At 61.3% G+C, this 56,363-nt stretch carries 50 protein-coding genes, 1 tRNA gene and 4 pseudogenes; 31 read left to right on the top strand and 24 right to left on the bottom strand.

The window, feature by feature from the left end; all coding sequences use genetic code 11:
• The 4 genes from prs to ychF form a co-directional block, all read left to right on the top strand.
• Positions 1-380 (top strand): ribose-phosphate diphosphokinase (prs, locus tag ACIOMR_RS24550; RefSeq protein ID WP_401196858.1); only part of this gene is annotated, 380 nt, incomplete at its 5' end.
• Between the two features lie 138 nt (positions 381-518).
• Positions 519-1,118 (top strand): 50S ribosomal protein L25/general stress protein Ctc, encoded by a 600-nt coding sequence (locus tag ACIOMR_RS24545; protein WP_003208391.1) that lies wholly within the window; start codon positions 519-521, stop codon positions 1,116-1,118.
• A 165-nt stretch (positions 1,119-1,283) separates the two neighbouring features.
• Positions 1,284-1,868 (top strand): aminoacyl-tRNA hydrolase, encoded by a 585-nt coding sequence (gene pth, locus ACIOMR_RS24540; RefSeq protein ID WP_003208389.1) that lies wholly within the window; start codon positions 1,284-1,286, stop codon positions 1,866-1,868.
• A 23-nt stretch (positions 1,869-1,891) separates the two neighbouring features.
• On the top strand, positions 1,892-2,992 hold the full coding sequence (gene ychF / locus ACIOMR_RS24535) for a redox-regulated ATPase YchF (protein ID WP_008432257.1): 1,101 nt from the start codon (positions 1,892-1,894) through the stop codon (positions 2,990-2,992).
• A 368-nt stretch (positions 2,993-3,360) separates the two neighbouring features.
• Here ychF and ACIOMR_RS24530 read toward each other — a convergent pair whose 3' ends face one another.
• On the bottom strand, positions 3,361-3,585 hold the full coding sequence (locus ACIOMR_RS24530; RefSeq protein WP_087693771.1) for a hypothetical protein: 225 nt from the start codon (positions 3,583-3,585) through the stop codon (positions 3,361-3,363).
• 124 nt (positions 3,586-3,709) lie between these two features.
• Between ACIOMR_RS24530 and ACIOMR_RS24525 the strand changes: the two are divergent.
• Positions 3,710-3,829: pseudogene (locus ACIOMR_RS24525) on the top strand (RNA polymerase subunit sigma); the annotation flags it as partial.
• Between the two features lie 108 nt (positions 3,830-3,937).
• On the opposite strand, the gene ACIOMR_RS24520 reads toward ACIOMR_RS24525, so the two are convergent.
• Positions 3,938-5,155 carry an MFS transporter gene (locus ACIOMR_RS24520; RefSeq protein WP_063033153.1) on the bottom strand — a complete coding sequence of 406 codons (1,218 nt, stop codon included), beginning with the start codon at positions 5,153-5,155 and terminating at the stop codon, positions 3,938-3,940.
• A gap of 425 nt (positions 5,156-5,580) precedes the next feature.
• Here ACIOMR_RS24520 and ACIOMR_RS24515 point away from each other — a divergent pair, with 425 nt between their 5' ends.
• Both ACIOMR_RS24515 and ACIOMR_RS24510 read left to right on the top strand, forming a co-directional pair.
• The gene (locus tag ACIOMR_RS24515) at positions 5,581-5,901 is read left to right on the top strand and encodes a DUF6124 family protein (protein WP_102368114.1); all 321 of its coding nucleotides are present in this window, start codon (positions 5,581-5,583) and stop codon (positions 5,899-5,901) included.
• 269 nt (positions 5,902-6,170) lie between these two features.
• Positions 6,171-6,247, top strand: a tRNA-Met gene (locus tag ACIOMR_RS24510).
• A gap of 81 nt (positions 6,248-6,328) precedes the next feature.
• On the opposite strand, the gene ACIOMR_RS24505 is transcribed toward ACIOMR_RS24510, so the two are convergent.
• Positions 6,329-7,369, bottom strand: coding sequence for an EamA family transporter (locus tag ACIOMR_RS24505; RefSeq protein WP_401196851.1), 1,041 nt, complete (start codon positions 7,367-7,369; stop codon positions 6,329-6,331).
• A gap of 145 nt (positions 7,370-7,514) precedes the next feature.
• Between ACIOMR_RS24505 and rimJ the strand changes: the two genes are divergently transcribed.
• The 4 genes from rimJ (at position 7,515) to ACIOMR_RS24485 (ending at position 12,073) form a co-directional block, all read left to right on the top strand.
• Positions 7,515-8,099, top strand: a complete 585-nt coding sequence (gene rimJ, locus ACIOMR_RS24500) for a ribosomal protein S5-alanine N-acetyltransferase (RefSeq protein WP_102604725.1) — start codon at positions 7,515-7,517, stop codon at positions 8,097-8,099.
• A gap of 33 nt (positions 8,100-8,132) precedes the next feature.
• The gene (locus tag ACIOMR_RS24495; RefSeq protein WP_087693776.1) at positions 8,133-8,648 is read left to right on the top strand and encodes a sigma-70 family RNA polymerase sigma factor; all 516 of its coding nucleotides are present in this window, start codon (positions 8,133-8,135) and stop codon (positions 8,646-8,648) included.
• The gene (locus ACIOMR_RS24490) at positions 8,645-9,589 is read left to right on the top strand and encodes a FecR domain-containing protein (RefSeq protein WP_087693777.1); all 945 of its coding nucleotides are present in this window, start codon (positions 8,645-8,647) and stop codon (positions 9,587-9,589) included. The genes ACIOMR_RS24495 and ACIOMR_RS24490 overlap by 4 nt, the downstream gene beginning before the upstream one ends.
• A gap of 75 nt (positions 9,590-9,664) precedes the next feature.
• Positions 9,665-12,073 carry a TonB-dependent siderophore receptor gene (locus ACIOMR_RS24485; protein ID WP_087693778.1) on the top strand — a complete coding sequence of 803 codons (2,409 nt, stop codon included), beginning with the start codon at positions 9,665-9,667 and terminating at the stop codon, positions 12,071-12,073.
• A gap of 42 nt (positions 12,074-12,115) precedes the next feature.
• Here the strand turns inward: ACIOMR_RS24485 and ACIOMR_RS24480 are convergent, their stop codons facing one another.
• Positions 12,116-13,006 carry a GNAT family N-acetyltransferase gene (locus ACIOMR_RS24480; RefSeq protein ID WP_401196862.1) on the bottom strand — a complete coding sequence of 297 codons (891 nt, stop codon included), beginning with the start codon at positions 13,004-13,006 and terminating at the stop codon, positions 12,116-12,118.
• A 194-nt stretch (positions 13,007-13,200) separates the two neighbouring features.
• On the opposite strand from ACIOMR_RS24480, the gene ggt reads away from it, so the two are divergent.
• The 4 genes from ggt to ACIOMR_RS24460 all read left to right on the top strand — a co-directional run bounded on the left by ggt (position 13,201) and on the right by ACIOMR_RS24460 (position 16,554).
• Entirely contained in the window at positions 13,201-15,027 is a 1,827-nt protein-coding gene (gene ggt, locus ACIOMR_RS24475) for a gamma-glutamyltransferase (RefSeq protein ID WP_401196846.1), read from the top strand.
• Positions 15,028-15,050: 23 nt separating this feature from the next.
• Complete coding sequence (locus tag ACIOMR_RS24470) at positions 15,051-15,773, top strand: polyphenol oxidase family protein (RefSeq protein ID WP_401196843.1); 723 nt, start codon at positions 15,051-15,053, stop codon at positions 15,771-15,773.
• A 159-nt stretch (positions 15,774-15,932) separates the two neighbouring features.
• On the top strand, positions 15,933-16,253 hold the full coding sequence (locus ACIOMR_RS24465; RefSeq protein ID WP_087693782.1) for a transcriptional regulator: 321 nt from the start codon (positions 15,933-15,935) through the stop codon (positions 16,251-16,253).
• Positions 16,240-16,554: a DNA-binding transcriptional regulator gene (locus ACIOMR_RS24460; RefSeq protein ID WP_087693783.1), complete on the top strand. Its 315-nt coding sequence runs from the start codon at positions 16,240-16,242 to the stop codon at positions 16,552-16,554. The genes ACIOMR_RS24465 and ACIOMR_RS24460 overlap by 14 nt, the downstream gene beginning before the upstream one ends.
• A gap of 13 nt (positions 16,555-16,567) precedes the next feature.
• Here the strand turns inward: ACIOMR_RS24460 and ddlA are convergent, their stop codons facing one another.
• Entirely contained in the window at positions 16,568-17,662 is a 1,095-nt protein-coding gene (gene ddlA / locus ACIOMR_RS24455) for a D-alanine--D-alanine ligase (RefSeq protein ID WP_401196840.1), read from the bottom strand.
• Positions 17,663-17,705: 43 nt separating this feature from the next.
• Positions 17,706-18,344 (bottom strand): LysE family transporter, encoded by a 639-nt coding sequence (locus ACIOMR_RS24450; RefSeq protein WP_401196837.1) that lies wholly within the window; start codon positions 18,342-18,344, stop codon positions 17,706-17,708.
• Positions 18,345-18,481: 137 nt separating this feature from the next.
• Here ACIOMR_RS24450 and ACIOMR_RS24445 point away from each other — a divergent pair, with 137 nt between their 5' ends.
• A complete protein-coding gene (locus ACIOMR_RS24445; RefSeq protein WP_003214430.1) occupies positions 18,482-19,282 on the top strand; it encodes an AraC family transcriptional regulator in 801 nt (266 codons plus the stop codon).
• A gap of 121 nt (positions 19,283-19,403) precedes the next feature.
• Here the strand turns inward: ACIOMR_RS24445 and ACIOMR_RS24440 are convergent, their stop codons facing one another.
• The gene (locus tag ACIOMR_RS24440; protein ID WP_218167388.1) at positions 19,404-20,774 is read right to left on the bottom strand and encodes an MFS transporter; all 1,371 of its coding nucleotides are present in this window, start codon (positions 20,772-20,774) and stop codon (positions 19,404-19,406) included.
• Positions 20,775-20,895: 121 nt separating this feature from the next.
• On the opposite strand from ACIOMR_RS24440, the gene ACIOMR_RS24435 reads away from it, so the two are divergent.
• The gene (locus tag ACIOMR_RS24435) at positions 20,896-21,780 is read left to right on the top strand and encodes a LysR family transcriptional regulator (protein WP_401196834.1); all 885 of its coding nucleotides are present in this window, start codon (positions 20,896-20,898) and stop codon (positions 21,778-21,780) included.
• Between the two features lie 164 nt (positions 21,781-21,944).
• Here the strand turns inward: ACIOMR_RS24435 and ACIOMR_RS24430 are convergent, their stop codons facing one another.
• The 4 genes and pseudogenes from ACIOMR_RS24430 to ACIOMR_RS24415 form a co-directional block, all read right to left on the bottom strand.
• Complete coding sequence (locus ACIOMR_RS24430) at positions 21,945-22,520, bottom strand: flavin reductase family protein (protein ID WP_003214424.1); 576 nt, start codon at positions 22,518-22,520, stop codon at positions 21,945-21,947.
• Positions 22,521-22,574: 54 nt separating this feature from the next.
• Positions 22,575-23,003: pseudogene (locus ACIOMR_RS24425) on the bottom strand (methyl-accepting chemotaxis protein); the annotation flags it as partial.
• A 111-nt stretch (positions 23,004-23,114) separates the two neighbouring features.
• Positions 23,115-23,798 (bottom strand): annotated as a pseudogene (locus ACIOMR_RS24420) (PAS domain-containing protein); the annotation flags it as partial.
• Between the two features lie 199 nt (positions 23,799-23,997).
• Positions 23,998-24,330 (bottom strand): DUF2790 domain-containing protein, encoded by a 333-nt coding sequence (locus tag ACIOMR_RS24415; RefSeq protein ID WP_008437494.1) that lies wholly within the window; start codon positions 24,328-24,330, stop codon positions 23,998-24,000.
• A gap of 238 nt (positions 24,331-24,568) precedes the next feature.
• On the opposite strand from ACIOMR_RS24415, the gene ACIOMR_RS24410 reads away from it, so the two are divergent.
• From ACIOMR_RS24410 to ACIOMR_RS24395, 4 genes are all read left to right on the top strand, one after another.
• Positions 24,569-25,897 (top strand): OprD family porin, encoded by a 1,329-nt coding sequence (locus ACIOMR_RS24410; protein WP_134325732.1) that lies wholly within the window; start codon positions 24,569-24,571, stop codon positions 25,895-25,897.
• Positions 25,898-26,057: 160 nt separating this feature from the next.
• A complete protein-coding gene (locus ACIOMR_RS24405) occupies positions 26,058-26,243 on the top strand; it encodes a hypothetical protein (RefSeq protein ID WP_008437498.1) in 186 nt (61 codons plus the stop codon).
• Positions 26,244-26,462: 219 nt separating this feature from the next.
• On the top strand, positions 26,463-27,137 hold the full coding sequence (locus tag ACIOMR_RS24400; RefSeq protein WP_003214417.1) for a heavy metal response regulator transcription factor: 675 nt from the start codon (positions 26,463-26,465) through the stop codon (positions 27,135-27,137).
• On the top strand, positions 27,134-28,537 hold the full coding sequence (locus ACIOMR_RS24395; protein ID WP_401196829.1) for a heavy metal sensor histidine kinase: 1,404 nt from the start codon (positions 27,134-27,136) through the stop codon (positions 28,535-28,537). The genes ACIOMR_RS24400 and ACIOMR_RS24395 overlap by 4 nt, the downstream gene beginning before the upstream one ends.
• Before the next feature lie 37 nt (positions 28,538-28,574).
• On the opposite strand, the gene ACIOMR_RS24390 is transcribed toward ACIOMR_RS24395, so the two are convergent.
• From ACIOMR_RS24390 to ACIOMR_RS24380, 3 genes are read right to left on the bottom strand one after another with little or no spacing between them, the layout of a single operon-like run.
• Positions 28,575-31,736: a CusA/CzcA family heavy metal efflux RND transporter gene (locus ACIOMR_RS24390; protein WP_178911631.1), complete on the bottom strand. Its 3,162-nt coding sequence runs from the start codon at positions 31,734-31,736 to the stop codon at positions 28,575-28,577.
• Positions 31,737-31,754: 18 nt separating this feature from the next.
• The gene (locus ACIOMR_RS24385; protein WP_401196825.1) at positions 31,755-32,867 is read right to left on the bottom strand and encodes an efflux RND transporter periplasmic adaptor subunit; all 1,113 of its coding nucleotides are present in this window, start codon (positions 32,865-32,867) and stop codon (positions 31,755-31,757) included.
• Between the two features lie 18 nt (positions 32,868-32,885).
• Positions 32,886-34,109, bottom strand: coding sequence for a TolC family protein (locus tag ACIOMR_RS24380; RefSeq protein ID WP_401196823.1), 1,224 nt, complete (start codon positions 34,107-34,109; stop codon positions 32,886-32,888).
• Positions 34,110-34,270: 161 nt separating this feature from the next.
• Between ACIOMR_RS24380 and ACIOMR_RS24375 the strand changes: the two genes are divergently transcribed.
• Entirely contained in the window at positions 34,271-34,945 is a 675-nt protein-coding gene (locus ACIOMR_RS24375; RefSeq protein WP_008437506.1) for a heavy metal response regulator transcription factor, read from the top strand.
• 3 nt (positions 34,946-34,948) lie between these two features.
• On the opposite strand, the gene ACIOMR_RS24370 is transcribed toward ACIOMR_RS24375, so the two are convergent.
• On the bottom strand, positions 34,949-35,854 hold the full coding sequence (locus ACIOMR_RS24370; protein ID WP_003214407.1) for a cation diffusion facilitator family transporter: 906 nt from the start codon (positions 35,852-35,854) through the stop codon (positions 34,949-34,951).
• A gap of 217 nt (positions 35,855-36,071) precedes the next feature.
• Between ACIOMR_RS24370 and ACIOMR_RS24365 the strand changes: the two genes are divergently transcribed.
• A complete protein-coding gene (locus tag ACIOMR_RS24365) occupies positions 36,072-37,442 on the top strand; it encodes a gluconate:H+ symporter (protein WP_008437508.1) in 1,371 nt (456 codons plus the stop codon).
• A 105-nt stretch (positions 37,443-37,547) separates the two neighbouring features.
• Here the strand turns inward: ACIOMR_RS24365 and ACIOMR_RS24360 are convergent, their stop codons facing one another.
• Positions 37,548-38,831, bottom strand: coding sequence for an MFS transporter (locus ACIOMR_RS24360; protein ID WP_214499964.1), 1,284 nt, complete (start codon positions 38,829-38,831; stop codon positions 37,548-37,550).
• Positions 38,832-39,020: 189 nt separating this feature from the next.
• Here ACIOMR_RS24360 and ACIOMR_RS24355 point away from each other — a divergent pair, with 189 nt between their 5' ends.
• Positions 39,021-40,439 carry a TIGR00366 family protein gene (locus ACIOMR_RS24355; RefSeq protein WP_178911636.1) on the top strand — a complete coding sequence of 473 codons (1,419 nt, stop codon included), beginning with the start codon at positions 39,021-39,023 and terminating at the stop codon, positions 40,437-40,439.
• Between the two features lie 23 nt (positions 40,440-40,462).
• Here the strand turns inward: ACIOMR_RS24355 and ACIOMR_RS24350 are convergent.
• Positions 40,463-40,806 (bottom strand): annotated as a pseudogene (locus ACIOMR_RS24350) (DUF86 domain-containing protein).
• A complete protein-coding gene (locus tag ACIOMR_RS24345; RefSeq protein WP_003214393.1) occupies positions 40,803-41,093 on the bottom strand; it encodes a nucleotidyltransferase family protein in 291 nt (96 codons plus the stop codon). Before ACIOMR_RS24345 ends, ACIOMR_RS24350 begins: the two are co-directional and overlap by 4 nt.
• A 159-nt stretch (positions 41,094-41,252) precedes the next feature.
• On the opposite strand from ACIOMR_RS24345, the gene acpA reads away from it, so the two are divergent.
• The 3 genes from acpA to ACIOMR_RS24330 all read left to right on the top strand — a co-directional run bounded on the left by acpA (position 41,253) and on the right by ACIOMR_RS24330 (position 44,941).
• Positions 41,253-42,953, top strand: coding sequence for an acid phosphatase (acpA, locus tag ACIOMR_RS24340; RefSeq protein ID WP_102604740.1), 1,701 nt, complete (start codon positions 41,253-41,255; stop codon positions 42,951-42,953).
• 122 nt (positions 42,954-43,075) lie between these two features.
• Positions 43,076-44,245 carry a hypothetical protein gene (locus ACIOMR_RS24335; RefSeq protein ID WP_177047080.1) on the top strand — a complete coding sequence of 390 codons (1,170 nt, stop codon included), beginning with the start codon at positions 43,076-43,078 and terminating at the stop codon, positions 44,243-44,245.
• A gap of 171 nt (positions 44,246-44,416) precedes the next feature.
• Positions 44,417-44,941, top strand: coding sequence for a hypothetical protein (locus tag ACIOMR_RS24330; RefSeq protein ID WP_003214386.1), 525 nt, complete (start codon positions 44,417-44,419; stop codon positions 44,939-44,941).
• Here ACIOMR_RS24330 and can read toward each other — a convergent pair.
• Entirely contained in the window at positions 44,938-45,582 is a 645-nt protein-coding gene (can, locus tag ACIOMR_RS24325) for a carbonate dehydratase (RefSeq protein ID WP_003214385.1), read from the bottom strand. The genes ACIOMR_RS24330 and can overlap by 4 nt on opposite strands.
• Before the next feature lie 150 nt (positions 45,583-45,732).
• On the opposite strand from can, the gene ACIOMR_RS24320 reads away from it, so the two are divergent.
• Positions 45,733-46,137 (top strand): hypothetical protein, encoded by a 405-nt coding sequence (locus tag ACIOMR_RS24320; RefSeq protein ID WP_003214383.1) that lies wholly within the window; start codon positions 45,733-45,735, stop codon positions 46,135-46,137.
• 73 nt (positions 46,138-46,210) lie between these two features.
• On the opposite strand, the gene rimI is transcribed toward ACIOMR_RS24320, so the two are convergent.
• The gene (gene rimI / locus ACIOMR_RS24315) at positions 46,211-46,663 is read right to left on the bottom strand and encodes a ribosomal protein S18-alanine N-acetyltransferase (RefSeq protein ID WP_003214382.1); all 453 of its coding nucleotides are present in this window, start codon (positions 46,661-46,663) and stop codon (positions 46,211-46,213) included.
• Positions 46,656-47,393, bottom strand: coding sequence for a hypothetical protein (locus tag ACIOMR_RS24310; RefSeq protein WP_003214379.1), 738 nt, complete (start codon positions 47,391-47,393; stop codon positions 46,656-46,658). Before ACIOMR_RS24310 ends, rimI begins: the two co-directional genes overlap by 8 nt.
• Before the next feature lie 206 nt (positions 47,394-47,599).
• On the opposite strand from ACIOMR_RS24310, the gene mksB reads away from it, so the two are divergent.
• From mksB to mksF, 3 genes are read left to right on the top strand one after another with little or no spacing between them, the layout of a single operon-like run.
• Positions 47,600-48,877: an Mks condensin complex protein MksB gene (mksB, locus tag ACIOMR_RS24305; RefSeq protein WP_003214377.1), complete on the top strand. Its 1,278-nt coding sequence runs from the start codon at positions 47,600-47,602 to the stop codon at positions 48,875-48,877.
• On the top strand, positions 48,867-49,574 hold the full coding sequence (gene mksE / locus ACIOMR_RS24300) for an Mks condensin complex protein MksE (RefSeq protein WP_003214375.1): 708 nt from the start codon (positions 48,867-48,869) through the stop codon (positions 49,572-49,574). Before mksB ends, mksE begins: the two co-directional genes overlap by 11 nt.
• The gene (gene mksF, locus ACIOMR_RS24295; protein ID WP_401196812.1) at positions 49,571-52,411 is read left to right on the top strand and encodes an Mks condensin complex protein MksF; all 2,841 of its coding nucleotides are present in this window, start codon (positions 49,571-49,573) and stop codon (positions 52,409-52,411) included. The genes mksE and mksF overlap by 4 nt, the downstream gene beginning before the upstream one ends.
• Before the next feature lie 170 nt (positions 52,412-52,581).
• Here the strand turns inward: mksF and ACIOMR_RS24290 are convergent, their stop codons facing one another.
• The 3 genes from ACIOMR_RS24290 to ACIOMR_RS24280 are packed head-to-tail and all read right to left on the bottom strand — an operon-like array spanning position 52,582 to position 56,147.
• On the bottom strand, positions 52,582-54,885 hold the full coding sequence (locus ACIOMR_RS24290; RefSeq protein ID WP_177047085.1) for a PqiB family protein: 2,304 nt from the start codon (positions 54,883-54,885) through the stop codon (positions 52,582-52,584).
• Positions 54,878-55,501, bottom strand: coding sequence for a paraquat-inducible protein A (locus ACIOMR_RS24285; RefSeq protein WP_003214366.1), 624 nt, complete (start codon positions 55,499-55,501; stop codon positions 54,878-54,880). The genes ACIOMR_RS24290 and ACIOMR_RS24285 overlap by 8 nt, the downstream gene beginning before the upstream one ends.
• Entirely contained in the window at positions 55,488-56,147 is a 660-nt protein-coding gene (locus tag ACIOMR_RS24280; RefSeq protein ID WP_003214364.1) for a paraquat-inducible protein A, read from the bottom strand. Before ACIOMR_RS24280 ends, ACIOMR_RS24285 begins: the two co-directional genes overlap by 14 nt.
• Between the last annotated feature and the right edge of the window lie 216 nt (positions 56,148-56,363).

Here is a 56,363-nt window from a genome sequence, read left to right as displayed (position 1 = left end):
ACGGCATCATCGACAAACGCCGCGAGAAAGCCAATCACTCTGAAGTGATCCATATCATCGGTGATGTCGAAGGGCGTACCTGTATACTGGTTGATGACATGGTCGACACCGCCGGCACCCTGTGCCACGCGGCGAAAGCCTTGAAAGAGCACGGTGCAGCAAAAGTCTTCGCCTACTGCACACACCCTGTGCTGTCGGGCCGAGCGATCGAGAACATCGAGAACTCAATGCTGGACGAACTGGTGGTGACTAACACCATCCCGTTGTCCGCTGCCGCTCAAGCCTGTTCGCGTATCCGTCAACTGGATATCGCACCGGTAGTTGCCGAAGCGGTTCGCCGCATCAGCAACGAAGAATCGATCAGCGCGATGTTCCGTTAAGGGTCAAACCTTAGCAGCATCAACCTGACGAAAAGCGCCCCGCCCCAGCATTCTGTTGGGGCGGGGCTTTTTTGCCCATATCGCCTTTAGCGCTGGTCGCAAACGCTAGGGCGAATGTGGTTATTTTGGAGATACAACATGAACGATTTTACTTTGAATGCTGAACTGCGTTCCGACCTGGGGAAAGGTGCGAGCCGCCGCCTGCGTCGTCTCGCAAGCCTGGTTCCAGCTGTAGTTTACGGTGGCGAAAAAGCCCCTGAATCCATCAGCATGCTGGCTAAAGAAATCGCCAAACTGCTCGAAAACGACGCGGCTTACAGCCACATCATCGAGCTGAACGTTGGCGGCACCAAGCAGAACGTCATCATCAAGGCACTGCAACGTCACCCAGCTAAAGGCCACGTGCTGCACGCTGACTTCGTACGCGTAGTAGCTGGTCAGAAACTGACCGCTATCGTGCCTGTGCACTTTGTTGGTGAAGAAGCTCCGGTCAAGAAAGGCGGCGAAGTTTCGCACGTTATCGCCGAGATCGAAGTGACCTGCCTGCCGAAAGACCTGCCTGAGTTCATCGAAGTCGACCTGTCGGCTCTGGAAATCGGCGCAATCGTTCACCTGTCCGACCTCAAGGCTCCTAAAGGCGTTGAGTTCGTTGCACTGGCTCACGGTGACGACAAAGCTGTTGCAAACGTACACGCTCCACGCGTTGCACCAGAAGCTGAAGAAGGCGCTGCAGAGTAATTCACTCTGTAATGCCGGAGCTTGAGGAAACATCGCGGACCGGAACGTAGCGAGAAAGCGGGCGAGAATGCGAAGTTGGCCTCTAACGGTTAATGAGTTTTTGTCGTCCACTTTCGCCGCACCAACGGCGATGTTATCCACAACTCCAAAGGAAGGGCCCCTGTCGTGACTGCCATTAAACTGATCGTTGGCCTGGGAAATCCAGGCGCCGAATACGAACAGACCCGGCATAACGCGGGGGCCCTTTTTGTTGAGCGTATCGCCCACGCCCAAGGCGTCAATCTTGTGGCCGATCGCAAATATTTCGGCCTGACCGGACGCTTTTCGCATCAGGGTCAGGATGTTCGTCTGTTGATTCCCACCACCTACATGAACCGCAGCGGCCAGGCTGTCGCGGCGCTTGCGGGCTTCTTCCGGATCAAACCCGAAGAAATCCTGGTGGCCCATGACGAACTAGACCTGCCACCCGGCGTTGCCAAGCTCAAGCAAGGCGGCGGCCATGGCGGGCATAATGGCCTGCGCGACATCATCGCGCAGTTGGGCAATCAGAATACGTTCTACCGCTTGCGGCTTGGCATTGGCCACCCGGGCGTTGCCAGTATGGTTTCAAATTTCGTCCTGGGTCGTGCGCCACGCGCCGAACAGGAAAAACTCGATGCCAGCATCGATTTTGCCCTCGGCGTGCTGCCGGATATCTTCGCCGGTGAATGGAACCGTGCGATGAAAAACCTGCACAGCCAGAAGGCCTGACTCTTTACCCGAGGGGAAACACCATGGGATTCAATTGCGGCATCGTCGGCCTACCTAACGTCGGCAAGTCCACCCTGTTCAACGCCCTGACCAAATCCGGTATTGCGGCGGAGAACTTCCCCTTCTGCACCATCGAACCGAACACCGGTATCGTGCCGATGCCCGATACACGCCTGGACGCCCTGGCGGCCATCGTGAATCCAAAGCGCATCCTGCCGACCACCATGGAGTTCGTCGACATCGCGGGCCTGGTAGCCGGCGCTTCGAAAGGTGAAGGCCTGGGCAACAAGTTCCTCGCCAACATCCGCGAGACCGATGCCATCGCCCACGTGGTCCGCTGCTTCGAAGACGAGAACGTGATTCACGTCTCCAACAGCGTCGACCCGAAACGCGACATCGAGATCATCGACCTGGAACTGATCTTCGCCGACCTCGACAGCTGCGAGAAGCAACTGCAAAAGGTCACGCGTAACGCCAAGGGCGGCGACAAGGACGCAGTGGTCCAGAAAGCCTTGCTGGAGCAACTGATTGCCCACTTCACCCTGGGCAAGCCGGCACGCAGCCTGATGAAGAGCATGAGCGCCGACGAAAAAGCTGTGATCAAGGGCTTCCACCTGCTGACCACCAAGCCGGTGATGTACATCGCCAACGTGGCTGAAGACGGTTTCGAGAACAACCCGCTGCTCGACGTGGTCCTGGCCATTGCCGAAGAAGAAGGCGCTATCGTTGTTCCGGTGTGCAACAAGATCGAAGCGGAAATCGCCGAGCTGGAAGACGGCGAAGAGAAAGATATGTTCCTCGAGGCCCTGGGCCTGGAAGAGCCTGGCCTGAACCGCGTGATCCGTGCCGGCTACGAAATGCTGCACCTGCAGACCTACTTCACCGCCGGTGTTGAAGAAGTACGCGCCTGGACCGTCAAGGTCGGTGCCACTGCCCCGCAAGCGGCTGGGGTGATCCACACCGACTTCGAAAAAGGCTTCATCCGCGCCGAAGTCATCGCCTACAACGACTTCATCCAGTTCAAGGGTGAAGCCGGTGCCAAGGAAGCCGGTAAATGGCGCCTGGAAGGCAAGGAATACATCGTCAAGGATGGCGACGTGATGCACTTCCGCTTCAACGTATAAGCTTTACCTGCGGCCTATGCCGCAAAACAAAAAGCCGATGCACTGCATCGGCTTTTTTGTGGGCGCTCACTTCCCCGCCACCGAAAAAAACTTCGGTATTCAATATTGTTAGAGCCAGTCCCATCTCTAAAATTAGCAGCGAGAACTTCAGAATTCGATTCGGTAGATATGAAAAATCACCAGCCCGGTAGGCAGTCCAGCCCGCCACCAACGTGCGCATGCCCCTGAGGAAGCGCCTCCCTGCGATAGGGCGCCGTTGTAAGCTAGTAAGCGGCCTACCCTGCCGTTATTGCTAACGACGGCACCTAGGCGGAATCGGACTACTTGCCTCGATGTTAGACAGCCGGACCTTCTACTGCTCCAGACCGTCACAGCTTTCCTAAACTCCCTGTGACTGTTAGCTCAGCAATTCCCTGACGAATAAACACAAGGTTCTCATCCAGTGTTTCGAGCGCACCGCGCACGTTGTTGGCAATTTCTGCCGACCCACGTTGTTCGACCCACTTGGAAAGCTCTTCAACTGCGGCGCCTAGGGCGAGTTGGTTCTGATTAAGGCGATCAAACAAGCTAGCAATCAGTTTGATATCCGTCATGGCGGCTCTCCGTGTTTTGAGCAAGCGTAGCACCGACGCCTTAATCACTCGGAATCACTTTCATGGAAAGCATATCTACCGGCGGCTGGAACCTGCTGACTTAGTACAGCAACAAGCACTTGCCGATGGAAACGCCCAATACACCGCCGACACCTTGGACATCCCCATTAGCACGGTGCGCCTACGTTTGTCCCGGGCGCGAGAACAGCTCAAGCGGGCCACCTACAACCCGCTACAACCGTAAATCAGCGCACCGGCGCAACGCCGACACCCTTTGCAGGAGCAGTTGATTTACCCGTTTGACGCAAGCGTTGGGCAGCAGGGATATCTGCCCGACTCGATTGATCTGGTATCAGGCCTTTTTGGTACGCGGCAACAGAATCGCCAACACCCCGAACAGCGGCAGGAACGAGCACAGCGTGTACACGTACTCGATGCCGTGGATGTCTGCCAGGTGCCCCAGCAGCGCCGCACCGATCCCGCCAAAACCGAACATCAGACCGAAGAACACCCCGGCGATCATCCCCACATTGCCCGGCACCAACTCTTGCGCGTACACCACAATCGCCGAGAACGCCGAAGCCAGGATAAAGCCGATCACCACGCTCAGGATGCTGGTCCAGAACAGGTCCACATGGGGCAGAATCAGGGTGAACGGCGCCACGCCGAGGATCGAAAACCAGATCACCGCCTTACGGCCGATCTTGTCGCCAATCGGCCCGCCAAAGAACGTACCCGCCGCCACCGCGCCGAGGAACAGGAACAGATGCAGCTGGGAACTGGCCACCGACAGGTCGAACTTCTCGATCAGGTAGAAGGTGAAGTAACTGGTGAAACTGGCCATGTAGAAGTACTTGGAAAACACCAGCAGCCCCAGCACCACCAGCGCGCTCAGCACCCGGCCCTTGGACAGGCCGTGAGTGGCCGCCTGGCCTTGTTTGAGCTTGAACAGGTTCAAGTGGTGGGCGTACCAGCGGCTGATCGCATACAGCACAAACAACGCAAACACCGCGAACAGGCCGAACCAGGCCACATTGCCCTGGCCGAACGGAATGATGATCGCCGCCGCCAGCAACGGGCCGAAGGCCGAGCCGGCATTACCGCCCACCTGGAACGTCGACTGCGCCAAACCATAACGCCCGCCCGAGGCCAGGCGCGCCACGCGGGACGCTTCCGGGTGGAAGGTCGACGAGCCGATGCCGATCAACCCCGCCGCCAGCAGGATCAGGGGGAAGCTGCCCACCTGGGACATCATCAAGATGCCCACCAGCGTGCAGATCATTCCGCAGGGCAACAGGTACGGCTTGGGATGGCGGTCGGTGTAATAACCCACCCACGGTTGCAGCAGGGACGCGGTGAGCTGGAACGTGAGGGTGATCAGGCCGACCTGGGTGAACGTCAGGCCGTAATTGGCCTTGAGCATCGGGTAGATCGAGGGCAGTACCGACTGGATCAAGTCATTGATCAAATGCGCCAGCGCCACCGCGCCGATTACACGCATCACCAACGGGCTGGTTTGCCCGGCGGCAGGCGCCGTAGCCACGGAGGGCTGGGAATTGCTCAGAGCCATGGGAGGTTTTCCGTACAGCAGATGGATGCACAGGTGCAGGTGCGACAATGTGCCACTTTTGGGTGCAGGAAGGCTATCCCGTTAGCAGGCTAACGAGTAGATGAATCGATGCAGCGGTCATGGTTTGTAAAGGGCCAGCAAGATGAATCCCTTTAATTTGCGGGACGTTTCCTAGAGAATCTTTCGGCCTTGTGCCTGGGGGAGTCGGTGGCTAGTCTTCGGTCCGTCGCTGGTTTTCAGTGATCGGGTTTAGCAGCCTGAACTCAATAGGCACACGTTCTACGGTCACGTTTATGGTGGCTGTGCGTGGGGCACCTTCGGGTGCGCCGGTTTTCCTATTGACTGGTCTGCTAACCCGCGTACAGCCGCCACCCTACGTTTAGCAGCGAAGGTGGCAGCTTCTTCAGGTCAATAGGAGCTACACCATGTTCAAGATCGTCCCCGATCCACCCCGTGACCAGGCCAAAGACCGCGCCGCCTTCACCCGAGCGCTCGACCACTACTTGCCGACCGATCCGCCGCAACCCTCGACAAACTTCTACGCCATCAGCGACGAAATCAGCTTCGAAGACTCCCTGCTCTTCACTGCCGACCTGCTGCACAGCGCCTCGGCCACCGCGCTCGACTGTGGCGAACAACTGCAAAGCCCCGAGCGTGCGAAAGTCCTCGCCGTATGGCACCTGCTGGAAATCGCCAAGGCCATGGTCGACCGCTCGATAGAGTGCCTGCACCCGCGCAAAACCTGACGCGCGAACGCCAGAACACCGCAGATCAAATGTGGGAGCGGGCTTGCTCGCGAAGGCGGTGGACCAGCCAATACCTCTGCTGACTGACACACCGCATTCGCGAGCAAGCCCGCTCCCACCTTTTGATCTTCGCTGCCTTGGGACCTGCGCAAACCCCAACCGCTCGTCACCAAACCCGGTGTTTCCCGTTAAACAGTTGATAGCGTAGATAAATTTTCAAAAAAAGCGCTTGACGCATTCCCGTTCTCCGCGAATAATGCGCGCCACTTGGCTACATAGCTCAGTTGGTTAGAGCATAGCATTCATAATGCTGGGGTCCGGGGTTCAAGTCCCTGTGTAGCCACCAAGTACTAAAAACGGCTTACCGAAAGGTAGGCCGTTTTTTTATGCCTGCAGAAAAGTAAACCGCCCTATTGCCCCACAGACGTCAGTGTTTATGCCGATGGTGCACATCGGGAAAATGCGCATGACTGTGCTGGATCGGTACGTGCTCATGGGCATGACTATGTGGCTCGGTACCGTCCCACGCAAAGTTATGCACATGCTGGTGGTGCTCATCGTGTGTATGGCGATGACCGTGCATGAGGGGATCGTGCTGATGCTCGTGCGCATGATGTTCCATCAGATGAATCCACACCCCGATGGCCATCAAGGCGGCCGCGAGCAAGAACATCAGCGAAACTGACTCGCCCAGGATCAGGATCGATATGACCGCGCCAAGAAAGGGAGCCGTGGAAAAGTAAGCCCCGGTGCGCGCACTACCAAGCCCGCGCAGAGCGAGCACAAACAGCACCAGACTCACGCCATACCCAAGCAGCCCAACCACCAAGATTGACCCCAGCGCGGCCACCGCTGGCAGTTGCGACCCGATGGCCAACGCCAGACAGCAATTGACCACCCCCGCCGCCAAGCCTTTGCTCCCGGCGATAAAAAGCGCATCTGAGGCAGAGACCTTACGGGTCAGGTTGTTGTCGATGGCCCAACAAAAACAGGCGAACGCCACGGCCAGCGGCCCCGTCCAATCATGAGCCGTCGCCGTCCCTTGCGGCCACGACAAGACGAGCCCGCCCAAAACAATCGCGATCATGCCGACCACAATCCGGCGATCCGCGTTCTCTTTAAACACGACCCACGCCAGCACGGCCGTGAGCACTGACTCAAGATTGAGCATCAGCGATGCGGTGGCGCCCGCGGTACGGGTGAGGCCATACATGAGCGCCACTGGCGCAAGCACGCCCCCAAAGACGATGGCGCCCATCAACCAGGGCCACTCTCCGGCTGCAAGGCCGGGCCGTTTCCAGCCGTGGTCGCGGGCAAACCGAACGATGGCCAGGCCCAGGCCGCTGCCCAGATAGAGCAGCCCTGCCAACAGTATGGGCGGCGTATCCAGCCCCAAGAGCTTGGCAAGCGGAGTGCTGGCGCCGAACAACGCCGCAGCAGCCAACGCGTAGAGAACGCTCACATTCATAATGGGTTGCCCTATCAGGCTTATTGCATAAGGACGAGCATCATAGCTGTGCCCGGGTAAGAATTATGTGAATGCCAGCCTGGCTGGATTCTGTACGACTGAAGCGGCAGGATAGCCCGGCTGGCAAACCACAAGAAGGTGACGCATGACATTCCCCGCTACCGGCATCAGCACTGATCGCCTCTTACTGCTGGGCGCCCACCCTTCCCACGCTCGCGCCCTGCAAATGTACCTGCTGCAAAATCGCGCCTTTCTGCAGCCTTGGGAGCCTTCGCGTGACGACGCCTTTTTTGAACTGGACGCCATCACCGAACGCCTCCACGCCATGGCCGACAAAACCGCCAGCGGCGAAGCGTTGCACCTGCTGATATTCAGCCAGGACCAAATCATCGGCGCCTGCAACTTCAGCAACATCGTGCGCGGTGCGTTTCAGGCCTGCCACTTGGGTTATGCGCTGGCTGAATCCGCCCAAGGCCAAGGCTTGATGCACGAAGCGCTGACGGCGGCGATTGCCCATGTGTTCGACGCCATGCAGCTGCACCGAATCATGGCCAACTACCGCCCAGAGAATGAGCGCAGTGCGCGCCTGCTGGCACGGCTGGGGTTTGAAAAAGAGGGCGAGGCGCGGGCGTATCTGAGGATCAACGGGGTCTGGGCGGACCATGTGTTAACGGCACTGATCAATCCGGCAAGCGACCGTCTATTGCAGCCCGAAGTTTTAAACCACTAGAATGGGATTAATTCTCACTTACGACTCTCTCTCATGAAGCTGTCTTCGCCCACCGACGCTCCTACGCTCGATGCGCTGTACCGCGGCTACCACGGCTGGTTGTTGACCTGGTTGCGGCGTCGCGTGCATTGCTCCCATCAGGCGGCCGACGTGGCGCAAGACACTTTCGTACGCTTGCTGGCATCGGGTACTTACGTGGCGCCGGGTGAGCCACGGGCTTATCTGGCCACCATCGCGCGCCGGTTGCTGATGGACAATGGCCGCCGCCGACGCCTGGAACAGGCCTACCGCGAAGAGCTCGAACGCTGCGCCGCGTACCTTGAACAGGCGCCTTCGCCGGAGCAGATCCTGCAAGCCGCGCAAATGCTTGAAGCGATTGATCGGGCCTTGGCGCGCATGAACAAGCGGATACGCGACACCTTCATCCTGCGTTACCTCGAAGGCCTGGACCAGGCGCAAATCGCCCAGCGCCTCGGGGTCTCGGTGCGCACGGTACAGAACGATCTGGTGGAAGCCTTGCTGGCGTGTGATGCGTGCGCCCAGCCATGAACCAGCCTCTGCCCCACGCAGTGCTGCGCCAGGCTGCCGAATGGCTGGTGCGGCTGGATCACGAAGGCAACGACGCCAGCGAACAGGCGTTTCGCACCTGGCTGGCCGCCGACCCGCAGCACCCGCAAGCCATTGCCCGCCTTCAGGGCCACTTGCTGCCTCTCAAACAAGCCCCGGCCCGTGCCGCATTGCGCCGGGCCCGGCAGCCTCGCCAAGGGGCAACGCTGGTCAAGTGTCTCGCCCTGGCCCTGCTGCTCGCGGGGGTGCCGGCGTACCAGTACGAGCAACGTGGCTATCTGTTCGCCGACCTGAGCACCGACCGTGGCCAATGGCGCCAGACGCTGCTGGCCGACGGCAGCGACCTGCAACTGGAAGGCAGCTCTGCGGTGAACCTGCACCTGGACGCCAGCCAGCGCCGCGTGCAACTGCTGCATGGTGAGATTCTGGTAACAGTGGCCAAGGACACCCAGCGCCCGTTTTATGTCGACACCCCGCAGGGCAGCATTCGCGCCCTGGGCACGCGTTTTATCGTCGAACTCAGCGACACCGCCACCGTGGTCAAGATGCTCGAATCCTCGACCCGCATCGACAGTGCCGGGCATACGATTACCCTCGGCCCCGGCGAGCAGGTGCGCCTGGATGCAAGCGGGCCCGGCACGCCGAAAAGCGTTGATGTGCAAGCGCAGCAGCAAGCCTGGACGGCCCACCAGTTGCTGGCCAACGACGAGCCGCTGGCGGATGTACTTGAGCGCCTGGCGCGGCATCGCCCGGGTGTGCTGATGTTCGATCGCCAGGCGCTGCAAGGCATTCGGGTGACGGTGATGCTGCCGACGGACGACAGCGACCGCGCATTGCGCCTGCTCACACGCACCCTGCCGATTGAAGTCAGCACCTACACCCCGTGGCTCACACGTGTGCGCCTGAAATCCCCCGCCGGATAATTCTTACGCACCGTTGCGTGTTTTCGGTTTTGCCGCGTCCTTTCCTTGGCCAACATCCAAAGGAGCACCGATAACATGTCTTCAACCCCCACACGCGGCGGCCTGTTGCTGGCCAGTCGACTGTTGCTTGGCTGCCTGCCCCTGGCGGTGCCGGGCCTGGCCTACGCGCAGCAGCAGGTACAGGCGTTCGACATCGCCCCCGGAAAACTCGGTGACGTGCTGACGCGTTACGCCCAGGCCGCCGGCGTGCCGATCTCGTTCCTGTCGCAACAAGTGGCCGGGTTGGACAGCCCCGGCGTGCGCGGCAGCTACAACGTGGAGGACGGGTTCGCGCAGGTGCTGGCCGGCACCGGCTTCGCAGCACGCGGCAATGCCGATGGCTACCAGCTGGAAAGCCTGCCGGTGGCCGGCGGCGCGCTGTCGCTGGGTGCCACAGAGATCACCGCGAATCAGTTGGGCACCATCACTGAGGGCAGCGGTTCCTACACCCCGGGCACCATCGCCACCGCCACGCGCATGGTGCTGACCCCACGGGAAACCCCGCAGTCGATCACCGTGATCACGCGCCAGCATATGGATGACTTCGCGCTCACTTCGATCGACGACGTGATGCGCCATACACCGGGCATCACCGTGTCGACCTTCGACAGCGAGCGTAACAATTACTACGCCCGCGGCTTCTCGGTGGAAAACTTCCAGTACGACGGCATCCCGACCCTGCGCAACTCCGCCTACTCGTCCAGCCAGACCCTCAGCGACATGGCGATCTATGACCGCGTGGAAATCCTCAAGGGTGCCACCGGACTGCTGACCGGCGCCGGCGCCCCTGGCGCGACGATCAACCTGATCCGCAAAAAGCCCACGCGGGACTTCAAGGCCAGCGTCGAACTCGGCGCCGGCAGCTGGGACAACTATCGTTCCCAGATCGACGTGAGTGGCCCGCTGACCGACAGCGGCAACGTGCGCGGGCGTGCGGTGGCGGCGTACCAGGACAAGCACTCGTTCATGGACCACTACCAGCGCAGCACCAATGTGTATTTCGGCACGCTGGAAGCCGACCTGACCGACGACACCCTGCTCACCGTCGGTTTCGATTACCTGGACAGCGACCCGCAAGGCTCGGGCTGGTCCGGCAGCCGTGCGCTGTTCGATCGCAACGGCAACCGCATCGATGTAAAACGCTCCTACAACAACGGCGCCAAGTGGAGCCGCTGGGAGCAGTACTCCCGCAGCGTGTTCTCCACCCTGGAACACAACTTCGACAATGGCTGGGTGATCAAGGGCCAATACACCCACCAACTCATGGGCTACGACGCGCCCCTGGGCTCGATCATGAGTGGCCCGTTCCCCGCCACCGGACTGTCGTCCCTGTACGCGAACAAGTTCACCGGCAACACCCGCGCCGACTCGGGCGATGTCTACGCCAGCGGTCCGTTCAGCCTGCTGGGCCGTACCCATGAATTGGTGATTGGCGCGTCGGCCTCGAACTCCCACTGGACCGGAAAGGACTACGGCGCCCCCACTTATGTGGGCAACAACGAGATCGATTTCTGGAACTTCGATGGCAACGCTCCGGAGCCGAACTGGGGTGAACCGACACGGATCATCGATGCCACGACCCGCCAATCCGCAGGCTATATGGCCGCACGTTTCAACCTCATGGATGACCTGAACCTGTTCCTCGGCAGCCGCGTGGCCAACTACAAATTGCGTGGCGAAGACGACTCCACCGAGACCGGCAAGCTGGTGCCCTACGCCGGGGTCACCTACGACCTGAACGACAACTTCACCGCGTATGCCAGCTACACCGACATCTTCATGCCGACGACCTACAGCCGCGACCGCAACAACAAATTGCTGGAACCGGATGAAGGCAAGAACTACGAGACCGGCCTCAAGGGTGAGTTCTTCGAGGGCCGGCTCAACACCAGCATGGCCTACTTCGAAGTGCACGAAACCAACCGTGCGGAGCCGGACGCCGAATACAACGCCGCGCCGACCAACCCATCCCTCGGGTATGCCGAGAAAGGCATCAAGGCCAAAACCAAAGGTTTCGAGGCCGAGATGTCCGGCGAGCTGGCGCCGGGCTGGCAGGCCCAGGCCGGCTACACCCACAAGATCCTGCGGGATGAGCATGGCGACAAGGCTTCGACCTGGGAGCCGGAGGACCAGCTCAGTTTCTTCACCTCGTACAAACTCAAGGGTCCGCTGGACCGCCTGACCGTCGGCGGCGGCGCGCGCTGGCAGAGCAGAAGCTGGCAAGTGGTGTACAACCGGCCCAAGGCGCAAAACGAAGAGTTCTCGCAGGAAGCGTATTGGGTGGTGGACGCGATGGCCAAGTATCAGGTCAGCGAACATCTTTCCGCGACGCTGAACGTCAACAACCTGTTCGACAAGCAGTACTACACCAACATCGGCTTCTATAACACGGCCTATTACGGCACCCCGCGCAACGTGATGCTCACCACGCGCTGGGACTTCTAACCGGCCAGGCGCCAGCGCCCCGTGACGTGGGGCGCTGTTGCGTCAAACAGCGTGCCGCACAAAACACTGCTCCACCACAGACTTGCCCCACTGCTGCCCCTCCTGTTCCGACTCCAGCACAAAGCCCGCGTTTTCATAGAGCTTGCGCGCCACATCCAGGCCCTTGAACGTCCATAGCCGCACCGCCGGAAACCGGTGCCCGTCACAGAAATCCAGCGCCTCTTTCAACAACCGTTTACCCAAGCCCTGGCCGTGGGCAGACGGGTCGAGGATGAAGCAGCGCAGGGTCGCCTCGCCGTTTTCGCCCTCGCCATCAATCGCGATCGAACCGACGATCTGCTCTGCGTCCAGCACTGCCCAGACTTGGTTGCGCGGGTTGGCCAGGCGCCCCATCAACTCGGCCATGTCCGCCGCCACCAGGCTTTCAAACGGCTGGCCAAAATTCGCATGCTGGGCGTAGTACTCGGCGTGCATCTGCGCGATACGCCCGATGATGCCTGGCCGGTAGCCATGGGCAATGCGGTAGTGCCTCGGCTGCCGGGCGCCAGTACGTTGGGTTTGCAGGGCTGCGGCGTATTGATCGAGCCCACGGCTGACGGCCTGTTGCTGTTCGCTGGACAAGTCGCCAATCGCCTCGCCCACCTGGCGCCGGGCAAACGTTTCGATGTCGCGTAACGTCTTCTGGCCTCGTGTGGTGAGCCGCAGCTTTTTCGAACGGGCATCGTCCTCGTTGGCAAACTCTTCCAGCTCGCCCGCCTCGATCAGCTTGCGCACCATGCGGCTTACCGAGGACTTTTCCAGGCCCAGCAAGGTGACCAGTTCAGCCGCTGTCAGTGCGCCACGCTCGCCGATTTCAACAATCGTGTGCACCGATGACGGTGGATAAAGGCTGGCTGCCAACTTAGGCTGCATGAAGCCCAGCTCTCGCACCATGAGGCGTGAGGCACAGCGGATCTGATCGATAAGGTCTGGCCTGGAACGGTTCACGTGGAAAACCTCTTGCCCGAATGAAGAGATATAGTTGTATCGCACAACCATATGCAGATCAATCTCCCTTCCAGCAAATCACTGAGGTACATTCCCTCCCCACGGACAACAGATCATTCTCAAATGAACGGAGTCATCGCGTGTTTTCGATTTTCCACCGCCAACGCCTTACCACCCTCTCGCTGATCACCGCCGCCCTCACCCTCGCCGCCTGCCACAGCGCCACCGCGCCTGAACTGCCGCCCGCCCCGGAACTCGGCTCGGGCTATCGCACCGACATGAGCACCCGCCACGCCGAGCGCCATATGGCCGCCGCCGCCAACCCGCTGGCCGCCGAAGCCGGGCGGGAAATCCTGCGCAAGGGCGGCTCGGCCATCGACGCCGCGATTGCCATGCAGGCCGTACTGACGCTGGTGGAACCGCAGTCGTCCGGGATCGGCGGCGGTGCGTTCATCATGCTGTGGGACGGCAAGCAGGTGCACGCCTACGACGGTCGCGAAACCGCACCGGCGGGCGCTACCGAGCGGTTGTTCCTGAAGGCCGACGGTACGCCGATGGCCTTCCCCGAGGCACAGATTGGCGGGCGGTCCGTGGCAACTCCAGGCGTGTTGCGCGCCTTGGAGATGGCCCACAAAAAGACCGGCCATCTGCAATGGGCAACCTTATTCGAGCCGGCCATTCGCCTGGCTGAACAGGGCTTCCCGATTTCTGCGCGCTTGCACAGCCTGATTGCCGCCGACCGCTACATCACCCGCTCGCCGGAAATGACCGCGTACTTCCTGAACGCCGACGGCAGCCCGAAGGCAACCGGTACGCTGCTGAAAAACCCGGCGCTGGCCAACGTCTTCAAACGCATCGCCAAGGAAGGGCCGGATGCGCTGTACTACGGCCCGATTGCCGAAGAAATCACCCGCAAGGTGCAGGGCAACAGCAACGCCGGCAGCCTGACGCTGACCGACCTCAAGGGTTACAGCGCGGTTGAGCGGGCGCCGTTGTGCACTGACTACAAGCGCTGGAAAGTCTGCGGCATGCCGCCACCGTCGTCGGGCGGGATTGCTATTGCACAGATCCTCGGCACATTGCAGGCCCTGGAAGCCCGCGACCCGCGCATGGCCCTCGCGCCGTTGAAGCCGGTGAAAACCGATTCCCCGGCAGGCCTGGAGCCGGTGCCCGAAGCGGTGCACCTGATCGCCGAGGCCGACCGCCTGGCCTACGCCGACCGCGCCCAGTACGTGGCCGATTCGGACTACGTGCCGGTGCCGGTTGCTGGGCTGATCGCTCCGAATTACCTGGCCAGCCGCGCTGCGTTGATTGGTGAGCGCAGCATGGGCGTCGCCAAGCCGGGCAAGCCGGCCGGGATTGAAGTGGCCTATGCGCCGGATCGCTCGCCGCTGCGTATTTCCACATCGCAAGTGGTGGCAGTGGATGACGTGGGTGGCGCGGTGTCGATGACCACTACGGTGGAAGCGGCGTTCGGTTCCCATGTGATGGTCCAGGGCTTTTTGCTGAATAACCAGATGACCGACTTCTCCTTCATCCCCGAAGAGAACGGCCAGCCGGTGGCCAACCGGATCGAGCCGGGCAAGCGCCCGCGTTCGTCCATGGCACCGACCCTGGTGTTTGATCGTCAGAGCGGCGAGCTGGTGGCCACTGTTGGCTCGCCGGGCGGTTCGCAGATCATCGAATATGTGAGCAAATCCCTGGTGGCCATGCTCGACTGGAACCTCGACCCGCAAGCGGCCGTCGGCCTGCCCAACTTTGGCAGCCGCAACGGCGCGACCGAGCTGGAAGCCGGGTTGTTCAGCGCACCGTTGAAACAGGCGCTGAAGGACAAGGGCCACGCCCTGAGCGAAATCGACATGACCAGCGGCGCCCAGGCGATCGTCCGTGTGCGCGATGCGCAGGGCAAAGCGTCGTTGATCGGCGGGGCTGATCCACGCCGTGAAGGCGAAGCACTGGGGGATTAAGTTGACTCATTGGAGAGCTGCGCGTGCACAAGGCAAATAACCTCGGCGCCCTGATGGGCGTCGATCATGGATTTTGTTCGATTGACGATCCGTTGCGGCCTGACGAGGTGTTCATCTGCAAGCAGGTGCACAGCGCCACGACCATTGAATGGCGCCCGGAGCTTGCCGCCAATACGGTTGAAGCCGATGGGGTTTTCAGCCGGGATACGCAGCCGATTGCGGTGATTACCGCCGACTGCCTGCCGCTGCTGATGGCCTCGGAGGACGGGGACTTTGTCGCGGCGATTCATGGCGGTTGGAAGGGACTGCAAGGCGGGATCATCGCCAATGCCATGCAACGGTTTACCGCCGAGGGTGTGGCGCTGGATCAGTTGCGGATTGCGATTGGGCCTTCGATCAAGCCTTGTTGTTATGAGGTGAGTGGCGAGTTTGTGGCGCAGTTGCAGGCGAGTCAGGGGCATTTGTGGCGGGATGGAAATGCGCCGTGGACGCTCGAGCAGCCGGGACCGCTGTTGGCGCCACAGATAGCACCGCCTGAGCCGAGGCAGGATTTGAGTGCGTGGTTTGATCTGAGCCGTTATGCGCTGATCTTGCTGGAGGCGGCAGGGATAAAACCTGAGCAGGTTGAGGTAAGCGAAGTGTGTACGTATTGCACCTCACCGGCGTTTGCGAGTTATCGCAGAAGGACCCATGACAGTACGGAGAGGAAGACGTTGTTGTATTCGTGGGTTGCTCGCGCAGTGTAATGGGACGACGCCCACAGCTCTCTTAGCTATTAGCCTTAGAAAACCTGTGGGCTGTCATTTTTTGCGAAACAACGTTTCTTGAATCCCTCTCCATCCGCTGACATTTTCTGGCCCCGCCCCTTCTTGCCAGAGGCTACGTCAAAGACGTAGAATTTTTGCGTGTTAACGATCATCGAGTCACCATTATTCAGCAAGCTATGGCCCGATTACTGGACCGAAGAAGAACGGGGTATTTTTATGGCTTTTCTAGCCAACCACCCCGATTCAGGTACTGTCATTCCAGGTTCTGGTGGTTGCCGAAAAGTACGCTGGAGCTTGGAAGGCCGGGGCAAGAGCAGCTCAGTACGGATCATTTACACAACGCAATTGGCGTGCGGCGCACTAGTTGCCTTGCTCATTTATGGCAAAGGTGCCACCGAGAATATTCCCGCGCATGTCCTCTACAAAATCGCCAAGGAGATGAACCATGCCACTCACTGAGAAACAGCTGAAGGAACGTGACGCCAAGCGCAACATCGGCGAGGAATTGCTGGCTGCCGTTATCGACGTCAAGGAAGCGCGTCATGGTCACGTCCATCACGTCGAAATTACCCAAGCGGCTGAGGCGCGCAGCAAGACCGGGTTGTCACAGCCCAAGTTTGCCGAACTGCTGGGGGTCTCTGTACGAACGCTTCAAGAATGGGAGCAAGGGCGCCGTTCTCCTTCCGGCGCAGCACGTTCCTTGCTGCACATAGCAGCCATCAGGCCAGACGTTTTTCGAGAAGTCCTCAGTAACGCCTGATGGCGTTACTGGTCTACCGGCTAATCTTCAACCCCTTGCGCCCCGCATGCCGCTCCAGCGCCAGCTCGATCAAGCGGCTCACCAGCTCGCTGTAGCTCATGCCTGCCGCCTGCCACAACTTCGGGTACATGCTGATGCGGGTGAACCCAGGCAACGAGTTGATCTCGTTGATCAGCACCTCACCCTCATCCGTCAGAAACACATCCACCCGCGCCAGCCCGGCACAGCCCAGGGTTTCAAACGCTTCGATGGCCAACGCACGAATGCGCTCGCTGGCTTCAACGCTGATATCCGCCGGCACCACCACTTGGGCTGCCTGGTCATCGATGTATTTGCTGTCGTAGGAATAGAACCCGTCGCGCACCACGATCTCGCCGCAGCCGCTGGCGATGGGGTTCTCGTTACCCAACACGGCACATTCAATTTCCCGGCCTTTTACCGCCGACTCCACCAGCACCTTCTCATCAAACCCAAGTGCCAGCTCTACAGCAGCGTGATATTCAGCCTCGCTGCCCACCTTGCTCACCCCCACGGACGAACCCTGGTTCGCCGGTTTCACGAACATCGGCAATCCGAGTTTCTGTTGGGCGTGTTCGAAGGTGGTACGCGCCGCATTCCTGCGGTTGAGGGTAATGAACGGCGTCACGGCAATCCCGGCATCGCGCAGCAGGCGTTTGCTGATGTCCTTGTCCATGCACACGGCCGAACCCAGCACATCGGAGCCAACAAACGGCAGGTCTGCCACGCGCAGCAGGCCTTGCAGGCAGCCGTCTTCGCCGAGGGTGCCGTGGACGATCGGGAAGATCACATCGACGTGTTCCAGCGAGGCCTGGCTGGCGGTTTCCACCAGTTGCTGGCTGGCCTTACCCGGCACGACCGCCAGTTCACGATTGGATTGATTGAGGGCGATCAGCGCCGGGTTTTCTTCGTTGAGCAGGAAGCCCGAGGTGTCGTTGAGGTGCCAGTGGCCGGCCTTGTCGATGCCGATCAGGATCGGCTCGAAGCGCGAACGGTCCAGTGCATCGACGATGTTGCGCGCCGACTGCAGCGACACTTCATGCTCGGCCGAACGGCCACCAAAAATAATCCCTACCCGCAGCTTGCTCATGATCGGCCTCACATTTGAAAGTAAGGCTTCTTACCATGAGCCGTCAGCGATTCGCTACCAGCGTGGCGCCGAACAGCACATAACAACCACCGGCAAACCGGTCCAGCCACTTGCGCGAGCGGCTGTAGGCGTTGGCCATCCGTTCACTGGAAAACACCAGTGCCACGCAGGTGTACCAGCTGAATGACAGCGTCGCCATGGTGATCACGGCCAGGGTCAGCAGCATCGGCGACGGTGATGGGGGCATGGTGGACGCAAAGATCGTCGCGACAAACAGCGCCGCCTTGGGGTTGGACAGGTTGCCCAATAAACCCAGGCGCCAGGCGGAAAACAGCGAGCGCCGAGGTTCGTCGGGCAACAGGTTCTGGGCCATGGCCGGTGCCGAGCGCCGGAACAGTTTCAACCCCAGGTAAATCAGGTAGCAGCCGCCGATGATCTTGAACGCCAGGTACAACATGGGTGCTGCGGTGAACAGCGACTTGATCCCCAGCCCACCCGCCAGCCCCCAGATCACCGTGCCGGTGGCCACGCCAGCCGACGCCACCACGCCATGGCGGCGTGAACAACTGGCGGCCAGTTGCGCGGTGTTGAAGAAGTTCGGGCCGGGCGTGACGACCGCGACGGTCCAGAGCAGGGCCAGCGAGACCAGAGGAGCCGCGTAGGCCGGATTGAACAATTCCATGTGGGATTCCGCCGAGGGCAGTGCAGGAATAAGGATCATATGCCCGGTACCCGCCCTGCACAATCGTACAAGACCCCGGCAGACAGCGGATTCAGACTGGGTTACCGTATTTCCATCTCTTTGCGCGACAACTCATCATGGCGACCAATATCGACTGGCTGCACCGCGCGCCCCACGCCAGTGGCCTGGAGCGCATCGAGGCGTATTTTGCCGGGTTTGGCTTCGACCCCCATCGCCACGACACCTATGCCATCGGCCGTACCCTGTTCGGTGTGCAGAGTTTTCATTATCGCGGCGGCATGACCCACAGCCTGCCGGGGCGGACCATGGTGATCCATCCCGATGAAGTGCATGACGGGTGGGCCGGCAGCGAGGAAGGTTTCAAATACCGGATGATTTACGTGGAGCCGGCGCTGATCCAGCAGGTGCTGGGCGGCAAGCCGTTGCCGTTCATCCCCGGCGGACTGTCCAGCGACCCGTGGCTGTACCGCGCCAGTGAAGTGTTGCTGCAAAGCCTGGATTGCCCGATCGATCCGTTGCAGGAACAGGACGCGATGTTTGACCTGGCCCAGGCGCTGAATAACGCGTCGGGCATCACGGTGAATCGCAAGACCTTCGACTACCGCGCCGCCGAACGCGCGCGGGAATTTATCCACAGCGCCTTGGGCCGGCCGATCACCCTCGATGAAATGGCGGAATACGCCAACCGCGACCGCTGGGCGTTGTCGCGGGATTTTCGGTTGTTGTTTGGCACCAGCCCCTATCGCTACCTGACCATGCGTCGCCTGGACCTGGTGCGCAGTTTGCTGGGCCAGGGCCAGTCACTGGTGGATGCGGCACTGACCGCCGGTTTCACCGACCAGAGCCACATGACCCGCCAGTTCCGCAGCACTTTCGGCATGCCGCCGTCGCGCTGGGTGAAGATGCTCGGGCGCTGAAATCCCGCCTTGAAACGCGATCAACCTGTAGGAGCTGGCTTGCCTGCGATGGCGGTGGATCAGTTAATAAATTGTTGGCTGACACTCCGCCATCGCAGGCAAGCCAGCTCCTACAGCTGAACTATGTCGCTGCCGAAATCGTATTCGACGCTGGAGCTCGTTCTTTAAGGGCCAACGCCAGCACCGCACCCGCCAGGGCAATCGCCGCGCTCCACCACAACGCCAGCTCAATCCCGCCCGCCTGCGCCGCGCCCGTCGACCCACCGGCGTTCGCCAACGACACCAGCAACGCCAGTCCCAACGCACCGCCAATCTGCTGGCTGGTGGACGCCATGCCTGCCGCCACGCCCTGCTCGCCCGGCCGGATGCCCAGCCCGGCGGCCACCCACATCGCCGTCCAGGTCATGCCCTGGCCAATACTCAGGATGAAAATCCCCGGCAGCAACGACCAGAACCCCGCCCCCGTCGGCAACGCCACACATACCAAAGCGATACCCACCGCGCCCGCCAACTGGCCGCTGACCAGGGTGTTGCGCAACCCCAGCCGCGCCAATGAACGCTCCGCCAGCCAGATACCCGCGGTGCACACCAGCGTCGCCGGCAAAAACGCCAACCCCGCCTGCAACACGCTGTAGCCGTAGACCTGCTGGTAGTAAACCGCCAGAAAGTAGTACTGCACGCCAAAGCTGCTCATGAACACCGCCGTCAACACCATGGCCATGCGCAACTCGCGATAGCCCAACAAGCGTAGCGGCATCAACGGATCACGGCCCCGGTGTTCGACCCACCCAAACAACCCGAGCAGCACCAACGCCAGGACCATGCAGCCCAGGGTCGACGGCGCCGCCCAGCCCCACTCCGGCCCCTGCACCAGGGAGAACACCAGCAAGGTGCCGCCCAGCGTCACGGTCAACGCACCGCTGATATCAAAGTTGCGCCCGCGGGCCCGCTCGCCATCGGCGGGAATCCAGTAGCGCGCCGCCAGGGCACAGGCACCGGCCAATGGCACGTTCACCAGGAACACCGCTTCCCAGCCCCAGGCCTGGGTCAGCACGCCGCCGAGCAACGCGCCCAATGCCAGGCCCGCCGCAGACGCCGCGCTCCACACGGCAAACGCCCGATTACGCGCGGGCCCTTCGGCGTAGTGGGTGTTGATCAGCGCCAGCGTGGCCGGGAACAACAGCGCCCCACCCACACCCTGCACCGCCCGCGCCAGCACCAGCAGCAAGGCGCTGCCACCGAGCACCGCCGCCAGGGAAGACAGCGCATACAGCGACTGGCCAAGCATGTACAAGCGCCGCTTGCCCAACAGGTCCGCCGCCCGACCACCCAGCAACAGGAAGCCACCAAACGCCACGCTGTAGGCACTGACCACCCACTGCAATTGCTGGGCAGAAAACCCCAGGTGGCTGCCGATTTGGGGCAGCGCGACAAACACAATGGTCGCGTCGAGGGCGATGATCAGTTGCGCGGTTGCCAGCAGCAACAGCATCCAGCCAGAGGGTCGAGAAGAAGACATCACAGCGTCCTGCCTGAAAATGAGAGGCGCCAGTTTCTTTCATGCCCAACAGATGATAAATACCCCTATCACTCTTTCAGTAATGACTTTAATCATGGATCTGAATGCTGTTCGCCTGCTGGTGCGCGTCGCCGAAACCCGCAGTTTCACTCGCGCCGCCGGAGACCTGGGGCTGACCCAATCGGGCTTGTCCCGGGCCATTTCCCGGCTGGAAAACCAGCTGGGTGTGCGCCTGCTGCAACGCAACACCCGCAGCGTCAGCCTCACGCCCGACGGGCAAATGCTGTATGAACGCAGCGCGCCGCTGCTGGCGGAACTGGCCGAAGCCGAGCGGCAAATGCTCGACCGCCGTGCCTCACCGTCCGGTTTGCTGAAGATCAGCACGCCCTCGTTGTTTGGCCGCAAGGTGGTGATGCCGGTAATCGGCGAGCTGACCCTGCAATACCCCGACCTGCGCATTGAAGCGGTAATGACCGACCGCCTGGTGGACATCGTCGACGAAGGCTTTGACGCCTTGCTGCGCACCGGCGACATCCAGGATCAGCGCCTGATCGCCCGGGCGCTGCCGCCGCTGCGCTGGGTCACCGTCGCCTCCCCGGCTTATCTCGCGCGTTTTGGTACGCCGCAGACCGTCGATGAACTCAAGGACCATAATTGCCTGACCGTACGTAACCTGCGCACCAGCCGGCTGGTGGACTGGCAGTTCATGCTCGATGGCAGGGTGCAGGACGTGAGTGTCGAGGGGCGGTTGATCTTTGATATCGGCGATGCGCTGGTGGACGGCGCGCTGGGCGGATTCGGCATCGCCCAGGTGATGGACTTTGCGGTGCGGGAAGATCTGGCGGCCGGGCGCCTGGTGCCCTTGCTGGAGGACTTTGCCGGGCGCAGTCGGGCGATATCGCTGGTGTATCCGCCATCGCGGCAGTACTCGCCGAAGTTGACGGCGTTTGCCGAGGCACTCAGCAAGGCGCAGTGGTAGCACAAACTTTGTGGCGAGGGAGCTTGCTCCCGCTCGGCTGCGCAGCAGTCGTATATCTACCGACCAAGTGTATTGGCAGGAAACAATGGGACCGCTTCGCGCTCCAGCGGGAGCAAGCTCCCTCGCCACAAAACCAGGCTGTACCGGAAGAATTGGCACTGGGCTTAAAGCTGTCGCCCATCAATCGGCTCACCAATCGTCAGGAAATGCCCGCCCGCCACATGGTGCAAGGTACGCAGCGCATCCTGCCCTTCGAAATGCCAGCGACCGTCGCTGAATACGCGCTCATCAGCCTGGGCGGCCACCACTTCGGCGAGGAACAGATCGTAGGTCTGCTGGTTATGCGGTTCCGGCAGCAAGCGGCATTCCAGCCACGCCACGCAGCCTTCAAGCATCGGCGCTTCGGTGTGTTCGCCGCTGAACGTCTGCAAGTCATATGCGGCGAACTTGTCGGTCTCGCTGCCGGTGGTGTTGCCCACGGTCTGCACGATATCGGCCTGGGCCGCACACGGTACGTTGAGCACGAAAGTGCCGGCGCCTTCGAGCAGTTGCCGGGTCCAGGTGGCCTTATCCAGCACGACGGCGACTTTGGGCGGCTCGAAATCCAGCGGCATCGCCCATGCCGCGGCCATGATGTTGCGCTGGCCGTTGTGCGCGGCGCTGACCAGTACGGTCGGGCCGTGGTTGAGCAAGCGGTAGGCCTTGGACAGCGGGACGGGACGGCGATGGTTAGGGCTCATGGACGAAAGGCTCGGAAAAAAAACCTACGATACCTCAAGCATGAGCCCGGGTGACTAGCTGCTCAGTTGATTGGCGAATTGCCCTACAGCGCTGACCACTTTCTGGGCGCCGTCCTGGATCTCGACGATCACTGTGCCCGCCTCGGCCGCCAATGCCAGCCCTTGCTCGGCCTGCAGGCGGCCATCGGTCATCAGCGCCACTGCATCGCGGGCCATGTCCTGGTTCTGGCGCACCACGCCGACGATTTCCTCGGTGGCCTTGCTGGTACGCGACGCCAGTTGCCGAACCTCATCGGCCACCACCGCAAAACCACGGCCTTGCTCACCGGCACGGGCGGCTTCGATGGCGGCGTTGAGCGCCAGCAGGTTGGTCTGCTCGGCGATGCCGCTGATGGTCTTGACGATGCTGCCAATCACCTGGGACTGGGCGTTCAGCGCTTCAATGCCCTCACCCGCCTGCTCCATGTGCTTGGCCAGGTCGCGCATCACCTCCACCGCCTGGGTGACCACGGTGGTGCCGCGCTGGGCGCTGCTGTCGGTGTGCAGCGAGGTGCTGTAGGCGATGTTGGCCGCGTCGGCCACGGCCTGTTCCTGGTTGACCTGGTCGGTGATCACCGTGGCGAACTTGACCACTTTGTACAGCCGCTCGTTGGCGTCGAGCACCGGGTTATACGAAGCCTCCAGCCACACCACCCGCCCGTGGCTGTCCACCCGCTTGAAGCGCCCCGCGACGAATTCACCGGCGTTCAGGCGCTTCCAGAACTGCTGGTACTCGACGCTGCCGGCATCCTGCGGCTCACAGAATATCCGGTGATGTTTGCCCTGGATCTGCGCCAGGCTGTAACCCATGCCGTTGAGGAAACGGTCGTTGGCCGTCAGCACATTACCGTTGAGGTCGAACTCGATCACTGCCGTGGAACGCACCAGCGCGGTGATCAGGTTTTCGTGCTCGCGGGACGCCTCGATAGTGCGGGTCAGGTCGCTGGAGTACATCGAAATATGCTTGATACGCCCGTCACTGCCACGCACCGGTTGCACGATGGAGCGCAGCCACGCCTCATTGCCGTTGCCGCGCATCAGGCGTACGGAACCGGCGAAGTGTTCGCCACGCACCAGGGCGTTCGTGAAGCGCAGTTGAAAGGTGTCGTGCTTGACGTGCGCCGGCACCAGATCCTCGATCAGGCGGCCTTGCAGCTGGCTTGCCTGGTAAGCCATCTCTTGAAGGAAGATGGCATTGACGGACTCGATGCGCCCTTCGGGATCCAGGGTCAGGGCCATCATTTCGCTTTCCAGGCTCTCCTTGACCTGCTGCAAACTGGATAATTCTTCGCGAAGAGCAGACAGCTCCTGCTTGAGACGGGTGTTGAACATGGAGGCACCGGTGGGCAAATGAGGGCGGGATCTGACCTGCATCGGCGCTGCCGGCATTTTCTTAAGAGAGCTTTAGCCCATTGCCCAACTATATTTTTTCGGCCCCTCAACTGCCGTTGTTACGGCAGATGCCCATCACTTGGTAGTGGAGCGTGTTGAGCTTGCCGGTGGAGTCTTCGTAGGTCATGCGTGACGGCACCGCGCTGCACGAGCGGATCGGCGGCGTGACATTCACCACCCTGGCAATGTCCAGCTTCATGCCGTAGCGATACACCAGCACCTCGGGCGCAGGCTTGCCCTTTCTGGCGGCGTAGGCGGCCATGGCTTGCTCATTGTTTTGCATCAATTGGGCGAAGGTGCGGTCGCCTCCACCTTCGGCCATCGCGCTGGCGGAAACGATGAGGGCCAATGCAGCGACAGTGGTTTTCAGGGTATTCATGAGGGCGTCCTCGTCTGACTTATTGAATTAAAAGTTCAGAGCAAGAATAACTAACCAAGCCTGTCGCAACGTTCACCGAAAGATTACTTATCCGTTATGTTTTATTGAAATTCCAAAATTGTAATCTGTGCGCCACCTCGCCGTTATCTCGTGTTTGCAACTATCTGCCCGGGCACCATCACAACAAGAATGCCCCATCGATAAGAAGCTGATAGCTGCCACTACCGAGGAGCGCTACATGAGCACTAACCGCACATTTTCACTCTCCATGATTGCCGCTCTGGCGGGGCTCACCCCGCTGTCAGGCATGGCCGTGGAAGAAAAACCCGAAGGGTTTATCGAAGGCAGCACCTTGAACGTGCTGGCCCGCAACTTCTACTTCAACCGCGATGACCGCAAGGGCCAGTCGAGCCCCACCGGCAATGGCTATTCCGAAGCCTGGGCCCAGGGTTTTATCGGCAAGTTCGAGTCCGGATTCACTCAGGGTCCGGTGGGTTTCGGCCTCGATGCGTTTGCGATGTATGGCCTGAAACTCGACTCCGGCACCGGCCGCAGCGGCGGCAAGGGCTCGTTCGGCGTACTGCCGGTAGACAGCGACAACCACCCCGAGGACGGCTACAGCAAGCTCGGCGGCGCGGTAAAAGTGCGCCTGCTGGATACCGTGATCAAGGCCGGTGACGTGTTCCCGCTGACCCCGGTGGTGGCCTACGGCGACTCGCGGGTGTTGCCGGAAAGCTTCCGTGGCGTCACCGCACAAAACACCAGCATTGACGGCTTGAGCTTGCAGGCCGGGCACTTGAGCGGCATGAGCCAGCCCACCCAGAGCGGCATGGATAAAGGCTTCGCGACCTTTTATGCGGGCAAGGTGGATTCACCCTGGATCGGCTATGCCGGCGGCGACTACCAGGTAAACAAACACCTCAGCGTCAGCCTGTACACCAGCCGCCTGAAGGATGCCTGGGACCAGTACTACTTCGGCAGCGCCGCCAGCTACCCGCTGAACGATGACGTGTCGCTGTTTGGCGACTTCAACTATTACAAGGCCGTGGACGAGGGCAAGAAACGCCTTGGCGAGTTCGATAACAACATCTGGAGCGCCAGGCTTGGGGTCAAGGTCGGCGCCCACAGCCTGGCCCTGTCGCACCAGCGCAACAACGGCGATGACGACTTTGACTACCTGCGCATGTCGGACTCGATCTTCCTCAACAACTCGATCCAGTACAGCGACTTCAACTCGCCCAGGGAACGCTCGTGGATGCTCGCCTATAACCTCGACATGCAGGCCTTCGGCATTCCTGGCCTGACCTTCATGACCCGCTATGGCAAAGGTACCGGCGCCGACTACAGCAACGCCAACAGCGTGTACATGCGCCGTGACGCGGCCGGCGACCCGCTGACCGATCAACGCCGCTGGGAGCGGGATATCGAGGCGAAGTACGTGGTGCAGGGCGGTAACTTGAAAGACCTGTCGCTGCGTTTGCGCCAGGCAACCGTTCGCTCAAGTGCCTTTGAGTCGGACTTGGAGGAAGTTCGGTTGATTGTCGAATACCCATTGGCAATTCTGTAAATGAACACAACGGCAAATGCTTACATTCATTTGCCGTTGACTAACATCTGTTCACAAATTGAAGCCTGTCAGAACTGTAATATGCGCCTCACCTTCTCGTTAAGTTGCGCTTCATATACTGGTCACAACTAACGGCACACGCCTTATTTGGAGACACGTCATGAAGCCATCCCACCTGTTATTGATCAGTTTTCTCGGCGCCACTTCCACCCTCGCATTCGCCGACGACGGCGCCGACCGTTCCCGGCAGTTCCTCGCCGAGTTCCGCCAGCAACAGCAACAGGTCCACGGTGAACAGTCCGTGGCCGAGACCGCGCCCGCCGACGCACAGAAGCAGTCGATCTGAACGGCGCACACCGAGCACATTCATCTCTGAAGCTTTTGTGTAGCTCCTTTGGAAAGAGATGAATTTTTAACGCCCCGGATGGGGCGTTTTTTTTGCCCGCCCGTTCTGCAACGCAACAACCAGTCACAAACTGGCTGATTGACCCTGTAGCTACTTCAGCCTTCAGGCTTCGGAAAATTCGAATTTCAGTCTCTCTCTATCAGTAAAAGGTAAATCCCCATGCGTATCCTTGTGGTTGAGGACGAGCAAAAAACCGCCGCCTACCTGCAGCAGGGCCTGACCGAAAGCGGTTACGTGGTCGACTGCGCCGCCAGCGGCGTGGACGGCCTGCACCTGGCCGGGCAACACGCTTATGAACTGGTGATTCTCGATGTAAACCTGCCGGCCAAGGACGGCTGGGAAGTGCTTGAGCAACTGCGCCGCGACAGCAACCAACGGGTGATGATGCTCACAGCCCGTGGCCGGCTGACTGACAAGATCAAGGGCCTGGACATGGGCGCCGATGATTACCTGGTCAAACCCTTCGAATTCCCCGAATTGCTGGCCCGGGTGCGCACGCTGTTGCGCCGCAGCGAGCACATACCGGTGCCGGAAGTCTTCCGCGTGTCGGACCTTGAACTGGACCCGCGCCGCCACCGCGCCTATCGCGGCACCCGGCGCATTGACCTGACCACCAAGGAGTTCGCGCTGCTGCATGTGCTGATGCGTCAGTCCGGCGAAGTGCTGACCCGCACGCAGATTATTTCCCTGGTGTGGGACATGAATTTCGACTGCGACACCAACGTGGTGGAGGTCTCCATCAGCCGCCTGCGGGCCAAGGTCGATGACCAGAGTGACGTCAAGCTGATCCATACCATTCGCGGCGTGGGCTATGTGCTGGAGGCCCGCCAATGAAAGCCAGCAGCCTGTCGATGCGCCTCGGGCTGACGGTGAGCCTGATGGGCGCGGGCCTGGTGGTGCTGCTCGCGACACTGGCCTACCTGGCGCTGACCCACGAGCTTGAGAAACTGGCGCGCAAGGGCCTGGAAAGCAAGATGGAGCAGATCCAGCACAGCCTCGCCCTCGGCCTGGACACCCGCGACATAAAGGCCCGCCCGCATTCGCTGATGGACCTGGTGATGGGGCATGACAATTTCTACCTGACCATCGTCGGCACCGCACCCGATGAAGCGGTGCTGCTGAGCGTCGGTGCCAAGCCACAGGAACCGTTGCTGACCGACTTCGCACCACGCCAGACCCTCGGTTACCTGAACTGGGACGACAGCAACGGTAACCAGGTGCTCAGCGCCTCCAGCCTGATGCGCCTGTCCAGCGGCGAACGCGTGCGGGTGCTGCTGTCCCTGGACCGCATGGACGATCAGGCATTGCTCAGTGCTTACCTGCGTTCCACGGTGATCGCCCTGCCGCTGCTGTTGCTGCTGATCGGCATCGGCGCGTGGTGGGTGGTGCAACGCGGGCTCGCACCGCTGCAACAGTTCAGCCGCGTCGCGGCCAAGGTCACCACACAGAATCTGACCCACCGCCTGGCTGTGGATAACTTGCCCAACGAGTTGGGCGAGTTGGCGCAGGGCATCAATTTCATGCTGCAACGCCTGGATGGCGGTGTGCAGCAGCTGTCGCAGTTCTCCGATGACCTGGCCCACGAGCTGCGCGCACCGCTGACCAACTTGATGGGCAAGGCCCAGGTGACGTTGTCCCGAGAGCGCCCGCCCGAGGAGTACAAGGCGGTGCTGGAATCCAGCACCGAAGAAATGGAGCGGCTGGCGCGGATCGTTTCCGACATGCTGTTCCTGGCACAGGTCAGCCACCCGGCGGCGCGGGTTTCGTTTGCGCCCGTGTCCCTGGCCGCTGAAGCACGCCGGGTGATGGAACTGTTTGCGTTGAGTGCCGAAGACAAGCAACTGAGCCTGAGCCTTCACGGTGATGCCTCGGTGCATGGCGACCGCCTGATGATTCAGCGGGCGATTTCCAACTTGTTGTCCAATGCCATCCGTCATACGCCACACGCTTCCACGGTGTCGTTGCAGGTGGAAACCCACGGGCAGCAAGTCTCGCTGTCGGTGGGCAACCCGGGCCCGGGGATTGAAGCGCACCACCTGCCGAACCTGTTCGAGCGTTTCTACCGCGTCGACAGCAGCCGCGCCCGCTCCGAAGGGGGGACCGGGCTGGGGCTGGCCATCGTGCGGTCGATCATGACCCTGCATCAAGGCCTGGCAGAAGTCAGCAGCGAGCCCGGAGATTTCACTGTGTTTCGGTTGGTGTTTCCCCTTCATACCAACGCTATCTGCCAATAAACCATTGTGGTGAGGGAGCTTGCTCCCTCACCACAAGTTATTGGCCAGGCATCGGGCGGTCTTCCTGTTCTTCACGCCGGTGCGCCCAGTGATACAGCGCCGGCAATACCAGCAGGGTCAGCAGCGTCGACGAGATAATCCCGCCAATCACCACCGTCGCCAACGGGCGCTGCACTTCGGCGCCGGTGCCGGTGGCCAGGGCCATGGGGATAAACCCCAGCGACGCCACCAACGCCGTCATCAACACCGGGCGCAAGCGCGTCAGGGCGCCTTCGTTGATGGCCACCGACAATGAGCGCCCCTCTTCCCGCAGGTTGCGAATGAACGCAATCATCACCAACCCGTTCAGCACCGCCACCCCCGACAGCGCGATAAAACCCACGCCCGCCGAGATCGACAACGGAATGTCCCGCAGCCACAGCGCCATGATCCCGCCGGTCAACGCGAAGGGAATCCCGGTGAACACCAGCAGCCCGTCCTTGAGGTTGTTGAACATCATGAACAGCAAGCCGAACACCAGCAGCAACGCCACCGGCACCACGATGCGCAAGCGCTCGGAAGCTTCCTTCAACTGCTCGAACTGGCCGCCCCAGGTGGTCCAGTAGCCCGCGGGGATTTTCACCTGAGTGTCGATGGCCGTCCCGGCTTCCTCGACAAACGAGCCGATATCCCGCCCACGCACGTTGGCGCTGACGATCACCAGGCGCTTGCCGTTTTCGCGGCTGATCTGGTTGGGGCCGAGCACCAGGTCCAGGCTGGCGACTTCCGACAGCGCGATAAAACCCAACTGCCCCGCCGCGTTATTCGCCAGCGCCGGGATCGGAATCAACAGCCGCGACAGGCCTTCGATATCGGTGCGCAGCGCATCAGACAAACGCACGACCATATCAAAACGCCGGTCGCCTTCGTACATCGTCCCGGCCTGGCGCCCACCCACGGCGACGGCAATCGTGTCTTGCACATCGCCCACGTTCAGGCCGAAACGCGCGGCCTTGTCGCGGTCGATATTGATGGTCAGCACCGGCAGGCCGGAGGTCTGTTCCACCTTCACTTCCGAGGCGCCCTTGAGGGTTTGCAAGGTCTCGGCGATTTCCCCGGCGGTCTTGTTGAGCACCGCCATGTCGTCACCAAACACCTTCACCGCCACGTCACTGCGCACGCCGGAAATCAGTTCGTTGAAGCGCAACTGGATCGGTTGCGACAGTTCATACACGCTGCCCGGCACAATCGCACTGGCGCGCTGGATGTCGGCGATAATTGCCTCGCGGGACTTCTTCGGGTCGGGCCACTGGTCCTTGGGCTTGAGCATCACGTAGCTGTCGGAGATGTTCGGCGGCATCGGGTCGGAGGCGATTTCCGCGGTGCCGGTGCGGGCGAATACCCGCTCGATTTCCGGCACCTCGGCCATCAAGGTCTTTTCCAGTTGCTGCTGCATCTGTACCGACTGCGTCAGGCTGGTGCCCGGCACCCGCAACGCTTGTTGAGCGAAATCACCCTCGCTGAGGCTGGGGATAAATTCGCTGCCCATGCGACTGGCCACCAGGCCCGACGCAACGATGGCCAGCACCGCCAGGCCGAACACCAGCGGCCGGCGCGCCATCACCCAATCCAGCACCGGCGCGTAGACACGGCGTGCGCTGCGCATCACCAGGTTTTCCTCTTCCTTGACCTTGCCGGTGACGAACAGCGCAATGGCCGCCGGCACGAAGGTCACGGACAGAATCATTGCCCCCAGCAGCGCGATCACCACGGTGAACGCCATCGGGTGGAACATCTTCCCGGCCACCCCGGTGAGGGCGAAGATCGGCAGGTACACCACCATGATGATCAGTTGCCCGAAGATCAGCGCGCGCCGCGCTTCCTTGGCCGCCGCAAACACCTCATGCAGGCGCTCGCTGCGGGTCAGCAATCGCCCGTGGCGCTGCTGGGCGTGGGCCAGGCGGCGGATGGCGTTTTCGACGATCACCACCGCGCCATCGACGATAATCCCGAAATCCAACGCGCCGAGGCTCATCAGGTTGGCGCTGACCTTGTTGGTAAACATCCCGGTAAAGGTGAACAACATGGCCAGGGGAATCACCATCGCGGTGATCAGCGCAGCGCGGATATTGCCGAGGAACAGAAACAGCACCGCCACCACCAGCAGCGCCCCTTCGAAGAGGTTTTTCTTCACGGTGCTGATGGCTTTTTCCACCAGGTTGGTGCGGTCGTAGACGGTGACGGCCACCACACCTTCAGGCAGCGAACGGTTGATCTCTTCGAGTTTTTTCGCGACCGCCAGGGACACCGTGCGACTGTTTTCGCCGATCAACATGAACACCGTGCCCAGCACCACTTCGCGGCCATTTTCCGTGGCGGCACCGGTACGCAGCTCGCGGCCAATGTCGACCTGGGCGACGTTGCGCACCCGAATCGGCGTACCGTCGGAAGTGGTGATGACGATGTTGGCAATGTCGTCGATGGACGCGACTTGCCCCGGCGCACGGATCAGCAATTGCTCGCCGCTGCGCTCGATGTAGCCGGCGCCGACGTTGGCGTTGTTGCGCTCCAGCGCCGTGACCAGGTCGCCCAAGGTCAGGTTGTAGGCCGCCAGGCGCTTGGGGTCCGGGGCGATCTGGTATTCCTTGGCAAAGCCGCCGATGGTGTTGATCTCGGCCACCCCCGGCACGTTGCGCAGTTGCGGCTTGATGATCCAGTCCTGGATCACCCGCAGGTCGGTCGGCGTATAGGCTGAGCCGTCCTCCTTGCGCGCGCCGTCTTTCGCCTCCACGGTCCACAGGAAGATTTCCCCGAGCCCGGTGGAGATCGGCCCCATCATGCTTTCGATGCCATCAGGCAGTTGCTCGCGAGCCACCTGCAAGCGTTCGTTGACCAGCTGGCGGGCGAAGAACAGGTCGGTGCCGTCCTTGAAAATCACCGTGACCTGGGACAAGCCCGAGCGCGACAGCGAGCGGGTCTGCTGCAAGCCCGGCAGCCCGGCCATGGCGGTCTCGATGGGAAAGGTGATGCGCTGCTCGGTTTCCAGCGGCGAAAAACCCGCCGCCGCCGAGTTGATCTGCACCTGGACGTTGGTGATATCCGGCACGGCGTCGATGGGCAATTTCTGATAGCTGGCGATACCGACACCGGCCATCAACAGCACCGCCAACAGCACGATGATGCGCTGCTCGATGGCGAATTGGATAAGGCGCTCAAACATGGGGAATCACTCGCAGGATCAATGGGCGTGCTCGGCCGAGGCCTTGCCCAACTCGGACTTGAGGATGAAGCTGCCGACGGTGGCCACCTGCGCGCCGGCGTCGAGGCCCTGGCGCACTTCGACGAAACCGTTTTCGCTGACGCCCAGTTCGATATGCCGGGTCATGAAGCCGTCGCTGGTGCGCACGAACACCGAGGGTTTGTCCTCGACGGTCTGGATTGCCTCCTGGGGGACGGTGACCTTGGCCGGGTAGGTGTCGGTGGCGACCTGCACGGAAACGAACAGCCCTGGACGCCACGAAGCGTCGGGGTTCGGCACCGTGACGCGCACGGTGGCCGTGCGGGTCTGCTCCCCCAGCAAGTTGCCGACATAGGCCACGGTACCGAGCACTTCGGTGCCCATTTCCGAGGACGTGACCTTCACCGGTTTGCCGACCCGGACCTTGTTCAAATCCTTGGGGAACACGCCGAAGGTCACCCACACCTGGGACAGGTCCGACAGGGTGAAGGCGTTGCTGGTCTCGCTCACCACTTCGCCGACACCCAGGTGTTTTTCCACTACTACGCCGTCGAACGGCGCCCGCAGTTCGTAGCGATTGCCGCCGACCAATACGGCGCTGCCGCTCAGGGCGTTCATCTTTTGCCGGGCATTGTTCAGGGCGATTTCGGCCTCTTGCAGCGCCTGGCGCGCCAGCAGGTAATCCTGTTCGGCGGAGATCCTGTCCTGCCACAACTGGCGCTCGCGCTGGAAGGTGGTGCGGGCCAGTACCACCCGGCGCTCACTGGCCGCCAGTTCACTGCGCTGATCGGAAATCTGCTGGCTGGCGATCACCGCGAGCAGCTCGCCCTTCTTCACCGATTGGCCGAGGTTGACCTGCACCGACTCCACCACGCCGGCAGCACGCGGGACGATGTGGGAGGTGCGGTCTTCGTCGAAACGCACCTCGCCCGGCAGCGAAAGCACAGTGCTGATCTGCCGGGATTGCGCCGGGGCCAGTTGAATACCGGCGGCCTGGATCTGCTGTTCGGTCAGCTCGATCTTGCCTTCCTCTTCCGTCTCTGCCGCACCGCTGATGGCCGGCCACGCCAGCATCAGTGCAACGGCCAGCGCCATCCTGTGTTTGTTGTTCATGGAACGCTCCTGAAAAAATCAAAACCGGGCGAGGTCGCCGTAAATCCGTTCGATGCGCACCCAGGCTTCGGTGGCCTGGGCGGTCGCCGCGAGGTATTGGGTGCGGGCCGCAATCAAGGTGCGCTGGGCGTCGAGTACGTCGAGGAAGTTGAACTTGCCCATCTCGAAACCGCGGGTGGCGCTGTCCACCGCGCTTTGGGCGGCGGGCAGGATCTGTTGGTTGAACGAGCGCACTTCGGTATTCGCGGTTTGCCAAAGGTCCAGGGCCTGGCGGGTTTCGGTGCGCAGGCGCAGTTCGGCAGCGTTGCGCAGGTCGCGGGCCTGGTCGGCACGGCGACTCGCGGCCAGCACGTTGCCCTGGTTGCGGTTGAACAGCGGGATCGGCATCGACACGCCCACCACGTTGACCCGCTCGCGCACGCTGGCGTCGTATTGGCTGCCGATGGACACGTCGAGGTCGGGAATGCGCTGGGCTTTTTCCAGGCCCAGGGCCGCTTCGCCCTGGACGATTTGCAGCTCGGCCAGGCGCAGTTCGGCGGTCTGTTCCAGGCGCGCCAGCAGCTGCGCGGGCGACGGTAATGCCGGGGCGGCCTGGGCTTGGGTGGCGACGGCCTGGAAATCGGTGCTGGCCGCGCCAGTACTGGCGGCGAGGCGCCGGTAGGCATCGGTCAGGCCCATCTGCGCGCGGTTGAATTCCAGGCGGATTTCCGAGAGTTGCACCTGGGCCCGGGTGGCTTCCACCGGGGACGTTTTGCCGGCGGTGACGCGACCATTGGCCACCACCAGGCCGCGCTCGGCCAATGCCACTGAGCGCTGGGCCAGGTCGAGGCGTTCCTGGGCGCGAAGTGCGCCGTAGTAACCGTCGATGACCTCCGCACGCAGCCCGTTGCGACGCTGTTCCAGGATGAGTGCGGCCGCCTCCTGGGCACGGGTGGCGACATCAATCCGGGCGCCGCGCTTGCCACCCAGTTCCAGGGTTTGGCTCAGTTTCACGGTGGTGGTGCGCGAGTTGCGGCGGGTGTCTTCGGCATCCCAGGAGGCCACCGGATTCGGGATCAAACCGGCCTGCTGGCGACCGCCTTGGGCGATGTCGATTTCCCACTGCGCAGCGGCCATGTCGGGGTTGTTGGCGAAGGCGGTTTGCAGGGCCGATTCGAGGGTCAGGGTTTGCGCGTTTGCGCCCTGGACCGTCATCAGCAACAGCACCGAAGCGCCGATAAACGTGCGGACAAAAGTTGGCATAACAAGAGTTCCATGCCCATGAATTAACAGGTGGGCAATGTAACTTTCGGTACTTATCAGAGGAGTGGCCAGAACATTACAAATCCGTTAGCAACGGCTCTGGCGCGGGCTTTTGCTTTAAGCTCCGGGCAACTTTTCCACTGCCCAGCGGGATCCTCGACATGCGTATTCTGGTTATCGAAGACGAACCTAAAACCGCCGATTATCTACATCAGGGATTGAGCGAAAGTGGCTATATCGTCGACTGTGCCGCCACCGGCGCCGACGGCCTGCATTTGTCTCGCCAGCACGCCTACGACCTGGTGATGCTCGACGTGAATTTGCCGTTGATGGATGGCTGGGACGTGCTGCAACGCATCCGCCAGAACAGCAGCACCCGCATCATGATGCTGACCGCCCAGGGCCGCCTCGCCGACCGGATCAAGGGCCTGGACCTGGGCGCCGATGATTACCTGGTCAAGCCGTTTGAGTTCCCCGAATTACTCGCGCGGGTGCGCACCTTGATGCGCCGCAGCGTGCATTCGCCGGTGCCAGATGTGTTGCGGGTGGCCGACCTGGAATTGGATCAGGGCCGCCACCGGGCGTTTCGCGGTTTGCAGCGCATCGACCTGACCACCAAGGAGTTCGCCCTGCTGCACCTGCTGATGCGCCAGAGCGGCGTGGTGCTGTCGCGCACGCAAATTATCTCGTTCGTGTGGGACATGAACTTTGATTGCGACACCAATGTGGTGGAAGTGTCGATCCGCCGCCTGCGGGCGAAGATCGATGACCCGTTCGAGCGCAAGTTGATCCATACCTTGCGCGGCGTGGGTTATGTGCTGGAAGACCGTGAGTGACGGTCAGGCGTGCACCTCGTCGTGCTCGTCATGCTGAAAACCTTCGCCCTCGATCTGGATCGTGGCGTGGGAAATATCGAATTGTTCATGCAGTAACTCCGTCACCTGGCTGAGGATCTGTTGCTCGCTGCCTTGGGCAGAATCCGCCACCAAGTGAGTGCTCAGCACGTTCTTGCCGCTGGTGAGGGCCCAGATATGCAGGTCGTGCACGTCCTTGACCCCGGGAACGCCGCGAATTGCCTGTTCCACCTTGTCGATATCGATGCCGTCCGGCACGCCTTGCAGCAGCACGTTCATGCTTTCCTTGAGCAGCGTCCAGGTGCGGGGCAACACCCAGAAGCCAATCGCTGCCGCCACCACCGAATCCACCCAGCCCCAGCCGGTGTACATGATCACCAGCGCCGCGATGATCACGCCGATGGAGCCGAGCATGTCGCTCCAGACCTCCAGGTAAGCGCCCTTCACATTCAGGCTTTCGCCGCTGGCCGCACTCAGCAGGCGCATGGAAATCAGGTTGACGATCAGCCCCAGCACCGCGATCACCAGCATGCCGGTGGACTGGATCTCGGCGGGCGCCTGCAAGCGTTGATACGCCTCATACAGGATGTAGAACGCAACGCCGAACAGCAGCAGCGCATTAAACGCTGCCGCCAGGATCTCGAAACGCGCATAGCCGAAGGTGCGCTTGCGGTCGGCGGCGCGCTTGGCGACCTGGATCGCCACCAGGGAAATCCCTAGCGCCAGGGCGTCGGTCATCATGTGCGCGGCATCGGACAACAGCGCCAGGCTGCCGGTGATAAAGGCGCCGATCACCTCGGCGATCATAAAGCTGCCGGTCAGTGCCAATGCGATCCATAACAGCCGTTCGTGGCCGGCGCGTACCTGGGCGTGGCTGTGTCCTGCGCTCATGAAATGTCCTCGTGGGTCGTGGTCCGGTTGATCATAGAGCTATAGGCCAAAACCACCGGCACGAGTTGCAAAATTGTCATCTCGCCGTCAGCTGGGCGTTAAGCCATGCGCACCAAAATTGAACATGAACGCTCTGGAACCGTTGTATCAGGTATGCTTTTCGAGCAGGAAACAAAAAGAAACACATTAGCCAACCTGTTCGATAAGGAGTCCCGTTTTGGAGTTATCGACTGCCGCGTGGATGGTTCACGACACCCGCCTCATGTTCTGCGTATTACTGGCCATCGCCAGCATCATTGTGTTGATCAGTGCGACCAAGCTGCCGCCCTTCCTGTCGATCCTGATCGGTACGTTTATCGCCGGTGTCGGCGCAGGCTTGCCGCCGGAAGAAGTGGCCAAGGCCTTCAGCAAAGGCGCCGGGGCGATTCTCGGTGAAGCCGGGATCATCATTGCCCTGGGCTCGATGCTCGGCGCGTTGATGGCCGAATCCGGCGCTGCCGACCGTATCGCCACCACCCTGCTGGGGTTGGGCAAAGGCAAGTCATTGCCATGGGTGATGGCGCTGGTGGCGATGGTGATTGGCCTGCCGCTGTTCTTCGAAGTGGGCCTGGTGATGATGGTGCCGATCATCTTCGTGATGGCCAAGCGTTCGAACCAGCCGCTGCTGAAAATCGCAATTCCGGCGCTGGCGGGGATGACCACCCTGCACGCCTTGATGCCACCGCATCCGGGGCCGCTGATTGCGGTCAGCGCGTTGCACGCCGACCTGGGCCTGACCATGTTGCTGGGCTTTTGCCTGGCAGTGCCGGCCGTGATTCTGGCCGGCCCGTTGTACGGCAACTGGCTGTCCAAGCGCATGCACGTGGATGAGCCGGCCGACATTGGCGCGCTGTTCAGTGCTCCGCCCAAGGCGCCGCGCCAGCCGAGTTTTGGTGTGTCGCTGCTGATCATCCTGTTGCCGGTGATCCTGATGCTCGGCAGCACCCTGGCCAAGGTTGCCATGTCGCCGGAAAGCCCGGTGGCACTGACCTTGAAGTTCCTCGGTGAGCCGTTGATCGCGCTGGGCCTGGCGGTGATTGCCGCGGTGATTTGCCTGGGCTGGGCCAGCGGCATGCCGCGGGCCGATGTCGGCAACACCCTGCGCAAGGCGCTGGCGCCGATCGCGGTGCTGCTGCTGACCATCGGCGCCGGTGGCGGGTTGAAGCAAACCCTGCTGGATGCCGGCGTGAGCCAGACCATCAGCAAGGTGGCCGAAGGCGCGCACATGCCTTACCTGTTGCTGGCCTGGTTGATTGCGGTGGCGCTGCGTCAGGCCACGGGGTCGGCGACCGTCGCCACCACGACAACGGCGGGCATCCTGGCGCCGATGATGGCGGGATTGGCGGCGACGCAAAGCTCACTGGTCGCCCTGGCGATTGGTGCCGGCTCGGTGTTCTTCTGCCACGTCAACGATGCGGGCTTCTGGATGGTGCGCGAGTACTTCGGCTTGCAGCTGAAGCAGACGATCTGGGTGTGGTCGGTGTTGCAGACCATTGTGTCGGTGGTGGGCCTGGTGGGCACATTGCTGATGTGGCACTTCCTGACGTAATGATCGTTCCCACGCTCCGCGTGGGAATGCATCCGTGACGCTCCGCGTCACACGAGCGGACGCGGAGCGTCCAGTGAGGCGTTCCCACGCAGAGCGTGGGAACGATCAGGTGGGTAGGCGCTTGCCAAAATGCGCCGCACTCACTGCGCCCACCGCGCCCATCACCACGCAATACCCCACGCAGATCCACGGGCTGGTCGGCATCAACGCGATCAACATCAGCGGTGTGGTACTCGCCCACAGCGCATAGGCAATGTTGTAGGTGAAGGAAATCCCCGACACCCGCACCTGCGCCGGGAACAGGTTGACCATCACCGACGGCACCGCGCCCACCACCCCGCAACTCAAGCCGGCAATTGCATACGCTGCGCCCAGCCACACGCCACCGGCAATCAGGCTCGCATAGAGCACGGCAATCCCCACCGGCAGCAGCAGGCTATAGACCAACACCGCACGCCAGGCGCCGATGCGGTCCACCAGCAGCCCGGCCAACACGCAACCGATATTCAGGAACACGATGCCCAACGCGCTCAGGGCGAAGGTGTGGCTGGGGCTCATGCCGAAGGTTTTCTGCATCATGGTCGGGGTGATCACCACCAGTACGACGACGGCCGAGGTGAGCACGCAGGTGAGGATCATCGCCGGCAGCAGCGCGCTGCGATGTTCCCGCAGGACGGTACGCAGCGGCAGTTCGGCGCCGGCCTGGCGACGGGCCTGCATTTGCAGGAACACCGGGGTTTCGCTGAGCCAGCGCCGCAGCCAGACACCGATCACGCCGAACACGCCGCCGAGCAGGAACGGGAAGCGCCAGGCGTAGTCGAGGATTTCGGCCGGGGTGAAGACTTGCGCCAGCAGCGTCGCGGTCAGCGCGCCGAGCAGGTAGCCGAAGGTCAGCCCGGCCTGGAGGAAGCCCAGGGCATAACCACGATGGTTGTCCGGAGCGTGTTCGGCGACAAACACCCAGGCGCTGGGCACTTCCCCGCCCACTGCCGCACCCTGGAGGATGCGCAGCGCCAGCAGGATCAACGGTGCGAAATAACCGATGTGTGCGTAGGTGGGCATGATGCCGATCAGCAGGCACGGCAGCGCCATCATCAGGATGCTCAGGCTGAACACCCGTTTGCGCCCCAGGTGATCGGCGAAGTGCGCCATCAGGATTCCGCCCAGCGGGCGCGCGAGGTAGCCGGTGACAAAGATGCCGAAGCTTTGCAGCAGACGCAGCCACTCGGGCATTTCCGGCGGGAAAAACAGCTGGCTGAGGGTCAGCGCGAAAAATACGAAGATGATGAAGTCGTAGATTTCCAGGGCCCCGCCCAGGGCAGCCAGGCCCAGGGTTTTGTAGTCGGAGCGGGAGAAACGCTGCGCCTGTGGATAAGAGGTGGCAGTCATGGAAAAGCTCGGCAGACAAACAAAATGGCCTGCAGGTTATGAGCTGGGCCCGGTGATGGCAATCTCGCCGGATATATTTGCTTTACTCATTGATCAATGAAGATAACTACATTCCCAAATGAATAGCCGTAGAGGAACATGCAGCAAAACTGCCGCCCCCCATAATAAATACAAATAGAGGTACTGAACGTGGCCGATGCTATCGAAGACAGCCGCTACGCCCGATTCGCCCTGCGTTGTTCAAACTTCGCCGAGCGCTGGTTCCCTGACTCCTGGGTGTTTGCCGCCCTCGCCGTGATCATTGTCGCCGTGGCGACCCTGGGCATGGGCGCCGCGCCGACCGAGGCCGCCAAGGCGTTTGGTGACGGTTTCTGGAGTTTGATCCCGTTCACCATGCAAATGGCCTTTGTGGTGATTGGCGGTTACGTGGTCGCCAGCTCCCCGCCCGCCGTAAAGTTGATCGACCGCCTGGCGCGCATCCCGAAGAACGGCCGTTCTGCCGTGGCCTGGGTGGCGCTGATTTCGATGGTCGCCTCGTTGCTCAACTGGGGCCTGTCCCTGGTGTTCGGTGGTTTGCTGGTGCGTGCGCTGGCCCGGCGTACGGATTTGCGCATGGATTACCGCGCGGCCGGTGCTGCGGCCTACCTCGGCCTGGGTGCCGTTTGGGCGCTGGGGCTGTCGTCGTCGGCGGCGCAGTTGCAGGCCAACCCGGCCAGTTTGCCGCCGTCGATCCTGTCGATCACCGGGATGATCCCGTTCACCGACACCATCTTTCTGTGGCAGTCCGGCGTGCTGTTGCTGGCGCTGATCGTGGTGTCGCTGATCATCGCCTACGCCACCGCGCCCGGGCCGAGCTCCGCCCGTGACGCCAAGGCTTGCGGTATCGACCCGGCCTTCAACATGCCCAAGCCGCAACCGCCGACCCGTCCGGGCGAGTGGCTGGAGCACAGCCCGTTGCTGACCATCCTGCTGGCGTTGCTGGCCGCCGGTTGGTTGTTCCATGAATTCTCGACCAAGCCGGCGATCAGCGCGATCTCGGGGCTGAACACCTATAACTTCCTGTTCCTGATGGTCGGTGCCCTACTGCACTGGCGTCCGCGCAGTTTTCTCGATGCGGTGGCCCGTGCGGTACCCACCACCACCGGGGTGCTGATCCAGTTCCCGCTGTATGGCTCGATTGCCGCGCTGATGACCGTGGTGAAAGGCAGTGACGGCGCGACCCTGGCGCACCACATCTCGACCTTCTTCACCTCGATCGCGTCCCACGACACCTACGCGCTGTTGATGGGTGTGTACTCGGCGGTGCTGGGCTTCTTTATCCCGTCGGGCGGCGGCAAGTGGATCATCGAGGCGCCGTACGTGATGCAGGTCGCCAACGACCTGGAATATCACCTGGGCTGGGCGGTGCAGATCTACAACGCCGCCGAAGCGCTGCCGAACCTGATCAACCCGTTCTATATGCTGCCGCTGCTGGGCGTGCTGGGGTTGAAGGCGCGGGACTTGATCGGTTTTTCGTTTGTGCAGCTGCTGGTGCATACGCCGCTGGTGTTGTTCCTGCTGTGGGCGTTGGGCACGACGCTTAAATATTTGCCGCCGGTGATGCCTTAATTATCTGAAGCTGCACCCGCTCTTCAGGCGGGTGCGGCTGGCAGGTTGTTCAGCAGCTCAGGTAGCGCGTGCTGAACCGTGTCCCATACCACTTCAAGATTTATGTCGAAGTAACCATGGGCAATCCGGTTGCGCATCCCGCGCATACTGCGCCAAGGCACCTGCGGTTGGGCGGCTGCAAACTCTGGATGTTGATCCATTATTTTGGTCGACGCTTCGCCGATGATGATCAAACTCATGATCACGGCTTGTTGGGTACCCTTGTCTTCAAAAACTCAGGTTTGCTCACCCCGTCGACAAAGGTGATCGCGTCGGACGATGCCTGGCGCATGTGCTCCAGGTAGTCGCCAATCCGATTTGAGATCATACGGGCCGGGCCTCAGCCAAGACTTGAGCACGAAACTTCAGAGGCAGATCGCCAGGCGTCAGCAAATCGACGTTTACCCCGAGCAAGTCTTCCAACTCCACCTGCAGCCCACCAAGGTCAAAAAGGGTCGCTCCCGGTAGCGCATCAACCAGTAAATCGAGATCACTGCCGTCTTTATCAGTCCCCAACAAAACGGACCCAAACACCCTTGGGTTGGAGGTATGGAAACGTCCTACTACTTCACGCACGGCAGCCCTCTTGAGATCCAGGGCAGTTGAAGGTTTCATGGGGCACCTCTGCGGTATGCAATATCGGGCCAGTCTAGCAGTGCTTGGGATCAGGAAGCATGCCCACATGATCACACTGCTGTCTTCGTTCCGTCACATTCCATTGCTACCGTTCCGGCGAAACATATTGCAACAACTAACCCGCATGGACTCCCAGCAATGAGCGACGAGCACAAAGACCGCCCTTCCCAAGACATTGAAGCCAAACCGCCAGTCGACACCAGCCGGCGGCGCTTCCTGGGAGGCGCGGCCGTGCTGGGCGTGGGTGCGACCCTGAGTGCCTGCGGCAATACCAGCGAGGCACCCGGCAAGCCGGTGGATCGCCCGCTGACGCCGCAAGAGCTGGACAAGGCCTTGCACGAACAGGTTAAAACCGTGGTGGTGATCTACGCCGAAAACCGCAGCTTCAACAACCTGTTTGCGGATTTCCCCGGGGTCGAGAAACCATTGTCGGCCCTCGCCCCTGCGGACTATCAGCAGCGCGACCGCGACGGCAGCCTGCTGAGCACCCTGCCCCCGACCTGGGGCGGCGTGTTGCAAGTTGGCCCGCAGACCGTGGATGGCGTCACGTACCCCAGCGAAGTGCAATACCAGGAAAACCTGCCCAACGCTCCGTTCGCCCTCAAAGGCCCGAATGGCGAAGACCAGCCCCTGAGCCTGGTCACCCGGGATTTGTGGCACGTGTTCTATCAGAACCAGATGCAGATCAATGGCGGTAAAAACGATGCGTTCGTCGCCTGGGGCGACTCCGGCGGCCTGCTGATGGGCCATTACGCCCAGAGCCGTTACGCCCTGCGCTTGTGGGACGTGGCGAAGGAGTTTGTGCTTTGCGATAACTTCTTCCAGGGCGCGTTTGGCGGCTCGTTCCTCAACCACCAATACCTGATCAGTGCCACCCCGCCGGTGTACCCAAACGCTGCGCAATCGGTGGCCAAGGCACAGATCGCCACGCTGCAAAGCGACGACCCGACCGACCCGCGCCTCAAGCCTCTGGACAAGTCCCCGGCCAGCGCCATGACCGGCCCGCCGCAATTCGGCCCCAGCGCACTGACCCCGGACGGTTTCGGCGTGAACACCCTGGCCCCGCCTTACTGGCCTACCTGGATTCGCGACCCCGAGCGCCCGGATTACTCCAAGCCCGACTTGCCTAACGTGCTGGTGCCACAAACCCACGAGCACATCGGCGACAAACTGTCGAAAAAGAACGTCGACTGGGCCTGGTACGCCGGTGCGTGGCAAGCAACGCTGGATCAGTTCAAGGACTCGGGCGGCATTCCGAAGATTCCGAACTTCCAGTACCACCACCAGCCCTTCAACTACTTCAAGCAGCAAGGCCCGGAAAACCCGGCTGAGCGCAATAAACGCCTGCGCGATGGCGGCCTGGGGGATGACGCCAGCACCAACAAGTTCTTCGCCGATGCCCAGGCCGGCAAGCTGCCTGCGGTGACCTTCTACAAACCCCAGGGCAACCTGAATATGCACGCCGGTTACGCCGACGTCGCTTCGGGCGACCGGCATATCACCCGCGCCTTGAAGGTGCTGCAGGAAAGCCCGCAGTGGAAGAACATGGTGGTGATCGTCACCGTCGATGAAAACGGCGGCTGGTGGGACCACGTTGCACCGCCAAAAGGCGATCGTTGGGGCCCGGGCACGCGGATTCCGGCACTGGTGGTCTCGCCGTTCGCGCGCAAGGGCACGGTGGACCATACCGTCTACGACACCGCGTCGATCCTGCGTCTGATCACCCGGGTGTTCCAGCTGGAAACCCTCGACGGGCTCAAGCAGCGTGACGACGCCATGACCGCGCGCGGCCAGAAACCCATGGGTGACCTGACCAACGCCCTGCACTTCAAGGTGTAGACGCACTTGCTCAAAAGCGACAAGCGCGCAGTTTTTCTACGCGCTTTTCCCGGTCAACCGCTACTGTGTGAGGGTGGGCATTCACCCCGCGCAGACGGGCTTTCGCTGACAGGGAACCATCCATGTTCAAACTCACCAGGTTGTCCTTCACCCTGGCCGCACTGACCTTGAGTGCGGTCGTACAGGCTGATATCACCGTACCGCTGGGTACCCCGCAACGGGTCACCCAGTTGTTCGCGTACCCGAACAATTGCAGCGTCATCTGTTTTCGTCCCTGGACGCTGGAACAGACCGTCGAGCACTACCTGAACCAGAGCCTGCAACGCGACGGTTACAGCCGGGGCAAAGTCAGCGTCAAAACCGAGCATGACCAGGTGCTGGCCACGTTCAGCGGCGTGCCAGACGGTTATGGCCAGCCGTTGACCACCTTGCTCGATACCGCCGACCTGGCTTACCAGGGCGCCAGCAAACTCAATGGTGATGGCAAATGGCAGTTCAACTGGTACCTGTTCCTGCCGCTGGGCATGGCCCTGGAAAACCGCAAGAGCATCGAGCTGCTGCACTTCCCGCCGGATTATTCCCTGACCCACTTCCAGGACTACCTGGAGTCGGCCACCACCGACCGCTGGGCGACCTTGCTCACGGCCAACGGCATCCCGGCGACCCAGACGCCGGAATACCAGACCATCATCGACATCGCCCCGATCGCCGCCCCAGCCACGGCGGGCAAGGACCTGGAAGGCGTCTACGGTTACTTCACCGACTACCAGACCCGGATGGTCAAGGAGCTGAGCCAGCACGCGGGCGGCGCGTTGCCGATGGTGGCCTTCGGCGCGCCGGTGCGCAGCTGGATCAAGCAGCAATACGGGCAAACCGTTGCCGTACTGGGCCTGGCGCAAATCAGCCCGGCCGTCGGGAGCCAGGTCGCCGTACTGGGCGCCAATCACCCGAGCTACATCTGGTATGCCGCCAACCCCGACACCTACGACGGTGACGAGCAAAAGGCCGACGAGGCCGGTTTGAAGGTGATGGGCCAGGACTTGAGCGCCGCCTGCTGGCAGGCCTCGATGGGCCAGAAGCCCGCCAGCGATCCGAATGTGCAGCTCAAAGGCTGCATGAACACCTGGCAGGTAACGCGCAAGGAGCAGACCTGCGAACTGTTCTACACCTCTATCCGCGAGCTGACGCCCGATCAAGCGAACGCCAAGTGTGCCCAGCCGGCGATCAAAACCCAGCTGAGGCAATTGAAAAGCGCAGTGCCAGAACCGGCGATTGAAGCACCGGCGCTCTGAAGCAGGCTGCCAGAAGGGCGTTTTCCTACATAAAAGATAGCCAATTTCTACTGTCAGATTTGACAGTAGAAATTGGCTCCCACTTAAGCGAGTCTTGAGCCGCGCCCATCCGCTGCAAGACTGGCAGTCAAGACACCACCGGCAGGTCGATGCAGCCCCTCCTGGAGAGTCATGAAAACTCAAGCCATGGACAAGGCTAAAACCGCTGTGAGCAAGTGTCTTTACCCGTTCGCGACCGCCCTCGCCGAACACGGCTACCCCCGCGCTCGCGACTATGAAGTGGTGCGTACCCGAGACGGTTCAGGCGACGGAATCAAGACCCGCGTCGCCTTTGACAGCCGCCTGTGTATCGCCAGGGTGTCCGGCTACGCATTGAATGAGCGGCGCCTGCATACGGTGCAGATGTCCTCGCGTATCCACTTGTACGACCCTTGGTTCAGCGGCCTGCTTTCGCATTCATGCAACCCGAACGCGTTTCTCGACATGACGTACCTGGAACTGTGGTCCGTTCAGCCCATTCCCGCTGGTGCCCTGCTGACCATGGATTACGCCCACACCGAGGACGTATTGTTCCGACAGTTTCGCTGCCAGTGCGGCGAGCTCAACTGTCGGGGCTGGATCACCGGCATGAAGGAGCCGTTGAATCCCGAGGGTCAGCAATTCATGGAGCAGTGGCGCGAACGCAAAAGCCCTTAGACCGCACCCAGCGGGCGCAGGCGGTATTGCGGCGGCAATTGCTCGAAGCCACTGATGGTGGTGTTCAGGCTTTTCCAGCGGCCGTCCTTGATCCCGTAAATGCAGCCATGAACCGACAGGCTCTGCCCGCGGTGCCAGGCATTCTGCACGATGCTGGTGTGGCCGACGTTGGCCACCTGCTGGATCACGTTCAGTTCGCACAGGCGGTCTACGCGTTCCTCTTCCGTGGGCAACTGGGCCAGCACGTCGCGGTTTTCGTAGTACAGGTCACGGATGGTGCGCAGCCAGCCGTCGATCAGGCCCAACTGGTTGTCCTGCATCGAAGCTCGTACGCCACCGCAGCCATAGTGGCCGGTCACCAGGATGTGTTTGACCTTGAGCACGTCGACTGCGTACTGGATCACCGACAGGCAATTGAGGTCGGTGTGCAATACCACGTTGGCCACGTTGCGGTGCACAAACAGGTCGCCAGGCAGCATGCCGACGATCTCGTTGGCCGGTACCCGGGCGTCGGAACAGCCGATCCACAGGTATTCCGGGGTTTGCTGGCGGGCGAGCTTGGCGAAGAATTCGGGATCTTCCTGTTTGATCGCATCCGCCCAGCGTTCGTTGTTATCAAGCAAGTCTTGTAGTTCGTTCATCAGGGAAAGCCTCAGGAATGATGCGCAGTTTTGACACTCGACCGCCCGTCCGGGTCACGCCAACAATAAAGATAGCCGGCGGCAATTTCTTGAATCTTGGGGAGCCATGCCTGTCCACACACTATAAGCCCCACAGTATGAGGAATCGCCATGACTGAATCACGACGTCCCTACGGCGCTACACAGCCGGAACCGATTGATGACAACGAAGATCGCATGGGCGAAATGCGCGAGCTGGATTTTGACAAGGAGGAGCCGACTGCGGAAATCGGCGACGAAATTCCGCCTCGGGAGCGTGAGCACCTGATGCCCGACGAACGGGTGCGCGAAGCCGGGATGACCGGTGCTTCCACTGACGATCATGATTCAACCGATGATGACATGAGCCCGGAAACGCTGATCCATGAGGATGGTGCGCGGGATGCGCAGGAAGCAGGTGAAGACCATCCGGCGGATTACGATTTGAGTATCGTCGATGAAGACGAGATCGGCGGCGGCAATGGCCTGGATGAGGCCGAGTTGGCCGATATCGATCCAGTAGACGGCAACCGCTGACACCCTGCCGAACTGAATGTGGGAGCGGGCTTGCTCGCTCCCACCAAGCCCGCTCCCACATTGGGCCCTGTGTTTAGTCGACCAGGGTGCAGGCCATCACGACCGCATCTTCGCGGCCACCGACGGCGGGGTAATAATCCCGCCGACGGCCAATTTCGTTGAAACCATAACGCTCGTACAGCCGGAACGCGCCGGTGTTGCTGTCGCGCACTTCCAGGAAACATTCCCGCGCCTTGGCCTCGTAGGCCCGGGACATCAGGTGCTCCAGCAAGCTCAAGCCCAGGCCACGGCCCTGGTTTTCCGGCTTGACGGTGATGTTCAGCAAATGCGCTTCATCGAGGATGATCTGCACCACCCCGTGACCCACCTGCTGCTCACCTTCGAACATCAGCCAGATTTGGTATTTGCCCAGCCCGTCGAGAAAAATCCCGCGGGTCCAGGGGTGGCTGAACGCTGCGTATTCGATCTTCAGTACAGCGTCGAGGTCCGCCTCGGTCATCGGGCGGAAGGATAAAGCTTCACTCATCGGTACTTTTCCAGCGCGCCATCAGCCGGCGCATGGCTTGCCAGACATCAGCCTTACGCTGTGGCTCTTCCATTAATAGTTCCAGGCCCGGCAGGGCCCAGACGGAGCCCAGGCCTTCGACCTGCAGTTCGCGGTACCAGGCCTCGGCATTCGCTTCGCCGGCAAAACGCACGGCGGGCAGGCCGATCAGCCACAGGCACACGCAGGGTTCGTCTTCCAGGCGCGCCGAGACAAAACCTTGCACAAAATCCCGTGCAGCTTCCGGGCCCTGGTCCATGGTGCCCCGGGCCAGCAGCGGCCAGCGCACCGGCTCGCCAACGATTTGCGGACTGTCGGGCAGGCCGGCGGCGCGCAACATGTCCTTGAGCAGCAGATAGGCCGGGTCGCGGGCCTGGAAGCGCTCGCCTGTGGGTAACTCCACCAGCAGCAGGCAACGCCCGGCCCGCAGCAGTTGCAGGGCAAAGCGTGGCGGCGGCACGACCGGAGCCTTGACCACGGCAGGCGCCTCTTCGGCGACGACCGGCTTGGCCACCGGCGACGGGCGCGGCACTTCGACCTTTGGCCGGACCACCGGGGTTTCTGCCACGGGCTTGACCAGCGGCACCGGCGCAGCCGCCTCCTCACCCGAAGGCTCGAAAGCCTCGAACGGTTCCGGGGCCTCCAGCAGCTCGGGCCGCGAAGGGGCGGCGAACGGTAATTCAGTGCGCGGCAGCCAGTTGACCACCTGCATGGCGGTCAAGTAAGCGCGACGTCGGGACTCGATAAGCAAAGGTCGGCCACTTGTGGATAACTAAAGAACAGGGATTCTACCGCCCTTCGACGAAGATCGCCCGCAGTTGATCGTTCCGGTGAGCGCCTCACGACCGGCTGTGGATAAATCCCGGCACCGATGCAGTACAATCGCTGCTTTTAATCGCTAACCAGCCGGCCATTCCGATGATCGAACCCAAGCGCGTCTTGCGCGCCCTCGCCGAACACTGGGCCCTGCTTGAGCCACTGTGCGAACACTTCGACCAAGGCACCCTGAGCCTCAGCGAACTGCGCGCCCAGTTGGCCGCCCAACAACTGGACAGCACGCCACAGGACATCACCAGCCTGCTGGACGTGTGGATTCGCCTGGATATCCTGGTGCCTGTCGCCAAGAGCCCGAACCGTTTCGAGCTCAACGCACAGATCCACGACTTCCTGGCGTATCTTCGCAAGGAGCACCGGCTAGGCCTGTGCCTGGAAATCGAAGCCTACCTGCGCCACCTTGAGCGCCTGGCGGGTTATATCCAGGACGCCTTCGACATCCGCGACGGCCATGACCTGGCGCGCCAATTGCGCCTGCTGGACATGCGCGTGCGCGACGTGCTGAAAAAACTCGCCAACGACGAACAGGCCCTCGCTGCCGTGGCCGATCGCGCCAAGACCAGCGACCGGCAGATCCCGTTGCGCCAGCGCTACGCCGAAGTACTGGCGACCTGGGACGAATACGTCGAGCCGATGATTCAACTGGTGAACGCCGACGGCGCCTTCGAACAGGGCGTGCGCAAGGTGGAAAACGTACTGTTGCGCATGCTTACCGAGCAGCAGCGCCTCGGCCACCTGGTGGATGACGACATGCTGCTGCGCACCCACGCGCGCATCCTCGAAATGCAGACCAGCGCCCAACTGACCTTGCGTCACGCCCGGGAACTGCTGCTGCCGTTGCGGGAAGAAGCGCGCCGGCACAACGCCGTGACCCGTGGCGCGGCGCTGGCCTTGTCGGCGATTCGCCGCAAGGGCCTGGACGCGGTGCCGCAAGCGGCGATGCCGATGTTCACCCGGCCGCAAAGCACCTTTCTTGGCAGTGCCAGCCAGGTCGAAGCCTACGTGTACGCCCTGGCCAACTTCGAACCGAAGCCGGCGCGTTTCCCCAAGGCGCATAAATCCCACAAGGGCGAAGCCCCTCGCGCACCGCGCACGGTCAAGGAAATGCTCGAGCGCTGTGAAGACGCGCTGCCGATGCCGGACCTGATGACCTGGCTGCTGGAGCAGGAACCGGACGGCGCAACCGACGAGTTGCTGTACTGGTTCTCACGCCTGTCGCGGGAAAAACGCTTCAAGCGTGAACGTCTGGAACGACGGGATTACCACACTCACGAGCACCAGGTCAGCCTGCGCTCATTCGCCCTGCTTCCAGCCAGTATTGATACGGCCGGGAATTCTGCGAGCACCCCTCATGCATCTTGATCTATCCGAACTGTCCCAGCTGGCGCCGATCTTTCGCGAGCTGTTCAAGGGTTACCACGTCAGCCGCCGCGACCCGGAGCTGTACGCCCAACTGTCGAACTTCCAGGACCAGTACCGCACGTTGTTCAAGGCCCTGGGCTTTGAGTTGGTGTGCGACACGCGGGGTTTCTACTACTTCGTGCCGGACTCGGCCGTGGCCGCCGCGCAGGTCAACAAGACCGCCCAGCGCCTGGCGTTGTTCACCTTCATCATCGTCGAGCACCTGGCCGACCAGGGCCGCGACCCGATCGCCGTGCTCGACGGTGGCAGCCTGGGCCGTGACGAACTACCGTCGTTGCTGGAAAAGTACCGCGACCTGTTTATCCAGGCCGAAGTGCAGACCGTCGAGGAACTGGAAGAAAAAATCATGCGCCGCATGACCCAGCTGGGTTTTGCCGGTGAAGAGAACGGCATCTACCGCTTCCTGCCGCCGATGCACCGCTTCCTCGATGTGTGCCTCTCGGTCCAGCAAGACCGCGACCTGGCCGCGAGCATCCACAGCGTATTGCCGTTGCCGGCCCCGGTGATCATCGACGAAGACAGCGATGAAAAACTGCTGAAGACCGATGACCCGCTGGACTTGAGTGACTTTGCAGAAGAAAGCGAAGAAGACGCCCTGGCCCGCGCCATTGCCGAAGAACAGGAGACCGACGCATGAGCAAGGAACGCTACGGCATTCGCCGCTTCGCCCTTTTGAACACCGCCGGTTACAGCTTGGGCCTGTTCCCGCTGGAAGAACCGCTGTCGGTGTACGGCGCGAACAACCTTGGCAAATCGGCGTCGATCAACGCCTTGCAGTTCCCGATTCTGGCGCGCATGTCGGACATGAGTTTCGGCAAGTACACCCTGGAGCAATCCCGGCGTTTCTACTTTGCCACCGACACCAGCTACATCCTCGTGGAAGTCTCGCTTCCCCATGGCCCGCACGTGATCGGCGTGGTCGGTCGCGGCCCGGGCGGTGGTTTCGGTCACCAGTTCTTTGCCTACGCCGGCAAGCTGGACCTGGCGCACTACCAGAAGAACGACACCTGCCTGCGCCAGAAAGAGCTGTTCACCAACCTTGAGCGCGAAGGCCTGAAAGCCTATGAGCTCAAGCCCGATGAGCTGCGGCGTTTGCTGGTGGGCGGCCATACGTCGATCCCGCTGGACCTGACCCTGATTCCGCTGCGCTCCACCAGCGAGCAGAGCCTGAAGACCTTCCGCGCGCTGTTTATCAATTTGCTGCACATGCGGGAAATCACCGCGGCCAAGTTGAAGCAGCTGTTTCTGGATGCGTTCGAACACAGCCTGCGTTCCGGCAGTGTCGATTACATCGCGGCGTGCGAAGAAGCCTTCCGCGATGTACGACGCATGGAGCAGGACTACAACTCGCTGGTGGCTGCCGGCCCCCTGGTAGAAGCCTTGGCCAACGGCGTGAAGCAGCGGGACATTCTGCGGGGCAAGCTGCATCGCCTGTCACCGCTGCTGGATTCGTTGCTGGGCACCTGGTCGGACTACGCCAGTGCGCGCAAGGAAGAACTGACGATCCAGGCCGAGCATTACCGCAACGAGCAGGATTCGCTGCAGAACGACCAGCGCGGCGGCACTCAGGAGCTGATGCGCCTGGAGCGGGAAATCAGCGGGATTCAGCGCTGGCTGGGTGAGCTGTCAGTGCTCAAGCACCGCTTCGCGCTGGTGGATGACGTCAAGGTGCTGGAGCAGCAACTGCTGGCCGCCAAGGATGCTCACGATGAACTGGCCGGGGCCTTGGCGCAGTCGCGTCAGTTCAGCGCCGAGGATCTGGACGAACGTCTGCGGGACCTGGAAAAACGCCTGAAGTCGGTGAAGCAGCAACTCGATCACGCCGACAACAACAGCTACGCCAAGCTGCGGGAAGAATTCTCGCAGCAGGATGTCGAGCGTCTGATGCGCCTGTTCAACAGTTCGCTGTTCAGCTTGCCGCTGGGTGAGCATGGCATCACGCTGGACGAGGACGGCCTGTGGGTGAAATCCCTGGAGCAGATCCTTGATGGCTTCAAGGGCGAGCGTTTTGAAGTGCCGGGGCTGGCCATCGACATCTCGCACATCGAGCCACCGGCGTTGCAGGCACTGGCTGACCGCGCCGCGTTGCGCGACCAGAAAGAGCGTCTGGAAAAAGAACTCAAGCAACTGAAAACCCAGCAAGCCGTGGCGGCCGACCGCGCGGCGAGCAAGACCCAGACTGAAGCGCTGTACCAACAGGTACTGGACGCGCAGAAGGCGCTGGAAGATTTCCGCCGTGCACAAACCCTGAGCGCCGAGGAAGGCGAGAAGCTGGAAAGCCTGGCGCAGATGGAAGCGGCCCAGGACGAATTGAAACGCTCCAGCGATGCGTTTACCGAGCGCGTCCAGCAACTGTCGGCCAAGCTGCAATTGGTAGGCCGGCAGATTGGTGATATGGAAGCCAAGCAGCGCACCCTGGATGACGCATTGCGTCGTCGCCAGTTGCTGCCGGCAGACTTGCCGTTTGGTACGCCGTTCATGGACCCGGTCGACGATTCCATGGACAACCTGCTGCCGCTGCTCAATGACTACCAGGACAGCTGGCAAGGCCTGCTGCGCGCTGATGGCCAGATCGACGCGCTGTACGCACAGGTGCGCCTCAAGGGCGTGGCCAAGTTCGACAGTGAAGACGATATGGAGCGCCGCCTGCACCTGCTGATCAACGCTTACGCGCACCGTACCGATGAAGCCCTGACCCTGGGCAAGGCCCGGCGGGCGGCGGTCACGGATATCGCGCGCACCTTGCGCAATATCCGCAGCGACTACGACAGCCTTGAGCACCAGTTGGCGTTGTTCAACCGTGAGATCAACAAGCGCCAGGTGTCCAACCTGCAGAGCTTCCGCATCGTGCTCGCGCCGAACAAGGAAGCCCTCAAGCATATCGACCAGATCATCCACAGTGCCGGTCAGTATGAAGAAGGCGAAACCCTGTCGGTGTTCGATCTGGGCCAGAGCGCCGAGCAGGACAACAAGAACGAGGAAGCCAAGGAATACCTGGCGCGCCTGGTTGCGGCCAACCATAACCAGTTGGGCCTCAAGGACTTGTTCGAACTGGCGTTCGAGATCACCAAGGTCAACGGCCAGCCGATCATTCACACCGACATCGATGGCGCCGCCTCCAACGGCACCACCATGACCATCAAGGCGCTGACCAACATGTATTTGTTGCTGCACTTGATGGACCGCGACCAGGCCGGTCGTGTGCGCCTGCCGTACTACCTCGATGAAGCCGCGGACATCGATGAGAAGAACCAGGCGGCATTGCTGGAGACCAGCTTGCAACTGGGCTTCGTGCCGATTCTGGCGAGTGTGAAGCCGCAGGTTTCCGCCCAGGTGGCGATCGACCTGGAAGGCGGCAGCGGGCCGAACGGGATCTACATTGATGAAGCGGACTGGAAGTACATCCGTCGTCACGATGTGGTGAAGGCGACGGTGAATGTGCAGGCGGATGAGCCGGAGCTGGATGAGGTTTAATCAGTTGCGCTGAAATGCAAAAAGGCCGCGATCTTCTGGATCGCGGCCTTTTTTTGGTGTTTTTGAGGGCCTCTTCGCGAGCAAGCCCGCTCCCACATTCAATCGGGTTCCTTCAATGGGAACTGGGTCAAATGTGGGAGCGGGCTTGCTCGCGAAGGCCGCGCCTCGGTCTATTTGCCGAGTGGGATTTTAGGCGCCCAGGTCAGCCATTCATCTTCAAACTTGTCGAACAGCGGGAAGGTCTGCTGGGGCCGTGCAGCGTTGCCCATACGCTCGCCGTCCGGCGTGGCAAAGGCGATGCCGCCGGCGACCAGGGTCTCCAGGGACTCCGTGCGAACAGTCGCGCCCTTGAACAAGCCGAAGTCGAGCCCGAAGCCGCTGGTGTTCCAGAACCGGCTGCCACTGCGCACCAGAGGCGCGTACTTGGGCTCGATCAGGATGTGAACCAGCACACGGTCGGCGGTCTGGCCCAGCTCGTAGCCGGTAACTTTGCCTACGGTGACTTCGCGGTAAGTGACCGGAACGCCTTCCTTCAACGAGCCACGGCGTGCGGCGCTGAGTACCAGGCTCAGGCCCTCCTCCTGATGAACGGCTTCTGGCGGCTTGTCCAGCGCGACGAAACTCTTCTGTGGGCCGATGCTTTTGGTCGCTGGCTGTACTTCGATGTACTGGCCGGTCACCAGGGTTTCCAGGTTCGACGTTTTCATCAGGCCCAGTTCAGGCTTGACCACCCAGAACTGACTGCCGGCCCGTGCGATGCGGTCGGCCACCTGGGTGATACGCGCGCTGAGCAGCACCGATTGCATGTCGGCGCTCAGGTCGACACTTTCGATCTTGCCTACGTCCAGGCCCTTGAAGCGCACTGGCGTACCCGGGCGCAGGCCATCGGCGCGGTCGACCTTGATGGTCACCAACGTACCGTGCTGGTTGGCGGCTTCGCGATCCGGGAACAGACGGAAACGCGGGATGCGCTTTTTCAGCGGCACATTCGGCTCCGGGGTTTCGAAGGCGATACCGCCCGCCATCAGGCTGGCCAGGGATTCGCTTTTCACCTGGATGCCGCCGGTAAGCCCACCGGTCAGGGTCACGCCGCTGGCATTCCAGAAACGGGTCGAGCCATTGACCAGGCCTTCGTATTCTTTCTCGATATGGACGCCGATCACCAGTTGCTTGTTCTTGCGGGAGAACTGGTAGCTCTGCACGGAACCGACCTTGACCTGCTTGTAGAGGATCGGGCTGCCGACATCCAGGGAACCGAGGTTGTCGGTGAAGAGCACCATGTGCAGGCCGGGGGAACGCAGGTCCAGTGGCGGCGCCTTGGCCCGGGCGACGTACTCCCGTTGTGGCGCGGTGCCCTTGTCGCCGGGACGGATGGCGATGTAGTTACCTTTGACCAACGCTTCCAGCCCGGTGATGCCCGCCAGGGAGATAGACGGCTTGACCACCCAGAATTGGGTGTCCTGGACGAGGTAGTCTTCGGCCAGTGGGTCGAGGGTCAACTCGGCATTGGCGCTGGACAGGTCCGGGTCGATCTTCAGGGTCTTCAGGCTGCCGACCTGGATGCCTTTGTACATCACCGGGGTGCGGCCCGCCTGGAGGCCTTCGAAGTCGGTGAGTTTGACTTTGACCTTGATGCCCGCCGCGGCCGCATCGAAATCTTCGTAAAGGCGGAACGGCAGGCTCGGGTCCGTCGGTGGGCTGTCCTTGCGGTTCTCCGGCGTGGCGAAGGCGATACCGCCGGCAACGATGCTGGCCAGGGATTCACTGCGGACTTTTACGCCGGAAAGGTTGGCGTCGATGCTGATGCCGCTGGCGTTCCAGAAACGCGTGTGTTTGCGCACCAGGCTGGCGTAGGTCGGCTCGATGTAAACCTTGATTTCAACGGTGGTCTGGTCTTCGGAGAGCAGGTAGCTTTTGACCTGGCCGACCTGGATCTGCTTGTAGAACACCGGGCTGCCACGGTTCAGCGAGCCGAGTCGATCAGCTTTGATCGTCAGGTGCAGGCCGGGCTTGGCGTCGGATAAAGGCGGTTCTTCGGACAGGGCCTTGAACTTGCGCGTCGGCTCACCATCGCCTGGGCTGGCGGCGATGTAGTTACCCGAGACCAGGGTTTCCAGGCCGGTGATCCCGGCCAGGCTGACACTTGGTTTTACCAGCCAGAAGCGGGTGTTGGTCTTGAGGTATTGCTCCACATCCTTGTTCATCTCGATGGTAGCAATCACCCCGCGATTGTTACCTTCGTCATCCAGGGCCAGGGTCTTGACCTTACCCACGGGCATGCCTTTGTAGACCACTTCGGTCTTGTTGGCCTGGATGCCTTCGCCGCTTTCAAAGCGTACCTGAATCTCGATGCCTTGCTGGTTGTACGCACGCCATCCCAACCAGCCACCGATGATCAGGGCAATCAGGGGCAGCACCCAAATGGCCGACCAGTTTGAAGCTGGGCGGGTTTTAGCCTTAGGCAAATCACTCATGGTCGTCGTCCGACTCCGTGTTATCCCAAATCAGTCGGGGATCAAAAGTTACTGCGGCAAGCATCGTCAAGATCACCACACTGGCGAACGCTACGGCACCGAGATTGGCCTCGACACTGGCAAGTCGCCCAAAGTTTACGACTGCCACCAGGATGGCAATCACGAAGATATCCAGCATGGACCAGCGGCCAATGAACTCGATAAAGCGGTACATGATAATGCGTTGTTGCGCGGAAAGTGGCTGGTGACGCTGCACCGAAAACAGTAACAAGCCGATGCCCACCAGCTTGAAGGTGGGCACCAGAATGCTGGCGATGAACACTACAGCGGCGATCGGGAACATGCCGTGCTGCATCAACTGGATCACGCCGGACATGATGGTGCTCGGATCGCCTTGGCCCAGGGAGCTTACGGTCATGATCGGCAACAAATTGGCCGGGATGTACAAGATGGCTGCCGTGATCAGCAGCGCCCAGGTGCGCGTCAGGCTGTTCGGACGACGGGCGTGGACCAGCGCGCCGCAACGGGTGCAGGTTTGCTCGTCGGTGTCCGGGTCTTGTTTGTTTAGTTCGTGGCATTCGGTACAGATCAGAATGCCCGCATCAATCGCCCGCATGAGCATCCTCTCCTGACAGCGCTTCCCAGATCTGGTGAGGTGACATGACCACCTCCAGCAGTATCTGGACCATTAACAGACTTACGAAGCAGGCCAGGCCCAGCCCAACGGTGATGGTGGCCATGTCGGCCAGCTTTACGATCGCCACCAGCACGCCCATCAGGTAGACCTCGAGCATCCCCCAGTCTTTCAGATGATGGTAGATGCGATAAAACAGCAGACCGTAGCTACGGCCGATGTTCCAGCGGATGCTCAGCAATACCGCCAGTTGGCACAGGAGCTTGAGCAATGGAATGCCCATGCTGCAGAGGAACACCACCACGGCGACTCCCTGCATGCCGGTGTCGAACAGGCCGACGACGCCGGTCCATACGGTGTCCTGCGAGGACTGCCCGAGTAGATTGAGCTGCATGATGGGTAAAAAGTTCGCGGGGACGTACAACAATAGCGCCGCAAGCACTAACGCCAGGCTTCGTTCAACGACGTTGTGGCGGTGAGCGTACAGCTCGTAGCCGCAGCGCGGGCATTGGGCCTTCTCACCGCGGGCAAGCTCCGGCTTGCGCATCAACAAGTCGCACTCATGGCATGCCACGAGTTCGTCCAGCGGTAAGTCTGACGCCTCAAGGGCATCAACCGGGTCGGGCATATAGGGCTCGGACTCTAAAAAAGATTAGGTGCCTATTCTAGTGTTCTGGTTCAGAAATAACTGTGCAAATTTGTCGGGGTGCCGCTGTATATCGAGCATGTCGGTAAAGTTTCCGACCGCCCAAAACAAAACCCCTGACTGCATAAGCAATCAGGGGTTCTGGAATTTAATCTTGACGATGACCTACTCTCACATGGGGAAACCCCACACTACCAT

It is taken from the genome of Pseudomonas sp. NPDC087814, from assembly GCF_044742865.1.
Lineage (GTDB): Bacteria > Pseudomonadota > Gammaproteobacteria > Pseudomonadales > Pseudomonadaceae > Aquipseudomonas.
This window is presented reverse-complemented; position numbering and strand designations above follow the sequence as displayed.

Coding starts and splice junctions, on each gene's coding strand:
- ACIOMR_RS24545 (WP_003208391.1), top strand. CDS start 519: ATGAACGATTTTACTTTGAATGCTGAACTGCGTTCCGACCTGGGGAAA.
- ychF (WP_008432257.1), top strand. CDS start 1,892: ATGGGATTCAATTGCGGCATCGTCGGCCTACCTAACGTCGGCAAGTCC.
- ACIOMR_RS24530 (WP_087693771.1), bottom strand. CDS start 3,585: ATGACGGATATCAAACTGATTGCTAGCTTGTTTGATCGCCTTAATCAG.
- ACIOMR_RS24520 (WP_063033153.1), bottom strand. CDS start 5,155: ATGGCTCTGAGCAATTCCCAGCCCTCCGTGGCTACGGCGCCTGCCGCC.
- ACIOMR_RS24515 (WP_102368114.1), top strand. CDS start 5,581: ATGTTCAAGATCGTCCCCGATCCACCCCGTGACCAGGCCAAAGACCGC.
- ACIOMR_RS24505 (WP_401196851.1), bottom strand. CDS start 7,369: ATGAATGTGAGCGTTCTCTACGCGTTGGCTGCTGCGGCGTTGTTCGGC.
- rimJ (WP_102604725.1), top strand. CDS start 7,515: ATGACATTCCCCGCTACCGGCATCAGCACTGATCGCCTCTTACTGCTG.
- ACIOMR_RS24495 (WP_087693776.1), top strand. CDS start 8,133: ATGAAGCTGTCTTCGCCCACCGACGCTCCTACGCTCGATGCGCTGTAC.
- ACIOMR_RS24490 (WP_087693777.1), top strand. CDS start 8,645: ATGAACCAGCCTCTGCCCCACGCAGTGCTGCGCCAGGCTGCCGAATGG.
- ACIOMR_RS24485 (WP_087693778.1), top strand. CDS start 9,665: ATGTCTTCAACCCCCACACGCGGCGGCCTGTTGCTGGCCAGTCGACTG.
- ACIOMR_RS24480 (WP_401196862.1), bottom strand. CDS start 13,006: ATGGTGCGAGAGCTGGGCTTCATGCAGCCTAAGTTGGCAGCCAGCCTT.
- ACIOMR_RS24460 (WP_087693783.1), top strand. CDS start 16,240: ATGCCACTCACTGAGAAACAGCTGAAGGAACGTGACGCCAAGCGCAAC.
- ddlA (WP_401196840.1), bottom strand. CDS start 17,662: ATGAGCAAGCTGCGGGTAGGGATTATTTTTGGTGGCCGTTCGGCCGAG.
- ACIOMR_RS24450 (WP_401196837.1), bottom strand. CDS start 18,344: ATGGAATTGTTCAATCCGGCCTACGCGGCTCCTCTGGTCTCGCTGGCC.
- ACIOMR_RS24445 (WP_003214430.1), top strand. CDS start 18,482: ATGGCGACCAATATCGACTGGCTGCACCGCGCGCCCCACGCCAGTGGC.
- ACIOMR_RS24440 (WP_218167388.1), bottom strand. CDS start 20,774: ATGCTGTTGCTGCTGGCAACCGCGCAACTGATCATCGCCCTCGACGCG.
- ACIOMR_RS24435 (WP_401196834.1), top strand. CDS start 20,896: ATGGATCTGAATGCTGTTCGCCTGCTGGTGCGCGTCGCCGAAACCCGC.
- ACIOMR_RS24430 (WP_003214424.1), bottom strand. CDS start 22,520: ATGAGCCCTAACCATCGCCGTCCCGTCCCGCTGTCCAAGGCCTACCGC.
- ACIOMR_RS24415 (WP_008437494.1), bottom strand. CDS start 24,330: ATGAATACCCTGAAAACCACTGTCGCTGCATTGGCCCTCATCGTTTCC.
- ACIOMR_RS24410 (WP_134325732.1), top strand. CDS start 24,569: ATGAGCACTAACCGCACATTTTCACTCTCCATGATTGCCGCTCTGGCG.
- ACIOMR_RS24405 (WP_008437498.1), top strand. CDS start 26,058: ATGAAGCCATCCCACCTGTTATTGATCAGTTTTCTCGGCGCCACTTCC.
- ACIOMR_RS24400 (WP_003214417.1), top strand. CDS start 26,463: ATGCGTATCCTTGTGGTTGAGGACGAGCAAAAAACCGCCGCCTACCTG.
- ACIOMR_RS24395 (WP_401196829.1), top strand. CDS start 27,134: ATGAAAGCCAGCAGCCTGTCGATGCGCCTCGGGCTGACGGTGAGCCTG.
- ACIOMR_RS24390 (WP_178911631.1), bottom strand. CDS start 31,736: ATGTTTGAGCGCCTTATCCAATTCGCCATCGAGCAGCGCATCATCGTG.
- ACIOMR_RS24385 (WP_401196825.1), bottom strand. CDS start 32,867: ATGAACAACAAACACAGGATGGCGCTGGCCGTTGCACTGATGCTGGCG.
- ACIOMR_RS24380 (WP_401196823.1), bottom strand. CDS start 34,109: ATGCCAACTTTTGTCCGCACGTTTATCGGCGCTTCGGTGCTGTTGCTG.
- ACIOMR_RS24375 (WP_008437506.1), top strand. CDS start 34,271: ATGCGTATTCTGGTTATCGAAGACGAACCTAAAACCGCCGATTATCTA.
- ACIOMR_RS24370 (WP_003214407.1), bottom strand. CDS start 35,854: ATGAGCGCAGGACACAGCCACGCCCAGGTACGCGCCGGCCACGAACGG.
- ACIOMR_RS24360 (WP_214499964.1), bottom strand. CDS start 38,831: ATGACTGCCACCTCTTATCCACAGGCGCAGCGTTTCTCCCGCTCCGAC.
- ACIOMR_RS24345 (WP_003214393.1), bottom strand. CDS start 41,093: ATGAAACCTTCAACTGCCCTGGATCTCAAGAGGGCTGCCGTGCGTGAA.
- acpA (WP_102604740.1), top strand. CDS start 41,253: ATGAGCGACGAGCACAAAGACCGCCCTTCCCAAGACATTGAAGCCAAA.
- ACIOMR_RS24335 (WP_177047080.1), top strand. CDS start 43,076: ATGTTCAAACTCACCAGGTTGTCCTTCACCCTGGCCGCACTGACCTTG.
- ACIOMR_RS24330 (WP_003214386.1), top strand. CDS start 44,417: ATGAAAACTCAAGCCATGGACAAGGCTAAAACCGCTGTGAGCAAGTGT.
- can (WP_003214385.1), bottom strand. CDS start 45,582: ATGAACGAACTACAAGACTTGCTTGATAACAACGAACGCTGGGCGGAT.
- ACIOMR_RS24320 (WP_003214383.1), top strand. CDS start 45,733: ATGACTGAATCACGACGTCCCTACGGCGCTACACAGCCGGAACCGATT.
- rimI (WP_003214382.1), bottom strand. CDS start 46,663: ATGAGTGAAGCTTTATCCTTCCGCCCGATGACCGAGGCGGACCTCGAC.
- ACIOMR_RS24310 (WP_003214379.1), bottom strand. CDS start 47,393: ATGCAGGTGGTCAACTGGCTGCCGCGCACTGAATTACCGTTCGCCGCC.
- mksB (WP_003214377.1), top strand. CDS start 47,600: ATGATCGAACCCAAGCGCGTCTTGCGCGCCCTCGCCGAACACTGGGCC.
- mksE (WP_003214375.1), top strand. CDS start 48,867: ATGCATCTTGATCTATCCGAACTGTCCCAGCTGGCGCCGATCTTTCGC.
- mksF (WP_401196812.1), top strand. CDS start 49,571: ATGAGCAAGGAACGCTACGGCATTCGCCGCTTCGCCCTTTTGAACACC.
- ACIOMR_RS24290 (WP_177047085.1), bottom strand. CDS start 54,885: ATGAGTGATTTGCCTAAGGCTAAAACCCGCCCAGCTTCAAACTGGTCG.
- ACIOMR_RS24285 (WP_003214366.1), bottom strand. CDS start 55,501: ATGCGGGCGATTGATGCGGGCATTCTGATCTGTACCGAATGCCACGAA.
- ACIOMR_RS24280 (WP_003214364.1), bottom strand. CDS start 56,147: ATGCCCGACCCGGTTGATGCCCTTGAGGCGTCAGACTTACCGCTGGAC.